We start from the raw sequence: 52,274 nt of genomic DNA on the forward strand, positions 1-52,274 counted from the left end.
CTATGATCTTAGAATGAAGCTGTTTGCTGGTATCATTAATTCCGAGCTTAAATTATGACTTTTGCAAGAGGTCTATTGCTTTTATTTTTATGACTTGTGTTTTTAGACCTTGTGGCAGCATATTGTAGACGCTTTTCTGATGCTGATGGTTGCCTAATCTTTACCGATATTTACTTTTTCGCTACTGAGACACACAATATAGGTCGACTAGATTTGTTACTGTAAATACAAATTCATCGCAAAAAACAAAAGGTAATAATTATGTTTAATAAAAAAACCGATAAAAACAAGTCACTTGACTCTAATTTGGAATACTTGCTAGGTAAAGAAGATAAGCTGAAAGAAAAGTTAGAGGACAGCGGCTATCTTGAGCCGTTTAGTGATGATTTAATGCTATTTATGAGTCTTGTCAAAGATTATTACAAAGGTGACTACCGTAAGATTCCTTTTAAGACAATTTCAGCTGGCGTTATTGGTGCGCTCTATGTGCTAAATCCAATTGACCTCATTCCTGACTCTATTCCGTTCATCGGTCATATCGATGATGCGCTAGTACTTAAATTTTGTTTAAAGCAGGCCAGAAAAGATCTGCAAAAATACAAAGAGTGGAAGCAGGAACAATCAGCTACTAAGGATAAATTAGAAGATAAGAACGACACAGATAAGACTAGTAGTGATGAGAAAGATAGCGACGAGACTGGTACTAATCTGAAGAAAGCCTCATAAATATTAATACTTTCAGCTATTAAAAAAGCCACGACCGCGAATTAACATTTCGGTCGTGGCTTTTGTTATTTTTAGCTCATTCAATACTGTATTTTAATCAGGCACTTCATAATTAGCTTTTTCTGGATTAAGACCAAACGAGTAAACGAAGGTCGCAACAAGACTATTGACAATAATGAAAGGCAAATCAATCGCAGCATGACCAAGCGCATAGCGACCAAGCAGCCACGAGACGATCAACATGATAATAAAAAATGCACCCAAATATGCCAAAATTGCAGGATGTTTTAGATTATAAGGCTGCTCAGGTTTGGGTTGTTTTTCTAATACATATGTTCTTACCGCCCAACCAGCTGCATAAGAAAACCCGCCTAACACCACGTAACTAAAAAAATTCATATTGCTTAACTCTAATGGTATGACTGTTTATAACAAAATACTGTTTATACAAATATCATCGACCAACAATGATATTTATAGTCGATACTTATTTAAATACTATCATCAACATTATCGATAACAAGATTGGCATGTGGATTGGCTAAAATATCAGTATTCACCTCATCACATTCCACGCGATAGATCGTGTTGGCGCCTCGGTAAATGTACGACAAGTACTCACTGTCTAAGAGCGGATCAATATTTGCGTAAGCTGGTTTGACATGAGCCAACACAAGCACTCGATCAGGACGACCAATAACCGCATCGACATTGTCTGGATCGATAGAGAAGAACTGCGGTATGTCGCTATTTTCAATCACTTCTAACGGCTCTGGAGTATCCCAGACGCGCTTAGCAGTGACGGGTTCTTTCATCTGCATCACCCAAGTGTCGTCTTGCTGGCTGACCTTTATCTGAGCAGGCTCATCTTGACTCACCGTATAACAACCTTCAAAGACAGACAGATCTGCCGCAACTTCGGTATCTGCTTGAGGGCTGGTATCATTACAAGCGCTCAGAAAAATCGCGCTGCTAGCAGTCACACTGAGCATCAAATACGTCAGTCTCTTATTAAATAAATTCGAGCGTAAGGACATAATGGGGTTATCCTGCAATCATGCATTAAAAACTTTTATTAAGTGTACTATTATCAAAATGTCACTAGATAGCTGTATCAGAAAAATGCGCTTGGGCATCTTTGTAGCAAAGGCAGCTCTGTAACTAAAAACTAGAGCCTTTCAGAGAGCTTCGCTATTTTAACAGAAAACCAAGACGTTACTATTATGTTATAAGTTACCGTAAGAGTTTTCTGACTTTGTGCGTCACGACTGCCCATATTTATGATAGATTTGCTATACTCACAACGTCATCATCATCGTTCGAATAACGTAAACGAGATGCTCTAATACTACCCTATGCTTACCACTTATCAGGTCCATACTCCTTTATGTCAGACAACCGTAATTCAATGCCAAACACTCATAAAGACAACGCGATTGATCCATTGGCTGCTAAAACAAATACCACTGTGGCCTATACTGATGGTGCTTGCAAAGGCAATCCTGGCGCTGGCGGCTGGGGCGCACATCTTATATTTAGTGATGGCAGCACGCAAGATTTGTACGGCGGCGACAAAGAAACCACCAATAACCGTATGGAGCTAATGGGTGCAATACAAGCCCTGACCCATAGCCCGCATGAGCATACTCTTGAGATTTGGACTGACTCCAGTTATGTCAAAAAAGGCATCACTGAATGGATTGAAGGTTGGAAGAAAAAGGGCTGGAAAACTGCCAGTAAAAAGCCAGTCGCCAATCGAGACCTATGGCAACAATTGGATAAGCTCTGCCAACAGCGTGATGTTAGCTGGCATTGGGTCAAGGGTCACGCTGGACATGCTGGTAACGAAAAAGCAGATGAGCTGGCAAACTTAGGTGTCACATCAAACAGCAGCCATTCAGCTATAGTCAGTAAAGCAGATACGACTAAAAAAAAAGACCACATAGCGACTGATATTGATACTAATACTGACGCTAACACTGATACCTTGCAAAAATCGTCTAGCGCTGACTGGCTAAGTTTCGATCCATTGGGTCTAGATATGATGGACGATGAGTTTGATGAAGAGCTCTTAGAACCTGAGCCGCTAAAAGAAGATAGTCAGAGTACAGCTAACACCCTTAAGATGAATGAAGACATTGCTTTAGAATCTAACAGCTATCAAGACAATACATACAACCCGACGAGTACCAAAGCTATGCCCGATATTCAAACGCACCTAGATGATACCGTCGACAATGATATATTGCCAAGTGTAAAATCTGACGCCCCTAAGTTCGATGGGGATACTAGCCGTGCCAACCCACATTTCAAGCCGCTACTACCAAAGCCGATACACCGCCATGAAGCAGATCGCCAGCTTATCATGGATACAGAAACTACAGGGCTTGATGCACTAAAAGGCGATCGTATTATCGAGGTTGGTATTGTGGAGCTGGTCGGACGTAAGTTTACTGGTGAAAAGCTGCACGTTTATATCAATCCGCAGCGTGGTATGGATGATGAAGTCATTCGTATTCATGGTATCTCTGAAGCATTTTTGACCGACAAGCCGACCTTTGATCAAGTTGCTCAGTCTTTGTACGACTTTATGGATGGCGCTGAAATTATCGCTCATAACGCTACTTTTGATATGAACTTCTTAAACATGGAGTTTGCAAAAGTTGGTCTGAATGACTTTGCTAATCGAGTGCAAGTAACCGATTCACTGGCGATGGCCAAGCAGCAATACCCTGGGCAAAAAAACACGCTAGATGCCCTCGTGCGTCGCCTAGATGTTGGTAAGCAAGACCGTACTTTTCACGGGGCATTACTTGACTCAGAGATTTTAGCCGAAGTTTATTTGGCGATGACTGGTGGACAGGTCACGCTTGCCATCGAAGAGGATACAGATACCGATGGCGGACAAACCGCTCATGCAAGTTTCGCCAATTTAGCAAATTCATTGCTGGCATCAACGGTGGATGAAACTGCTGACCAAAGCTGGTATGCCGCTTTAGCAGAAGATTATCCTGCCCTAAAAGCTAGCATGTAATTGTCGTTCGAATTTTTATTGAACCGACATTTGTATAATTTAGTCTTGATTATTATGATAGAAAGCGTTAAAACATCACTAGCTAATACTTTCTGAATCAAATTTATAATATTGCTATTCTCATCAGTACATTATGGAAAAATACTTATGGACCAGTCTGCGCAAATGAAGCTAACCGCCCCAACGCTTAGTGTTACTGATTTTAACCTACCATCACTCCATTTACTGCATGATGAGGTTATAGCAACGCTTAAGGATACCGAGATTCATCTGGGTGAATTCAATGATGATAGTAGCCAAGCTCCTTTGTTGTCAGATTCTATCGAAGTATTAAAGCAGCTTTCTTGTATTTTTAAACTGATTTCTTTGGTCGGTGCAGAAGCATTGAATGATGCCATTGTTGGTGGTTTACAGAGACTTTATGACAATGGTGATAACAACGATACCGACTTGATCATGGATCTATCAGAAGCCATCATGACCTTAGATCGTTATGTCGAGTTTGTCCTCTTGACTGAATCGGTAGAGCCTACTCTACTCATACCTGTAATCAACAAGCTTAATGCGCATAGTCAAAAAGCTCCTATTACAGCAGACTATTTTGCAGCTTTTGGTAGTAGTAGTGTCATCATCGCCAATCCTGAACAAAACTTTGAATCTCTAAGCACGCTTAATCTAGACACAGAGCTGCTGACCAACGCATATCGTAGTGGCCTTGCGGTTGCACTACTCAATCAAGATGGCAACATTGACTCAGCAGACCAGCAAAAGTTGGATGCTATGAGCGCAGCCTGCGCATTAATTGCCTCAAATACTGATAGCTTATTTTGGCAAGCGGCGACTGCTGCCGTGGCTGATATCGCAGCAGTATTACCATTAAACTTGAGTCAAAAACACACACTTATCTATTTAGAGCAGCAATTTCAAAGCTATTTACCAGTCATGGATACCCGCTTTGCAGATTTAGTGAGCTTTGCCTGTCAACGTGATAACGAGCAAGCGCATCAACTACGTGAACAGTATGCCAGTAACCATTTAGAAGGTGCTCAGCTAGAACAAATGAAACGCTTTTTATTCGGTCCTAACCGCGAACTTACCGATACGTTAAACACAATTATTCAAAATCAGATCAATAATATTAAAGAACACGTCGATAGTTATGCACGTGGCGATTCAATCAACCCTATTGATATGCAGACCGCGCAAATTATCGAAGAGCTGACTGAGCTTAGTTCAGCATTACGTTTATTAGGTCTGTCCAACGCAGCCAATAGTCTTAGCGAAGCAGCAGAAGCTGTGAGCCATTGGCAAGCACCTTCCCCTGACGATTTTGATCATTTGCTACTAGCGTTGATGCATGCAGAGAACGCCGCCATTGCCATGGTAGAGATGCATACACCAGGGGCAATCTATCTGCCACTGAATAACCCGCATATCTCATTGCATCAGCTTAATACGGCTAATGATACCTTGATACAAGAAAGCCGAACTGCTATTGCTAGTGCCGAGCAAGCCATCAATGATTATTTGGCGGAGCCTGAGCGCGATATGCTCAATATCCAAAATATTCCTGGGATGATGCGTCAAGTAGCAGGCGCAGTACGCTTCTTACAACTGCCCACACCTGCCAGCATGCTGAGTCAGCTAGCCAACTACATTGAAAAGCGTATCGAAGGCGGACGACGTATCGAAGACAGTACGTTAGCCTGCATCGCTGATGTTATCATGGCGGTCGATCATCACTTAGATGGTTTTGAGAATAATCGCCCTGTCAGCAAACAAGCGCTTGATGTGGGGCAGCAAAGCTTAAGCCACCTACTTGCTGCTTAACTTTTCTTATTGTCATGGCATGGTTATTATCTCTTAGCCATGACATCTCATTTACGTATAAATAATTCAAGATAATGTAGGTACGAGTCAGGCACGTGAAAGCGCTACAGTCATTAGGTTGAACTAGCCTGGTCATGAGGCTGAACCAGCCTGACAACATATATGGGTATCTGGTTTACATAGAATTGATGATATTTTACTCTAAAACAGTCTGTGTCTACGTCGATGCGGACTTACTTTATAATGTTTGGAATTTTATATGGCCCATGCTTTTGTATTAAGTGATGACAGTATCTTATGCCGTCAAATGCCAGATGGTTGGTGGCCTTTGCAAGTTCAGCTATCGCCCGATAGTAATGACTTAAGCGAGCAAGCTTATCAGGTTGGTCACGTAACGCTGCACGAGAGCCTAGCACCAAATCATTGGTTATCAGACGACAGCACTGGTAACGATGCAGATGATACGGTTGATGCCAATATGGCTCATAGCTTTACTGCCCAAGCGACGAGCGCCATGACTTATGACTATGCAGTTGCTCATAACGTGACGCTACCAATTATTGCTGAAAGTAGTGGTAACACTTTTGTTCCTTATCGAAAACTGATGACTCATTTGCCAGTCGCCTTGTCAGATCAGATTAGCCAAGCAATACAACTATTAAGCTGGCAAGCAGATACGCAGTTTTGTAGTCGCTGTGCTAGTCCTACTGTACATGCTGACCAAGGCGAACGTGCCATGGTTTGTCCAGTATGTCGATTTCGCCAATACCCTCGCGTACAACCTTGCGTCATCACTGCTATTACTCGGTCAAATCCAGTGACGGGTGAGATGCAAATCTTACTGGCTCACCATCACCGTCATGGACAGCAAAACCTGCCGCCAATGTATGGTTTGATCGCAGGGTTTGTAGAAGTTGGAGAGAGTCTGGAGCATGCCGTAGTACGTGAAGTCGCAGAAGAGGTCAATATCAGCGTATCAGATATCCGCTATGTGAGCAGTCAGCCATGGCCATTCCCCTCTAATTTGATGCTTGGTTTTCGTGCATCGTATGCCAATGGCGATATTATCTTGCAAGAAGATGAGCTAGCACATGCTGATTTCTTTGATCTCTCAAACCTACCCAGAATTCCACCAAAGGGTAGTATCGCTCGCGATTTGATTGACCAAGTGGCTAAAGAACAAAATATAGATTTATAATCAGTCCTTATCTACAAATACCACATTACGCTATAGTATTGTATTTTCAATCTCATCTCTTTAAAATCGCTGCTTCTATGATAAACGTTTTACTTTAAACTTTATTTTTTAATAAGTAACACGCTAACCTGAGCAAGTGCTCTTATAAATACTGTTTTACAAAGACCGCTTTCTCAATACTTTATCTCTATTTATACTAATACCTATTCTTACGACTGGTATTAAGGTCCTTAATTAAATGCAAAGTAGCACCAATATACGCTTAGTCAATCTACCTATCTTATTCGATACATTACACATTGATACCTTGCCCGCTGACATACAGGCAAAAATTGCACGTGTGGATGCTTGTTTGCCACAGACGCAATGCGGACTATGTGAGCATCCAGATGGTTGCCTGCCATATGCCGCTGCAATTGTATTAAATGGCGAACCATATAATAAATGTGTACCTGGTGGTCAGCCAGTCACGGACGCGATTGCTCAGACTCTCGATATAGATACTCCTTACACTATGCTAACGGCGGTGCCTTCACAGTGGCCCATAGATGCCACCTCTGAACGTCCGACCGAGGTTCGTGCAGTTATTCGTGAAGATGACTGTATCGGCTGCACCAAATGTATTCCTGCTTGCCCAGTAGATGCTATCGTTGGTACTGGTAAGCATATGCATACGATTTTTACAGATTTGTGCACGGGCTGTGAGCTATGTATCGCGCCCTGCCCTGTTGATTGCATCGACTTAGTTACGATTGAGCGGGAAATATCTGAGCCTGAGCGAATAGCAGAGCAAGAGGATTTAAGACAACGCTACCACACTCATTTGAAACGTGTGACAGAACAGCTTGCTGATACGAGCAATAGTAGACCTGTCGTTAGTATGGTAGAGGCTAAGCTCAATAATGCAGCAAGCCAGTCTCTAAACATCAGTGAGTCGCAAGCGAAAAATACCATTGCGGCTGCCAAGCTCCGTACCAAAATCAAAAAACTGGAAAAGCAACTGAGTGTGCGTGCAAACGATAAGAAACAAGTAGAGCTCGAATCTTTACAAGCCGAGCTTGAGTCATTGCAAGTAGCGCTATAACGGTAATAGCTGATTACGCAATTAATGCGTTAATAAATTGATACTTTAATCATTAACATGAATGCTAACGCTAGCATATAATTTGGCACAATCATTCATCAAAATAATAGTCAAAATGCCATGAGTAAAACGGTCAAACATAAAACAGCTGACACGCCACCCTCTAGACGAATGCCCAATCGTGACGTGCGTCCATTCTTTGAAAAGCTAGCAGCGACTATTGATGAGCCTGTCACCGAACTTAATTATGATAGCAATTTTGAATTACTTATCGCGGTAATTCTGTCCGCACAAGCGACTGATGTCAGTGTCAATATTGCTACCAAGCAATTGTACCCAGTAGCTAACACACCTGAGGCAATACTAGCATTAGGCGAAGACGGTCTCAAATCCTATATCAAAAACATTGGTCTATATAATGCCAAAGCAAAAAACGTCATAAAAACTTGCCGTGATTTGATTGAGAAATTTGATAGCACTGTTCCTGATAACCGCAAAGATTTAGAGTCACTGGCAGGTGTCGGCCGTAAAACTGCCAACGTTGTATTAAATACTGCTTTTGGCCAGCCTACCATGGCCGTTGACACGCATATCTTTCGTGTGGGTAATCGTACTGGGCTTGCCACTGGTAAAACCGTACTTATCGTCGAAAAAAAGCTGGTTGAGCGCATCCCAGAAGACTTCATCGTAGACGCCCATCACTATCTTATCTTACACGGCCGCTATACTTGCCAGGCTCGTACACCCAAATGCGGCGCCTGTCCTGTCTATGAAGAATGCATGTTCAAAGATAAAGCTGCATTTTTAGAGTTGTAACGTATTGTTCATTTCAAGCAAACGCTACTGCTAGCTAATCACTCAGCTAGCTAAACCGCTATCCAGTAACCACCTTTGATTGCAGTGAACTGCTTGTTGAGCATTTCTTATAGTAGAGCAAGTGTTGCTCACTAGAGTTTTATAACGTTTCAAGGTAGAATAACCCTATTTTGCGTTAAGAGATTTTGGCCATTACCCTGCTTCTGATAAGGCAATCTGCACATTAGCGTTGTCTATTAGGGCAAGTACTGACTCAACTCATTACCGCCAAGACCATATTAGAGCGAGGCAGTATCATTTTATATATTGATTGAATGATAGTCAGCTCACCCTTTGGTCAAATTTATTAGCAAAGATTTTAGTCAAAACCGATTTTAAATTAAGAAATACCGATTATCTGCCGCGTAAATGCGTGGTCAAAATTAATTAGAGCAGCACCCAGATGTGCTGCTTTTCCTACCCTTATTGATTCAATTAAGCGATCCCATTATGCGTGAATACAACTTATTTACCTCAGAATCTGTGAGCGAAGGCCATCCTGACAAAATGGCTGACCAAATATCAGACGCTATCCTTGACGCTATCTTACGTGAAGATCTGCACGCACGTGTGGCATGCGAAACCTTAGTAAAAACAGGCGCAGTCATACTTGCAGGTGAAATCACTACAACGGCAAATATCGATTTAGAGCGTCTGGTTCGTGACACCGTAAATGGCATTGGCTATCACCATTCAGATTTAGGCTTTGATGGCGAGACTTGTGCAGTCATTAACATGTTGGGCAAACAATCTCCTGAAATCGCGCAAGGCGTCGATCGTAGCGACCCTGAAGAGCAAGGCGCAGGTGACCAAGGCTTGATGTTTGGTTATGCAAGTAATGAGACCGAAGTCCTGATGCCAGCGCCTATCGAGTATGCTCATCGTTTGATGGAGCGTCAGTCGGAGCTGCGCCGCGCAGGCGAGCTGCCATGGTTGCGTCCAGATGCCAAAGCGCAGGTAACCTTGAAGTATGACGGCAATCGTCCTGTCGCCATCGATGCTGTTGTATTATCAACACAGCATGATCCAAGCATCTCGCAGTCGGATCTACAAGAAGCCGTGATGGAATCTATCATCAAGCAAGTGCTACCAGCTGACTTATTGCACGCTGGCACACGCTATCATATCAACCCAACTGGCAAGTTTGTGATTGGTGGTCCTGTCGGTGATGCTGGTCTGACTGGTCGTAAAATTATTGTTGATACTTACGGCGGCATGGCACGTCATGGTGGCGGTGCGTTCAGTGGTAAAGATCCTTCAAAAGTCGATCGCAGTGCTGCTTACGCGGTACGTTATGTTGCCAAAAACATCGTAGCAGCAGGATTAGCTGAGCGCTGTGAAGTTCAGGTCAGCTACGCGATTGGTGTCGCTGAACCTACTTCTATTTCTGTCAATACCTTTGGTACTAGCAAAATCAGTAACGATGAGATCATTCGCTTGATTCGTACTCACTTTGACCTACGTCCTTACGGCATTACCCGTATGTTGAACTTACTACAACCAATGTATCAACAGACTGCTACCTTTGGACACTTTGGTCGTCCAGGTTCAGAGACTGCCTTTACGTGGGAAAAAACAGACAAAGCTGATATCTTAAAAGCAGACGCTGGTTTATAAGAGTCACTACTTTAAAACGTTTATCAACCATTTTTATACTAAAAACTACTGACACTTATTATTAGGAGTTGCTTATGTCTCAAGACAATATTCAAGACCAAAACGCTGATGCTAACATCGAAATCACCCCTGAAATGCAGGCATTCTATCAACGTGCTGACGCTATCATCGGTATCGCCAACAGTCAGCTAGGTCCTGAAGCACATTCAGGTCAAGTAGGTGCTTCTTTATTGTATGCTGCAGCACGCTATAGCGCATCAGTTGCCTCTATCGGCTTCGTCAAAGGCGATGATTTCGCCAAAGAAAAAGACGATATCGTCGAGTTTTATGTCAAACAGTATCGCCAAATGCTGAGCGACAATTTGACTGATTATGCTCAAAACTTTGACAAGTACGTGCAGCTAAACCAAGATGACAAACCAGCTGAATAAGCGAAGGTCGTCAGTCTAGATGTCTTTGATTTAGACATACTGTCATAAAATCAGTATTTGATGGCAGAAAACAAAACCCCAAACTCAATTGAGCTTGGGGTTTTTTGTATGGTGTTTAAGTAGATAGCTATTGATAAATGAGCTACCATAAATACTTAAGCGTTTGTCATCAGTAGGTAAATCCATCATCGATAACAGGACGCTATCGAATATTATGAATAAGGACATTTCTTATGAAACAAACTCTATCTACTTGTCGATTTTCCACAATTAATCAATCTTCGTTCAAACCGTCATTACTGATACTGACTTTAGCTTTAGCAGTAACTGGCTGTAGCTCTATGTTTAATGTAGGCACGTCTGGTCAAACATCTACCCCATCCAACCCTGATATCAGCCAGCCATTTGAAGGTGCTCTTACTCAATGCCCGCCCGCTAACCCTGCCAACAATATCTGTACGGCACAATATGAACCCGTCTGTGCAAAGACGAAAGTTGGATCAGTTTTTAGCTACCGAACGGCTAGCAATGCCTGCTCAGCCTGTAATATTCCTGCAGCTATTGGTTATGCAAAAGGTGAATGCCGTTAAGCTATGAAGCTATTTTATGACCAAATATGTTTTGAGCATCTATAAAAATACCCAGCTTATGACAAGCTGGGTATTTTTGTAGCTAAGAAATAAACTCTAAAGCTTAAGCATCTTTCTCAAGTGCTGGTGGGCCTTTTAGCAACTCTTCATCACGGAATTCATTGGCCGAGTTATGCTCTGCCGACTCTTCTGTGGTGAACCATTGCTGATTACGATACAGTATCAAACGATCTCGACTGAGACCGCGCAATAGAGAATACATCATCACGACGATCACAATAGCAAAAGGAAACCCTGAGACAATCGATGCCGCTTGTAATGCACTCAAACCACCTGCTGCCAATAATACAGCGGCGATAACACCTTCAGAACCTGCCCAAAATAAGCGCTGAATCTTTGGCGGATTGGTATCACCACCTGATGTCAGCATATCTATAACAAAACTGGCTGAATCTGACGAGGTAACAAACCATAATACAATCATCACCACGATGAGCAAGTTGACCGCACCTGTTAATGGATAAGATTCCATCAATTTAAAGATAGCGCTACCTGTATCGGCTTTGACCGCTTCGATCAGACCTGGGCTAACTATGTTAGGGTCTGCTGCTGCTACCAACTCCATATTTACCGCAGAACCACCAAAAGCAGTAAACCACAAAAACAAGATCGTAATAGGAATTAATAATACGCCTAATATAAACTCACGGATGGTACGGCCACGAGAGATACGTGCAACGAATACTCCAACGAATGGTGACCAGCTAATCCACCATGCCCAATAGAAAATCGTCCAAGAAGCTTGCCAATTTTCTTCGCCTCTATAAGACTCTGTCCATAGACCTAACGGCACGATTTGATGCAAATAGTTGCCGATGTTTTCTACGAAGCTGTTAAAGATAAACTGCGTAGGTCCAAAGATAATCACAAAACTTAGCAATATCACAGTGAACAATATATTGGTATCACTTAGACGCTTGATGCCTTTATCCAACCCCATAAACAGAGATAACCCTGCTAGCATGGTGATAAGGCCAATCAAAATAATCTGCACCGTAATATTATTGGGTATACCAAATAACGTCTCAAGGCCTGAGTTAATCTGCAAGACGCCAAGACCTAACGTGGTCACTACCCCAAACATCGTACCAAATACGGCAAGCGTATCTACCGTATGCCCCCAACCGCCGTAGATCTTTTTACCCAATATTGGATAAAGTGTCGAACGGATAGCCAGTGGTAAACCTACTCGATAATGAAAATATGCCAGCGATAGCGCAACCATGCCATATAGCGCCCATACATGTAGACCATAATGTAGGAACGAGATATTCATCGCTTGCTTGGCAGCGGCAACTGTCTCCGCCTCGCCTAATGGTGGTGCCATGAAGTGATACAACGGCTCAGCAGTGCCCCAATAAAGCAGCCCGATACCGATACCTGCTGAAAACAGCATACCAATCCAAGAAACCATATTGTACTCTGGCCTCTCATTCTGATGACCGAGTCTGATATCGCCGTAGCGGCTAAATATCATATAAATACTCATGACCAATGTTAAATTGACCACGACAATAAAGAACCAGCCAAAGCGCAAAGAGACAAATGCTTTTGCTTGGTTAAATACGACTTCTGCTTGTTCATTGAATAAAGCGCCAAAAATAATGAACGCTAGTATCAAGATTGCTGAAGTCAAAAATACAGGTTTACTTACCCGCGGAAAAGGGCCTAATCGGCCAACTTTTACATGATCCATAGGTATATCCCCAAAAAAGTGCGTAACCATACCAAGGTATGAACGAATTATCAAATATAACACCTTGTAAATACTGCCGAATGTATAGAAATGGTAGTAACATTTCGGTAATAATTTTCAGCAATCCGAATCTGTCCTGAATAAATTTAAGTATCTTCACCCAATAAAGAAGCCCCAATTTAAAAATAAATTGGGGCTTCTTCTGTTAAAAGCTTGAGTAGTTGTCTTACTTTCACCTGCTTTTAGTCACCTTTTACAATCTTAGGTGGCCCTTTTAGTAGATGCTCGTCAACAAACTCATCAGCTGAGTTATGATCTGCTGATTCATCTGTGATAAAGCTTTGCTGCGCTCGATATAGAATCAAACGGTCACGGCTAAGGCCCCGCAACAACGCATACATTATGACAAAAACCACTAAAGCAAATGGCAATCCTGCTACGATGGCAGCTGCCTGCAAAGCAGACAATCCACCAGCCGCTAACAATATGGCAGCGATAACGCCTTCTGTGGTTGCCCAAAACAAACGCTGAATCTTTGGTGGATTGGTATCACCACCAGCGGTCAACATGTCAATAACAAAACTGGCTGAATCTGACGAAGTTACAAACCAAAGCATAATCATGACAACAATCATTAACGTAATCGGTTTGGCTAGTGGGTAGTACTCAACCAGCTTAAAGATTGCGCTACCCGTGTCTGCTTGTACTGCTTCAACCAACCCTGGGCTAATACCTGTCACAGCAGAGGCAAGCTCCATGTGAATCGCTACGCCACCAAAGGTCGTGAACCAAAAGAACAAGATAAGCATAGGGATTAATAGCACCCCAAACGTAAACTCACGGATGGTACGGCCACGAGAGATACGGGCAATAAAGATACCAACGAATGGTGCCCAGCTCACCCACCATGCCCAATAAAATATCGTCCAAGCACTTTGCCAATCTGTTCCACTATAAGACTCGCCCCACGTACCCAAAGGCACGATCACGGTCAGATAGTTGCCGATATTTTCGATAAAGCTATCAAATATAAAGAGCGTTGGCCCTAAAGCAACCATGAATACCAATAAAACGATTGTAAAACCGATATTGATATCACTAAGGCGCTTAATACCTTTATCCAGACCCATCATAACGGAAGCGGCTGCAAGCGCTGTGATGAAAGCTATCAAACCGAACTGTACAGTGAGACTATTCGGCATGCCAAATAGTTTCTCAAGTCCCGCATTGATCTGCATCACTCCAAGCCCGAGTGAGGTGACCACACCAAACATCGTACCAAACACGGCCAAGATATCGACCGTATGCCCCCAGCGGCCATAGATTCTTTTGCCAAGTAAAGGATACAAGGTTGAGCGAATCGATAAAGGCAAACCGCGACGAAAATGAAAATACGCTAACGACAGTGCCACAATCGTATAGATGCCCCAAGCGTGTAGACCCCAATGCATAAATGAGATATTCATCGCTTGCTTTGCGGCTTCAACCGTTTCGGCCTCGCCCATTGGTGGTGCCATAAAGTGATACAACGGCTCCGCTGTACCCCAATAGACGAGACCAATACCAATACCCGCAGAGAACAACATGCCAATCCAAGAAAACAGATTGTACTGCGGTCGCTCCGTTTGATTGCCTAAACGAATATCACCATAGCGACTCATTCCTAAGTAAATGCAAAGCCCGAGCGCTGTATTCACTAAGATAATAAATAACCAACCGAACTTATCGGTAATAAAATTCTGTAAAAAACTAAAAACTGCCCCTGCTGTTTCAGTGAAAAGCGCACCGAAAATAATAAATCCAACGATCAACAGTGACGATGTAATAAACACAGGTTTACTCACCCGTGGAAAAGGTCCTAATCTGCCTACTTTTACTTCTTCCATGTGCAAGTCTCAAAATTTAAGGAATATTACCTTAACAAAATAGGCTTTAACTATCAATCAATTACAAAATAAAACTTGATAAAACCTTTAACTTATTCTAATAAGATTGATAGTTTTTTTTAAAATGTCTACATAAATACAGATGTAAAAGCAGCTTTATCATGATGTTACTTAGGCAATAATCTGAGTAATCGTCCACCATCACCATCTTCCAATGCCCAGACCTGCCCATCAACAGCCAGTACGCTGCGGACACGCTCACCCATGTCATAACGATAGCGTTCAGTAGCACTATCATCTTCATCGATACTTACGACAATAAGCGCTTTTGAAGATAAACCACTGATTAAAAAATCGCCTTGTAATGCTGGAAAGTCATTGTGGCTACCAGCCGTATATAGACTCAGTGATGACGGTGAAATAACGGGCGTCCATGTGATTTTGGGCATTTCAAAATCAGGACGAGTGTCGTGATCTGGGATTGGTGTGCCTGAATAATTACGACCATTTGATACAATCGGCCAGCCGTAGTTTTTGCCTTTTTTAATCAGATTAAATTCATCACCACCTTTTGGTCCCATTTCATGCGCCCAAAGCTGTCCACTATCGTCAAATGCCATACCAAGCACATTGCGATGTCCGATGGTCCAAAACTGTTTGGCCAACTCATTATCAGTAAATGGATTGTCTGTCGGAGTGTTACCATCAGGACTCAACCGTATTATCTTACCCAGATTGCCATTCATGTCTTGTGCTGGGTCTTTGTCTTGACGCTCGCCTGAGCTGATATATAGATAGCGCCCATCAGGCGAAAACAGCAAACGATGACTATAATGTCCCTGCCCTGTGACTTTCGGAGACTGTTGCCAAATAGGTGTGATATCTTGCAATATAGGTGTGGCTGTCTCTAATCCTGAAAGTATCGCTTTGATAACTTTAGCACCAAATTTATTGCTATCACCTCCTGTTCCTGCTTCTGCGTAGCTAAGATAAACGGTATTGGACGTCGCAAAATCTGGAGCCACGATGATGTCTCCTAAGCCGCCTTGACCACCGTAAGCGACTGTAGGCATGCCTTCGATTTTGGTCTTATTACCCGTCGCTGTATCTACGATAAATAGCTCACCTGTTTTTTGTGTTACTAGTAATTTTGGCGCTTTGCTATCTGTAATAGGTAACGCTGTCATAGCCCAAGGCTCATCAAAGGTAGCGATTGCTTTGGTCGTAAAGTCAGGCTTGCTAGTCTTTGTTTGTGTAGTGCTTTTTGTGGCGGTTTGAGTATCGTTATCTGAAGTAGAAATCTCTTTAGACTCTGTTGTGGTACTTTTATTATTACTAGTACTTACTGCTGAAGGATTGGAGCACGCAGCAGTGCTAAACAATAATGCTGCAATGATTAGTGGCGAAGTTAAAGGTATATTTATACGTTCAATATGGGCTGTCATCGTTCTGTTTCTCCATTCAGTTGATACTGATACTATTATTCATTGATTTAGTTATAGCATAGTCCTGAGACTCAAGGGATATCGAAATGGTAAAAAAACAGTAACGTAAAACGCGTCTTATAAATAAAAACCCCTTACCTACGATTGTAGATAAGGGGTTTGTTTTAAGCGTACAGTTGGGTTATAAAGATGTCAAGGATAAACTGATTAGCTCATTCTAAGCTTATCAAAAGTTAGCTTGTCATCGGCACCCACATCGACTTTGATAATATCACCAGCGACAAAATCACCTGCCAATAGCTTCAATGACAATGGGTTTTCGATCTCTTGTTGAATGGCACGCTTCAAAGGACGAGCACCATAAACAGGGTCATAGCCCACGGCAACCAATTTATTCATCGCATCTGCTGATAGCTCAATATCCATCTCACGCTCTTGGATACGCTGACGCAAACGATTCAATTGAATATCGGCAATACCTGCCATCTGCGACATACCAAGCGGATGGAATACTACGATTTCATCAATACGGTTGACGAACTCTGGACGGAAATGCTGCCCAACAGAATCCATTACTTCCGCTTTGATATCCTCGTAGCTCTCGCCAACCATTTCCTGAATCTTGTGCGAACCCAAGTTACTGGTCATGATAATGACGGTGTTTTTGAAATCTACCACCCGACCTTGCGAATCGGTTAAGCGACCATCGTCCAATACTTGTAGCAAGATGTTGAACACATCTGGATGCGCTTTTTCCACTTCATCGAACAATATGACGCTATATGGCTTACGGCGTACCGCTTCAGTCAACGTACCGCCTTCTTCGTAACCAACGTAACCTGGAGGTGCCCCTACAAGACGACTGACACTATGTTTTTCCATATATTCACTCATGTCGATACGTACGATTGCATCTTCAGAGTCAAATAAGAAGTTCGCTAGTGATTTGGTCAGCTCTGTCTTACCAACGCCTGTAGGTCCTAAGAATAAGAACGAGCCTGAAGGACGGTTGGGATCAGATAAGCCTGCACGGCTACGACGTACCGCATTGGCCACCGATTCGACCGCTTCGTTTTGACCGATAACACGCTCATGGAGCTTTTCTTCCATTGCGATCATCTTATCACGCTCGCCTTGCATCATTTTGCTGACTGGAATACCAGTCGCGGCCGCAACCACTTCGGCGATTTCGTTGTCTGTCACCTTATTACGTAGCAATTTGACACCGCTACCTTCACCTGTCTGCTCTTTTTGCTCAGCCAAGTCAGACTCATGAATACGGCGCTCAAGCTGCGGAATGGTCTCATATTGCAGCTTACTCATGGTCTCATAATCGCCTTCACGACTGGCTTTGTCATAAGCGATACGGGCTTTATCCAGCTCGTCTTTTAGCTGTTGACTGCCTTTGACCAACGCTTTCTCTGCCTGCCAAACTTCATTAAGATCAGCGTACTCTTTTTCCAATTCTGCTATTTGCGCATCGAGCACTTTACGCTCAGCTTGCGCGCCAGCATCTTCTTCGTTTTTGAGCACCTCACGCTGCATTTTTAGCTGAATGAGGCGACTATCGAGTTTACCTAATGATTCAGGCTTGCTGTCCATCTCCATACGCAAGCGGCTGGCTGCTTCGTCAATTAAATCAATCGCCTTATCTGGTAGCTTACGGTCAGTGATATAGCGATGGCTCATGCGCGCAGCAGCAATGATGGCGCTATCTTGAATATCGACGCCATGGTGCAACTCGTAACGCTCTTTTAAACCCCGTAATATCGCAATGGTATCTTCGACTGTTGGCTCATCGACCAAAACCTTTTGAAAACGACGTTCAAGCGCAGCGTCTTTTTCGATGTACTGGCGATACTCATCAAGGGTGGTCGCACCAACGCAGTGCAGCTCACCGCGTGCCAAAGCAGGTTTTAGCATATTACCCGCATCCATCGCACCTTCAGACTTGCCTGCACCAACCATCGTATGCAGCTCATCGATGAACAGAATGACATTGCCTTCTTGTTTGGCCAAGTCGCTCAATACGCTTTTGAGGCGTTCTTCAAACTCACCACGGAATTTTGCCCCTGCAATCAGCGCGCCTAAATCTAATGACAACACTTCTTTGCGGCGCAGACCTTCTGGTACGTCGCCATTGATGATTTTTTGTGCCAAGCCTTCGACAATCGCCGTTTTACCAACGCCCGGCTCACCGATGAGCACAGGGTTGTTTTTGGTACGGCGCGACAGTACCTGAATGGTACGGCGAATTTCTTCGTCACGGCCAATGACTGGATCTAGCTTGCCAAGCTCTGCTTGTTCAGTCAGATTAATCGTGTATTTGTTGAGTGCATCACGCTGATCTTCGGCGTTTTGGTTATTGACGGTATCATCACCGCGCAGCTGCTCAATGACCGCTTTTAGTTTGCTTGCCGTCACGCCTGCACTTTCAAATATTTTTTTGGTTTCGCCTTGTTCGGCGAGTGCCAACATCACCCATTCTGTTGCGATAAAATCATCGCCTTCTTTTTGCGCCTGACGATCTGCCAAATTCAAGATTTTTACCGAGTTTGGATTTAGATTGACGTCACCTGTCGGCTCCGAAATCGTTGCTTGGTTATCCAATGCTTTAGCAACGCCATTTTTTAACGCTGGAATAGAAGCACCTGCTTGTTGGCAGATAGATAAATTAGACTCATCTTGTAGCAACACGGCAAGCAAATGCACAGGATCAATGCCCGTATGATCACGACCTAACGCTAGGCTCTGAGCTTCTTGAATGGCGGACTGCAGTTTTTGAGTAAACTTCTCAAATCTCATGTCTATATCCTTTTATAATTGGTATTCTCAATAGCACCTCTAAGGATTATCTTAGTCTAGTGCCTACTGTTATCTGTCACTTATATAAGGTATATATACATCTATTTCAAGACAATTACTAAATAAAACCTTACTTAAAGCAATGATATTTATTATTAATAATATTTAAATGGGCTATTAATATCAGTTAAAGGTAGTTAGTAGATCAGTTGTGCCATTTTATTAGTGCAAATGAAAGATAAACCTCCATTAAATACGTTAATGAATAGTGCATCTATTTAGTATGGATTAGATAAAATCCGACTGTTCTACTCCACGATTTCGATAGGAGTACCAAGTGTCACTGCATCCATAATTTCATCCATCTCATCATTGGCAACAGCGATACAGCCATCTGTCCAATCACGTCGTTGATTAAACAATGCCAAATATCCAAAGCCATTCATTTGCCCATGAATCATGATATCGCCACCTGGATTGACCCCCAATGACTTTGCTCGTGCCTTGTCCTCATCATTGGGATAACTAATATGAATAGAACGATAGGCAATGGAGTTTTCATTCTTATAATCTAATGTATAAACCCCAACTGGCGTACGTTGGTCACCTTCTTGTTGCTTATGACCTGATGGACTGCCTCCTAGCACAATACGATACGACCTAATAACTTTACCATCGCTCATCAGTTTTAAGATACGGTCTGATTTGTCGACAAAGACTCTATCAATGATTATAGAAGGAGGAATGGGGGTTTCTGGTTTTGAGGTGCTTTTGACATAAGCAATAGCGCTTGTGCTGACAATGGCAGCAAGACTAAGACCAATAATGATAGGCAGCCAAGGCGTAGGCTGCTCATTTGATGGATAAGATTTTTTATAAAAAAATAGCATAAACTCTGATTCCCATAATTAATTTTTTGTCATTAATCATATGTATCAAAGCACTATGCCAGATTCTGTAGATACGTTTTGTGCAAAAATGATGAATCACTCACTAAACTGTTACACCATGCGAATCGCACCATCTAAGCGAATCACTTCACCATTTAGGTAAGCATTATCGATGATATGAGTCACCAATTTGGCAAACTCATTGGGTGCGCCTAAACGTTTGGGATATGGCACACCTGCCTCTAGCTGCTCGCGTGCCTTTTCAGGAATGCTGTCCATCATCGGCGTAGCAAAGACACCTGGTGCGATGGTCATAACGCGTATACCATGACGCGCTAGCTCGCGAGCAAGTGGCAAGGTCAGACCAACCACGCCTGCCTTGGACGAAGAATAACTGGCTTGACCGACTTGTCCGTCAAAGGCTGCGATAGAAGCTGTATTAATGATAATACCTTGATCTATGTTCTTCTCTACATGGTCGCCTGCACTACTGTCATTCGCTATGCGCTTGGCAATGCTAGCAGCAACCAAACGAGCGACGTTAAATGAACCAACCAGATTGATATTGACTCCGCGGCTAAATGCCTCAAGGTCTGCCGGATTGTTATCGCGATCTAGCAGTTTTTGTACCACTACGATACCAGCACAATTGATTGAACCTTGTAGGCCGCCGAAAGCTGATTCTGCCATTTCGACCGCTGATTGTACTTCATCACCATTAGTGATATCACAGCGCACAAAGCGCGCACTATCACCTAGCTCAGCGACCAGAGCTTGTCCAGCAGATTCATTTAAATCAGCGATAATGACGTTGCCACCTTGACCTACAATCGCCCGAGCCACTGATTCACCTAATCCTGATGCCCCGCCTGTGACCAAAAAGCTGTTTTCTTTAACTTGCATGATTATTCCTTTAAATTTTTGCTTCTTATTAGATATTTTTCTATTGAATGTATAGACGCTTTGCCAAATTATTTATGCGGCAGACAGACTACGCAGCAAAAAGCGTTGTATCTTGCCACTTGGCGTTTTCGGCAGTTCTGTCACAAACTCGACCTCACGCGGATAAGCATGAGTGGATAGGCGTTTGCGTACTAGCTCTTGGATTTCTTTGGCAATTTGCTCACTGCCTTCGATGCCATCTTTTAGTACCACATAAGACTTAATAGTGTGACCGCGCACTTCATCTGGCACGCCTACCGCCGCAGATTCTGCCACTGCTTCATGCTCTAATACAGTGTTTTCGACATCAGTAGGCCCTACGCGGTAACCTGCGGTAATAATAATGTCATCATCACGGCCTGAGAACCAGTAACTGCCGTCACTATGACGCTCGACCACGTCGCCTGTCAGATAGTAATCATCTACAAATGCTTGTTTTTCATTCCAGCTATAGCCTCGGAAATAGAACGCAGGTGACTGACTGACCACGACTGCTAGCTGCCCTTGCTCACCATCCGGTAGCACATTCATATCATCATCTAGTACGACTAACGTATGACCTGGTAGTGCCATACCCATCGAGCCAACAGGACAATCATGCGCCAGTGCATGATGTGCACAGCACGTCATGCCAGTCTCTGTTTGCCCATATTGGTCTTTGACTTGGCATTCTAAATAGGTTTCAACCCAGTTGACCACTTCGGTGTTTAGCGTCTCACCTGCCGAGTTGGCACAGCGTAAAGACAGCTTAGCATTAGTATCGTTATGAGCACCTTCATTAATACTATCAAACACACCACTAGATTTCATCATTCGAAATGCGGTTGGTGAAGAGGCCAAATTGGTAATCTTATGACGCACCATAAAGTCATGGGTATGGGTCGCATCGAATCCTGCTTCATTAAAATAAGTGGTGATGCCCAGTAACAGAGGCCCTGTGATGGCATAGTACAAGCCATACGCCCAGCCTGGATCGGCCATGTTCCAATACTGATCATCTTCGCGTAGGTCGATGGCATAACGCATATATAGGTAAAAAGCAGGTAACGCAGCCAATGGAACGCTGACGCCTTTTGATTTGCCAACCGTGCCTGAGGTAAACATTTGCAAAAATGGCGCATCCGTATCAAGCATCATAGGTTCAAACGTTTGCAGCTGTGCTGCCATAGACTGGATATAGTGATCATCACCCCATGTCTGGGCATCCTCCACACTGCCGACCAATACCATTTTGGTTTGCTCAGCCAAATCTTCAAACTTGCTGCGATTTTCTAAGTTAGTAAAAACGACTTTGGTATCGGCTTTGTCCATCCGATACTTGATTGAGTCATAGCCAAATGCGGTAAATAGCGGCTGATATACCGCGCCGATGCGCCAAGTTGCTAATACGACGGTTAGCAGCTCAGGCGTGCGCGGTAGCATCGTCGCTACCTTGTCACCCGCTTTTACCCCATACGACTGTAGCAAGTTAGCGATTTGAGCACTCGCTTTGTCAAGCTCACCAAAGCTCATGCGTGTTATATTGCCTGCGGTATCTTCGTGTACTAGCGCGGCATTGTCAGCGCGGCCGTCACGTACATGACGACCACAGCAAGCCATATAAGCATTTAGTCGATCACCTACCTGCTCGCCAAATATTTCTGACAGCAGTGTATCCATATCAAAATTATTATAATAATCGGTATAGTTTTTGGGCGTGGCGGTAGTGTCTGTATCAATATTCGTCGGGGTTTGAGAGGCGGTGTTCATAAGCTAATCCTTTAGCAATAGCAGGTAACTGGTAAAATGGTATTTATGATTAAAAAACGGCCACATCCTATAGACCGTTTCATAGGTTCGTATTTATCATGCTCTATTAGTAACGCATTTTTACGTTTATTTCAATACATAACGTATCATTTTTATTTTATAGAAATAAAGATAATCTATAACTAATTATTATTAATTCGCTATAAGTCCACGAAGACACCTACATTAGCTAAGGTACTGCCACATATTTTCAATTTCCTATTAAAGAATTAACACCTTAATATTATTATCTAAAACCTCACACTTAAACATCAGCTCTTAAAAACCCTAATAACGCTTTCTCTTCACAGCTTTGGTACTTCTTGGTTCGTCCACGGCGTGCTTGTTTGTAAGTCTCAAAGAACTGCCCTGTCAAAAAACGCTCAATGACAATGGGATGAATATAAGAGGCACGGCATACGGTTGGTGTGTTGCCTAGCTCTGCTGCCACGCTTTTTACCATATCAGTAACTAATTGCTGTCGCTCAGTGCTTTCTGGCGCACTGGTTAATATGTTAGCGCCTGCAGTCGTTTGTAGCTCATCATATAGATAGCTTGCTGCGAGTACACTGGCCATCCATGTACGAAAATCTTTTGCGCTGTACAGTTTGCTTTCGCAGTCCATGCCGCACGTATGCACCCGTAAGTAGTCATTGATATCATTACTGTCAACGACTTGCTTATGTCCGTTGTCATCTAGATATTTGAATATTTGATAACCGGGCAGCTCAGAACAGGCCTGCACGATGTCAATCAATCGCTCGTCTTGTAGCTCAATGTGGTGTTCTTTCGCGCTTTTTCCGACGAAATCAAACGCCAGTCCATTGTCGGTTTCACTGACATGCTTGCTGCGTAGCGTACTCAGACCATAACTTTTGTTTTGTTTGGCGTAGCGGCTATTGCCAATACGAATCAAAGTGGTCTCTAGCAATTTAACAACGGCAGCAAGCACATTGGTGCGTGACAACGATTCTGCTTCCAAATCTGTCTCGACCTGCGCGCGTAAATTGGGCAGCGCCTCTGCAAACCCTATCATCGCATCAAACTTTGCTTGGTCACGAATATTGTTCCATGACGGATGATACAGATACTGCTTGCGAGATTTTTCGTCTCGCCCTGTTGATTGTAGGTGGCCTCTTTCGTCTTTGCATATCCACACCTCTGACCACATGGGCGGTATCACCAACGCATCAAAACGCTGACGCAATGCTCTGTCTTTTACCGTGTTACCCGTTGCATCACGATAAGTAAAGCCGCGACCCCAGCGTCTGCGCTCGTAGCCTGGTTCGTCGTCACTCACATAACGCAAATTGGCACGGCGTGCGAGATGCTCGTAATCATGACGCACGTCTTTGGTCATTGTCTGCTGGCTAGTCTGTAATTTTGCCTTTGTCATAAACCTATATACCTTTAAGAATTCATGGTTTTAGCATAATTAATGGCGGTAGTTTTTGCTGTTTATTTGGCACAGACAAAGTGTAATCGATGTGTAAAATAAAATTGAAATTATGGATGCTAAACGATGCGTTTGTGAGGCATAATTTAGCACTACTCACGACTTAAGTTTATTAAAATAAAATGTACCCTTCATCTGTAGAAATAAAACCCCTAGCTCGCGCCGATTACGACTTTTGGTTAACATTATGGCAAAGCTACCTAACCTTTTATGAGACCAGTTTGCCCATGAGCACGACTGATACAACATGGCGCAACTTGCTCAATAACGACGTCGCTACTTATGGAATTGGGGCGTGGAAGAATGGTACATTGGTAGGTTTTACCCATGTCGTAATACATCCAACGTCTTGGAGTAGTACGGCATGTTGTTATCTACAAGACCTCTATGTCGATGAGTCTGTACGTGGACAGAGCATCGGACGAATATTAATTGAAGCCGTATATGGTTTTGCTGATGAAAAAGGCTGTAATCACGTTTATTGGAAAACTCAAGAAAGTAATGCTAATGCACGCCAACTGTATGACAAAGTCGCAAGCTTAACGGACATGGTGCAGTACCGTAAAAACTTATAGTTTTTTATAGTTCGGAAATAAAAAAAGCCAAGCATCAAATACTTGGCGTTTTTCGTTTTGATACTGCTATAACTTAGAAGTCATTATTTACCGTATACACATAGATAAGCGGTTTCGACGTCTACTTTTACTTGGAACTTCTGATTGGCTTCGACGGTAAACTGCTTGCCAGCGTTAAAGGTTTGCCACTCATCACTCTCTGGTAGCTTGACAGTCAATGCACCGCTCACCACACTCATGGTTTCAAATTCACTGGTGCCAAACTCATACTCACCAATTTCCATAACGCCGACAGTTGCAGGCTTAGTAGCCGTTTGAAAGGCAATAGAAGTCACTTTATCATCAAAATAATTATTAACGCTTGGCATAATTTTCCTTAATTAAATATTGGTTACTATTTCAATTAGTTACTATTTTAAAACGGCTGCTTATTTAAAACGGCCTTTTACAGTCCTGCTTTTAAACTCGCTTCGATGAACTGATCGAGGTCACCATCTAGTACGGCACCAGTGTTAAAGGTTTCAACACCCGTACGCAAGTCCTTGATACGAGAGTCATCGAGCACGTATGAGCGAATTTGACTGCCCCAGCCAACATCAGACTTACCGTCTTCTACCGCTTGCTGTGATTCCATACGTTTTTGCATTTCAAGCTCATAAAGCTTAGCACGTAGCATCTTCATGGCGGTGGCTTTGTTACCATGTTGACTACGCTCATTCTGACAGGTCACTACCACGCCCGACGGCTCATGGGTAATACGTACCGCAGAATCTGTCGTGTTTACGTGCTGGCCACCCGCTCCAGATGAGCGATAGGTATCGATACGCAAGTCAGCTGGATTGATATCAATCTCGACGTTATCATCTATTTCAGGTGAGACAAATACCGCTGCAAACGAGGTATGACGACCATTATTACTATCAAATGGTGACTTACGCACCAAACGGTGGACGCCAATCTCGGTACGCAACCAACCAAACGCATAATCGCCTTTGATCTCAATCGTTGCCGACTTAATACCAGCCACGCTGCCTGAAGATACTTCAATCACATCTACTTTAAAGCCATGAGCTTCTGCCCAGCGCGTATACATGCGTAGTAGCATTTCAGCCCAATCTTGCGCTTCAGTACCGCCACTGCCCGACTGAATATCTAAGTAGCAGTTATTTGGATCCATCTCACCGCTAAACATCCGGCGGAATTCTAAATCAGCAACACGTTTCTCAGCGCTATCTAGCTCGCTCTGCACGTCGGCTAGCAAGGACTCATCTTCTGCTTCGACTGCCAACTCTAGCATGGCAGACGCGTCTTCTAGTGTGGTTTCAAGAGAAACCACCACATCGATGACACCATCAAGGTGACTTTTTTCTTTGTTGATTTTGGTCGCGCGCTCTGGATCGTTCCATAGCTCAGGGTTTTCTAATTCCAAATTGACTTCTTCTAAGCGTTCTTGCTTACCATCGAAGTCAAAGATACCTCCGCAAATCCTGCCCACGCTCTGATAAATCTTTAATTTGCTCTTGATACGGATTGATTTCCATAAATGTTCCTGTTTTTCTAATAAAAATAAATAACGAATGTGGCGCTATTTTAAATGAGATTGAGACTAAACGGTTCACTAATTAATGCTATTGCCAATGTTGCTACTATTATTAGATTGGACAGTCTATATTGACCAATCTTCTACTGCCCAGCGATGTGCCAAAGCATGCGCATGTAACGCATCATCAGGTGATACGCAAACGGCCACATCAGCCCATTCGAGTAACGGAATATCATTTTTGGAATCTGAATACGCATATGTTTTTTCAAAGGTAATGCCAGAGGCTTGCTGTTTATTTAGCCATTTATCCAAATGGTATATTTTGCCCGCTTGGAAGTTTGGTCTGTCAGTTAGCTTACCTGTGTAGCGATTGTCTTTGATCTCGAGTGGCGTTGCCAATACATTGGCAGCTTCAATACCAAACCGCTTAGCAATGGCCGATACCACAAAATCATTGGTCGCAGAAATAATTACCACATCGTGTCCTTGCTCAATATGCTGACACAATGCTTCCATCGCTTTTGGGCGAATATGTGGCTCGATTTCGCTTTTGATATAGTCTTCTCTTAGCTCATCAAGTCTATCAAGCGGCAGACTGCTTAAAAACTGCGCAACGAATTCATTATACTCTGTCGCGTCTAGCGTACCTTCGATATAGTCATTATAAAACTTCTGATTGGCAGTGCGGTACTGCGCCTCATCGACAAGGTCATGCTTTACGATATACTCGCCCCAGAGATAATCGCTATCGACATCAAGTAATGTATGATCTAAATCAAATAATGCCAGTTGTTTTTGTTTTGTTTGTGCTTGATTTGCCTGCATGGTGAGACCTTATCGTTGGTTGCGAAAAAATATGAATCGTTTAATAAAATTGGGTACAGTTATCTACTAAGGCTGAGCACATCACTTAAATAGCATGTAAACGAAATAAGCCTGTACCTTGTAATCTATCCCTTTAGAATTGGTTAGACTATTTACCTTTATGCAAGCATCGCTATTTCTGTTAAGCCTGTTTTAAATTTCTGACAACGCTCAGCATAATGTAGCGCTGACATTTTTAGCATCGCTGCTTGCTCATCTGTTAGCGTCTTGACCACTTTTGCAGGCGCGCCCATCACTAGCGAGTTATCAGGAATGACCTGACCTTCAGTAATCAAGGCTTTCGCCCCTATCAGACAGTTTTTACCAATTTTGACATTATTAAGTACCACTGCACCAATGCCAATCAGGCTGTTATCACCGACTTCACAGCCATGCAACATAGCCAAATGGCCGATAGTCACGTAATTACCGATAGTAACTTTGATACCTGCATCAGTATGAATCACACTGTTTTCTTGCACATTACTATAGTCACCGATATGGATACGATCGTTGTCACCGCGTATCACTGCACCGAACCAAATATTGGCTTGATGGCCTAAATACACATCGCCCATCACTTGCGCTGAATCTGCTACCCAACCGTTGAACGGCACAGCAAACTCTGGGGTTTTGTCTAAATACTGATAAATCATAACGACTCCTTGTCATCTTCATTATTGTTATAACAAACGATTATAAAAATTGGGTCTAGGACTGCGCTGTCCATTGTGGCAAAGCCAACTGCGAAAATCCAGCGCTATTAATACACGCTCGATGTTGATTTTGATAAAGGAGAAAGTAGCTAATATTTGCTTAGGCTATTTTATAAAGTCAATATCTTTATAAAGTACTCATTATTAGCCATGAAATGACTATTAATCCAGTAAATCGGCTAGCTATAACTGTCTATTTTGTATATAATACGCAAAATCTGTGCCTAAGCGAGCGGACATGATGCAAGTTACCTATTCACTATCTAGTGGGTTTTGTAGTTTTCATCAATAATGTCTTCTCGCTTTTTTGTGGAAAATTTTTGTGTATCGCCCTTTTTTTACTTTTATATGACAACAGTCAAATGCCGTAAATAAAAGGATACGGAGCAATTTTAGACCAACAAAACATGATGGCACTCACCAATAACAGCGGAGGCAATCCTTGAATTCATCGGCAGAAATACAAGCAATTTTGGCACTAGCAGACGGTACAATCTTTCGCGGTGTCAGTATCGGCAGCCTAGGTCATCGTATTGGTGAAGTGGTATTTAACACAGCCATGACAGGGTATCAAGAAATCCTAACCGATCCAAGTTATGCCCGCCAGCTGGTGACTTTGACTTACCCTCATATCGGTAATACAGGCACCAATAGCGAGGACACAGAATCTGGTAATGGCCACAAAGTATGGGCAGACGGTCTTATCATCCGTGATGCCACCATGGCAACTTCTAACTTCCGTAACTCAGAGTCACTCAGCGACTATTTACAGCGCAACGAAACCGTCGCTATCGCTGAAATTGATACCCGTCAGCTAACACGTCTATTACGTGATAAAGGTGCACAGAACGGCTGTATCATGACTGCCTCAAACGGCGAGACGATCAGCAGCGACGATGAGCAAAAAGCGATTGAGTTAGCAAAAGGTTTTGCAGGTCTAAAGGGCATGGACTTGGCAAAAGAATGCTGTACTAAAGAGAACTTCGAGTGGACAGCAGGCACTTGGGATCTGTCAGACACCCTACTCAACCGTGATATCCCTGGTAGTCATGATAGCGGTACTGGCGGCTTCTTTAAACAACTCGGCACTCATATCGATTCTAAATACAACGTCGTCGCTTATGACTTCGGTAGCAAAACCAACATCCTGCGCATGCTCGTCGACCGCGGTTGTCACGTGACGGTTGTACCAGCACAGACCCCTATCGCTGACGTGCTAGCGATGAACCCAGATGGCATCTTCTTATCAAACGGCCCTGGCGATCCTGCAGCTTGTGATTATGCTATCGATGCGGTACGTCATATCATTGAGCAAACTGACGTGCCAACGTTTGGCATCTGCTTAGGCCATCAGCTGATTGGTTTGGCTAGCGGTGCAAATACTATCAAGATGAAAACTGGCCATCATGGTGCCAACCATCCAGTACAAGATTTGGCAACTGGTACGGTTATGATCACCAGTCAAAACCATGGTTTTGCAGTTGATGAAGACACGTTACCTGATAACGTTAAATCTACCCATCGTTCATTATTCGATGGTACTAACCAAGGTATCGAGCTGACCAACAAGCCAGTCTTTAGCTTCCAAGGTCACCCAGAAGCCAGCCCTGGTCCACATGACTGCGCACCATTGTTTGATAAGTTTGCGGATATGATGGCACAGTCTAAAACTGCCCAAGCGTAAACGGTTGATTATAACTACATAATAAGTAAACGCTTGAATCGTCCATAGCGGTTCAAGCGGCATTAAATAAGCACTGCAAGCATAAAACGCCATGAGCGTTATCAAAAATAAAGATTACTCAAATTATCACCCAAACGAAGGTAGCTCTAACTATGCCAAAACGTACCGACATAAAAAGCATTCTTATCATTGGCGCAGGCCCTATCGTCATCGGCCAAGCATGTGAGTTTGACTATTCAGGCGCACAGGCGTGTAAAGCACTAAAAGAAGAAGGCTACCGCGTCATCTTGGTCAACTCAAACCCTGCAACCATCATGACCGACCCTGTCATGGCTGACGCGACCTATATCGAGCCGATTACTTGGCAGACCGTTGAGCAAATCATTGCCAAAGAACGTCCAGATGCAATCTTGCCAACGATGGGCGGCCAGACAGCACTAAACTGTGCGCTAGAGCTAGACAAGCACGGCGTATTGACCAAGTATAACTGTGAGTTGATTGGCGCGACCAAAGACTCAATCGAGATGGCAGAAGACCGCAACTTATTTGATAAAGCCATGAAGCGTATCGGCCTTGAGTGCCCTCGCGCTGAAACGGCTGAAACCATGGAAGAAGCCTTTGCTACCCAAGAAAAAATGGGCTATCCGTGTATCATTCGTCCATCATTCACCATGGGTGGTTCAGGCGGTGGTATCGCTTATAACCGTGATGAGTTCATTGAAATCTGTGAGCGCGGTTTTGATTTGTCTCCAAACCATCAGCTGCTTATCGATGAGTCGTTAATCGGTTGGAAAGAGTACGAGATGGAAGTGGTTCGTGACAAAAACGACAACTGCATCATCATCTGTGCCATCGAAAACTTTGATCCAATGGGTGTGCATACAGGCGACTCAATCACCGTTGCGCCAGCACAAACCTTGACCGACAAAGAATACCAAATCATGCGTAATGCGTCATTAGCAGTACTGCGTGAGATCGGTGTTGAAACAGGCGGTTCAAACGTACAGTTCGGTATCAACCCTGATACTGGTCGCATGGTCGTCATTGAGATGAACCCACGTGTATCACGTTCGTCTGCCCTAGCCTCAAAAGCCACTGGTTTCCCGATTGCCAAAATCGCAGCAAAACTGGCTATTGGTTATACGCTAGACGAATTGCAAAATGACATTACTGGTGGCAAAACGCCAGCCAGCTTTGAGCCTGCGCTTGATTATGTCGTGACCAAGATACCTCGTTTTAACTTTGAAAAATTTCCACAAGCGGACAATATCTTATCGACTCAGATGAAATCGGTCGGTGAAGTGATGGCGATCGGTCGTAACTTCCAAGAGTCTATGCAAAAAGCATTGCGCGGCATGGAAACAGGTGCGGATGGCTTTGACGAGCAAATTGACTTATCAAAGGTAAGTGCCGAAAAAGCACGTAGCGAAATCATCAACCGCCTAACCATTCCAACACCTGAGCGTATCTACTACGTTGCTGATGCATTCCGCGTCGGTATGAGTGTCGATGAAGTGTTTAACTTTACCAAGATTGACCCATGGTTCTTGGTACAGATCGAAGACATCGTGAAAACCGAAGCTACCGTAAAATCACTTGGTTTTGGTGGATTGAACGAGAAAAATCTACGTAGCTTTAAACGTAAAGGTTTATCAGATTTGCGTTTGGCTAAACTGCTTGGTATCTCACAAAAGCAACTTCGCAAAAAGCGTTGGGATCTAAACGTCTATCCTGTCTATAAGCGTGTCGATACCTGTGCCGCAGAGTTTGCTACTAGCACGGCCTATATGTACTCGACGTACGATAGCGAATGTGAAGCGAACCCAACAGACAAAAAGAAAATCATGGTCATCGGCGGCGGTCCTAACCGTATTGGTCAAGGTATTGAGTTTGATTACTGCTGTGTACACGCAGCGCTTGCCATGCGTGAAGATGGTTACGAAACCATCATGGTCAACTGTAACCCTGAAACTGTCTCGACCGATTATGACACGTCTGACCGCTTATACTTTGAACCAATCACATTAGAAGACGTGCTAGAAATCGTCCGCATCGAAAACCCAGATGGCGTGATTGTCCAGTTCGGTGGTCAAACGCCATTGAAACTTGCTCGTGCACTAGAGTCAGCAGGCGTTAAAATCATCGGTACTAGCCCAGATGCAATCGACCGTGCCGAAGATCGTGAACGCTTCCAGCACATGATTCAGCAGCTGAATTTAGTACAGCCATCAAACGCTCTAGCGACCAGCTTAGAAGACGGCTTGGTTAAAGCAAAAGATGTAGGCTATCCATTGGTTGTACGTCCATCTTATGTACTAGGTGGCCGCGCGATGGAAATCGTCTATAACGAAGACGAGCTAAGACATTACCTACGTACTGCGGTACAAGCATCGAACGAAGCGCCTGTCCTACTAGATCGTTTCTTAGATGATGCTATCGAAGTCGACGTAGACTGTGTATGTGATGGTACTGATGTCGTCATCGGCGGTATCATGCAACATATCGAACAGGCTGGTGTCCACTCAGGTGACTCAGCATGCTCACTACCACCATACTCACTGTCTAAAGAATTATGTGATGTGATGCGTGCACAGACGGTCGCCATGGCAAAAGAGCTAGGCGTTATCGGTCTGATGAACGTACAGTTCGCTGTAAAAGGCGAAACCGTATATATCTTAGAAGTGAACCCACGTGCTGCACGTACAGTACCGTTCGTCTCTAAGTGTATCGGCACTTCGTTAGCACAGGTTGCAGCGCGCTGCATGGCTGGCACTTCGCTTAAAGATCAAGGCTTTACTACTGAGATTGTCCCAGCATTCTATGCGGTCAAAGAAGCGGTATTCCCATTCGCCAAGTTCCCAGGTGTTGACCCAATCTTGAGTCCTGAGATGAAATCAACGGGCGAAGTTATGGGCGTGGGCAAAACCTTTGGCGAAGCATTCTACAAGGCCATTATCGGTAGTAATGAGCGTCTGCCAGGTCTACCGACTGAAGGCGAGACAAAAACGGTCTTTATCTCAGTTCGTGATAGTGACAAAGCCCAAATCGCTCCGATTGCTCGTCAGCTTGCAGACTTTGGCTTTAAGATTGTCTCGACCACTGGCACGCAAAAAGTACTGAGCGACGCTGGTATCGAAAGTCAGCAAATCAACAAGGTCACTGAAGGTCGCCCGCATATCGTTGATGCCTTGAAAAACGGCAAAATCGACCTTATCATCAATACTACTGAAGGTAAGCAAGCTCAAGAGGATTCGTTCTCTATTCGCCGTAGTGCGCTACAGGGCAAAGTATTCTACGTCACCACGTTAGGTGCCGCTGATGCCGTCTGCAAATCTTACGCGATTGACTTACCGTTTGATGTCTATAAGTTACAAGATTTGCATGAGCAAGCAAAGTCTATTGACGTGGCTGAATAATTTCAGTAGATTAAGCATAACCGTTAGGCTTGCCTAAAAGCTCACTCAAGTATCGTTGTTTGCTTTAAATATAGCCAACCATGCTTGAGGAACGATACCTTTACCGTGATAGACCTAAAAAGCATAGTGGCTAAATTGCGACTATGCTTTTTATTACGTAAGCTTAAGTGCGACTATGCTTGAATTTAGGTGAGATACACTCATAAATGATGGCCAACTTATTCATTACATCGTCTTAATTATCACTCTTTTATATTTTATATCCATTGCAACAACACTGACACCATCTCATTATGAGGTGGTGTGGTGTTATTGGTTTAAGGAAAAAACATGCAACGTTACCCAATGACTCCGCAAGGACACGCGGCTCTAGAAGCCGAATTAAAACAGCTAAAAAGTGTCGACCGTCCACGCATCACAGCATCGATTGCTGAAGCACGCGAACACGGCGATTTGAAAGAAAATGCTGAATACCATGCTGCCCGTGAGCAACAAGGTTTTTGTGAAGCACGTATTCGTGATATCGAAGCCAAACTTGGTGGCGCTCAAGTCATCGATCCTTCGACACTGCCAAAAGAAGGCCGTATCGTGTTTGGTGTCAGCGTCGTGATCGAAAACATGGACACCGAAGAAGAAAAACAATACAAAATCGTTGGTGATGATGAGGCTGACTTTAAAGCTGGCAAAATCTCAGTCAACTCACCAATCGCTCGTGGTCTGATTGGTAAGTTCGAAGGTGACGAAGTGCGCATCGAAACGCCAAAGGGCGTGGTTGAATATGAAGTCATGAAAGTTATATACGACTAATAACTACACTGCGTTCTAATCTAGAATTTTGATGTTCTCAAAGATAGACAGTTCGAGAAATGACTTTTAGATAATAGTTTTTATGAAAATGATTGTGACTAGCGACTTAGTTATGCAATTCCATAGATGAAAGCCGTACTACACATAAATAGCATTTATACCATTTCGGTTACATAATGCTGCTTTTATCCATGATTTGTTTTGGCGCATAATTATTTGAGTTTAAGGGCACAACAGCTTCAATATTAAGCCTATTCAATAAGAAATATTTAAGATTGAATAGCTTTTATACAAGTTAGCACTGCTGCGCTCTTACTAAAAATAATGATGGTCTGATCGCATACATAGGCTAATATCAGCACTACTACCCTCGTTATTTGGCATATTTTTCGGTGTCATTTAGCGGGGGTTTTGTTCATCTAAGCATTATCTATTGTTGTATTACTTACTATTATTTTTGAGGAGTCTTTTATGATTATGAACAATAGTTTTCAAGCATCAACTGCTAAAACAACTATGGCAAAAAATGCAACTATACCTGCAATTCTAGCAGGTATCATGTTGGTCGCATCATCGGCCAATGCTGCCCCTGAGATTGCCATTAGCTCATCTGCGAGCGGTAGCACCACTGTTGTTGAGCAATACTCTGATGGCAAAACTGCTACGATTACGGCGACGCCAAACGGTATCATCATGCAAGACGGCATGCCGTACGCGGTAACTCAGGTGACCACTGTGCCACGCTATGTCATGCGTCAGTCTCCTGTTGTCCAAGGTACGACGACCGTTACTAGCGTACCAGTGACTAACTCTATTACCAATAAAGTCACTAAAGTAGATGTGATTACTACGCCTGCCAGCAGCGTGACACAAGTACTACCTGTCGCAACTAATGTCACCCCGCCAGTGATTACGCAGCAGCCAGTGACCAATCAAGTAACGACAACGACGACCACGTTAGATACCTTGCAATTGACCCCGACTTTTAGTACGCCTGGCGTGGTCAATGCCAATACCAAAGTGATAAAAATTCTAAAAAATGCTGATGGACGTGAAGTTGCCGTTCCTGCCAATCATATTGACCCTGGTGACGTGATCGAGTATCACACCACTTATACCAATACCACGGCACAGCCAGTCAATGACATCAACGCCATGATCTCATTACCAAGTGGCGTCCAGTTAGTCTCGTTGAATAGTCCTCTGCCGACACTTGCTACCACTGGCGGAGACAGCTATCAAACCATTCAGCAAGTTGGCAATACGGTGGTTGCCCAAGAAAACTACTCTGGTCTAAAATGGAACTTGGTGAACTTTGACGCCAATGCGGCCAAAACCGTGGTCATACGTGCCAAGGTTCAATAAACATTAAACTGTCGCGTATTATTATTTAACGGTTATCGGTATATGTAAAAGGTCTTGTGGACTAGTCAGCTAGTCGACAAGACCTTTTTTGTGTCGGCGGCTTGGTTTTGAGTGTGGTAAAGCACTGCTTTAAGCTTAGGATATAAATGCTTGATGCAGTGGCAGAAATAGATGAGCTTTTAGAGAAGATCATTTTTCTTTATACAGAATAGGCCGATTAATTAGATTATTAAGTTTTGTCATAAAAAAGATAAAACCAAAACCAAAGATTGACGTAGTGAGCACTCTTATCATGTTTTGATCGAACATTAGGTTTTTGGTATCTTCGTAAGTTATTTGCAGATCTTCCTCTGATTCTCTAATGTCTAAGCTGACTAATTGCGGTAAATTATTCGATACGCCTAAAAAATTGGGCTGATAGTACCAACCAACTCTTGCGTACTTGCCAAGCCTAGGTTCAAGGTATGTAGGACCCATACATGACCCAGTATTAATAAAGCCAAATACATTATAGCTACAGCCGTAAAGCGTTATTTGTTTAGGATTTTCGATAGATTGCAAGGCTATACTAAATCCCTTATCAGTGATAATTCCTTCACTGTATTGTAGCTCCGACTCCTGCGGAAAATCTCTACCCTGCCATTCCAAAAAATTGAGTGCAATGAAAAAAGATATAAACGAGACATTTAGAAACGTATCGAACTTTTGAGACGCTGATTTTTCTTTAAATTTTTTGAGCATAAAATTTCTCTAAAAGACCCTTTTATGGAATGTTTGAAAAAATCTATATTTACCCTTAAAAAGTGAATATATTAAGCCACAGAGTTTAGCCTTTAAATAAACCTCAAACTACTGTTTACTATATTAGACATGAATCATACGACACTATTTGTCGTGTTGTTTTTAGAATTCTCCTATTAATACAATGACTTAATGAGTATTTTGGTAAAATAGTCTTTCATCAATTAATTGGTAAAACGCGACTTATGGCAAACATCAATTATGAAAGATTACAGGGCAAACTCAATATCTTGGCTGATGCTGCCAAGTATGATGTTTCCTGCTCATCCTCCGCTGGTACTCGTAAAAACCAAGGCGGCGGATTAGGCGATGCATCAGCAACGGGTATCTGTCACAGTTATACCGAAGATGGTCGCTGCGTCAGCTTGTTAAAGATTCTTTTGACCAATCACTGCATTTACGACTGCGCTTATTGCACCTCGCGCAAGAGTAATGACACGCCACGCGCTGCTTTTAGTGTCGAAGAAGTCGTCGATTTGACCATGCAGTTTTATCGCCGTAATTATATCGAAGGTCTCTTTCTCAGCTCTGGTATCTTCAAAAGTGGTGACTATACGATGGAGAGACTGGTCGAAGTCGCCAAACTCTTGCGTACGCGCGAACGCTTTAATGGTTACATCCATCTAAAGACCATTCCAGGTGCGTCAAAAGAACTGCTGCTAGAAGCAGGATTATATGCGGATCGTTTGAGCGTCAATATCGAGATTCCGACCAAATCAGGGTTGGCGTTGCTTGCGCCAGAGAAATCACATGACCAATTAAAAGCCCCGATGGAGACGGTAAAAGAGGAAATCATCACCATTCGTGAAAGCCGTAAAACTCATAAAAAAGCGCCTAAGTTCACGCCAGCAGGTCAGACCAGCCAAATGATTGTTGGTGCGAGTAACGAGACTGACTTGCAGGTGATTCAGCTATCGAGTCACTTCTACAAAACGTATGATCTCAAGCGTGTCTATTACTCAGGTTATGTACCTATGCTCTCTGACAATCGCTTGCCTGCGATTGGAACGCCTGTGCCGATGGTACGGGAGAATCGTCTGTATCAAGCAGATTGGTTAATGCGTTTTTATGGTTTTGGTGCGCATGAGATTGTGGAGCCGGAGTCACCATTCTTAGATTTAGACTGCGATCCAAAACTGGCTTGGGCAATACGCCATCGCGAGCATTTCCCAGTCAATATTCAGACAGCGACTTATGAGATGATTCTACGTATCCCAGGTATCGGTACAAAGACTGCTAAAAAAATCATCAAAGCACGTAAATTCAATCAATTGACGCTATACCATCTAAAAAAGATGGGCGCTGCGGTCAATCGTGCTAAATACTTCATCGCGACCACTGGCAAAAACGAACACCTTGCACATCTAACACGCGATAATTTCCGTCAGTATGTATTGGCTCAAACGCAAACCAAATTTAACGATCAGCGTAGTGGGCAGTTGGCTTTATTTTAGAATGGCTCTAGATAGCATGTGTTAAAAAACCTGCTATCTCGCTACTGTATTTATGATAGAAATGTAGGATAAAACATGTCAACACTTATGCAAAATGACTCTTACGCTGTCAGTCAATTGACGCCTAGCATTGTACTGTATGAGCCTAGCTTTGAAGGTTGGCTGAGTGCGGTGTTTTATGTCTATGCCAATCGTCTACAAAACGATATGTCACTAAAGCTAACTGCTCAAGATTGCTATGTGCCCTCACTCATCGCTCAGGCAACTAACGTGGCAACTGATGAGGATAAAGCCGAGCGCGTGTTGGTCAAATTAAATACCTTATTGGGTCGATCAGGTATGCGAAATATCTTGTGGGGTTTTTTATCAGAGAAGGACGATATTGGCACAACATTGTTTCGTGTGGTCAAATACGCCATCGACTACCCTAGCCGTCAGATCATGCAGGATTTGGGTAATTTGGACGTGCTTGAGCTGGTGCAGACAGTCAAATCGGTCGGCCGTGAGAAACACCGTATGGAAGCGTTTGTACGTTTTGAGCATACGGCTGATGATATTTATTTTGCACGTGTAGAGCCTGATTTTAATGTACTGCCATTGATTGGAGAGCACTTTCGTCAGCGCTATCAAGATCAACACTGGGCGATCTATGATCTAACGCGAGGCTATGGCATCTATTATGATAAAAGTAATAGCACACCATCACGCCCAGCAAAGCTGCAAACCATCACCGACCTCGATGATGCGGTACTACGCAATCCTGCCAGCATCCATAGTCCTGATGAGCAGCGCTATCAAAAGTTCTGGCAAGGTTACTTTACCAACGTCAATATCAAAGAGCGCAAAAACCCTAAGCTGCATAAGCAATATCTCCCGCAGCGCTACTGGAAATACTTGAGTGAAAAACAAGTGCTGCCCAATGCTGAGCACTTACAAAAACGACGCTAACGGCTTTTGGTGTTTATTAATCCACGTCTTACGCTTATATAGTCTAAAAACCCCCTATCTGACCTCATCTTTTTATCTTGATGGTTGAGTTTTAATCGCTTTTAACTGACAATAGCAAATTGATATTACTAACCGGTGACCAACGCTATTATGAAAGTTATGCGCTTACTGTCGTCTCTAAAGCATGATGAATCCGAGCGCGGCATTTTTCATCTTGGGCGAGCATTGGTCAAAAATGAGCACACCTCTATCATTGTTTCGAGTGCCGATGAAGACAACGACTTGGTTAGACGTCTCAAACGTGATGGCAATATATACCATCAGCTGCACGTGAATAAAAAGTCCTGGCTATCGCTATTGCAAGTCTCTGCACTGCGGCATTTGATAGAAAAGTACGAACCTGATGTCATTCATGTACATTCACGTACCCCTGCATGGATATTGCATTTGGCACTGCGCCGTGCTCGCGTTAGACGTTTTCCCAAACTGGTCTCGACCATGTATGGTTTTTATCCAATCAATAAATATTCTCAAGCCCTACTCAATGTTGATACGATAATCACCGTATCTGATAGTGTCACTCAATACTTAAAAAAAGGACTGCGCATCGAAGACGTAGATCCTAAAGTCATCACGCGTATCTATCGTGGTATCGATACTCGGCGCTACCCTTATCGTCATAATCCGTCGGTTTATTGGTTACGTCATACCTTTGCTGAATACCCTGAGCTTGAGCACAAAAAATGGCTCGTATTCCCAACTGTCATCGGTAATGAGTACGGGCAAGAGTGGCTCATCGATATCTTGGGTAACCTGCAAGAGCAATTCCCAAATATTCACGTCATTATTATGGATGAAGACTATAAAGACGGCGATGTCGCTCATGAAGATTTTCGCCAACGTACTAATAGCTTAGGTTTAGCTGAACGCATTACCTATGTGGGTAGCAAGCGCAATGATATGCGAGAATGGCTATCGGCGGCCAATATTGTCATGGCACTTGCTAATGAGCCCGAGTCAATCGGTATCAATGCCCTACAAGCCATACATCTAGGTACGCCAGTTATTGGTTGGGATCAAGCTGCCTTTAGCGAGATTTTACAACCGCTCTACCCGCAAGGACTGGTAAAAAAGTACAATGCCAATGCGCTTTGTAAAGCGGTTAGAAATCAGTTAGAAAGTGTGACGCGTCCTGAAATGACCAACAAATTCACCATGCGTGAGATGATTGAAAAGACGCTTGAAGTCTATCAAAGCTTACATGATGCGGCGCTTGCCGAAGAACAAGCCGAAGCAGATGCTATTGCGGTTCGACGCATCAAACGCAGTTTAAAAAAAGCATCTAAACCTGCCCTGAATGTCGCTGTGAAAAATATCGAACCTGTTGCTAAAAATCCAAAAATAAAGCTAACCAAAGAAAAATCGAAGGCAACGGATAATGTCGATACGACAGAAACAACTGAAGACAATTAACCACTGTAGACACTCTCCAATCTCATGATACCAAACCTCGCCTAACGGGTGATGTTTGTATCGCCTCCTATGCCAATTTTTTGATTTGTAATGACGCGGTCATCGTACCGCAATATGATGATATAAATGATGCACTCGCCATCGAGCAGCTTGAAAAAATCTTTCCGCAGCATCAGGTAGTGGGAGTACGCACAAAAGAGATTGTCTATGGCGGCGGTAATATTCATTGTATTACCCAGCAATAACCTGTAACCAAAGCGTCACTCTAAAACACGCCGCTTGGTATAGAATGAACCCTAATAAATCGCACTTATTAGCAACTGAAAGTATAAGCATAAACCCAAAAATGGATTTTAAACCCAAAAACACGCTAAAAATAAGGAAAAAGTATGAGCGATTATCAAATCAACAATCCAGCCACTGGCGAACTAGAAGCCACTTACCCTACCGCCACTGAACAAGATATCCAGCAAGTCATTGAACAAGCCGACACCGCTTATCAAGATTGGCGTAAAGTGCCATTAAATGAGCGCAGTGCATTACTGCATAAAATCGCTGATATCTATCTTGAGCGTCAAGACGAGCTGGCTCGTATCGTGGCGGGTGAGATGGGTAAACCCGTTGCACAAGCCAAGGGTGAAATCGGTCTGGTCGCTGAGATCTATCGTTACTATGCAGACAATGCTGAGCAGCTACTCGCGCCGAATACCATTGACGTTGACTCAGGATCAGCTTCGGTAGAAAAATGTCCTGTTGGCGTTCTACTCGGTATCATGCCGTGGAACTATCCACATTATCAAGTGGCACGTTTTGTCGCGCCAAACTTTATGGCAGGTAATACTATTATCTTAAAGCACGCGCCTCAATGCCCTAAGACTGCAGAAGTTATCGCTGATATGTTCAAAGAGGTCGGCGTACCTGAAGGTGTTTATAACAATATCTTTGCCACCAACGAGCAGGCAGCGACTATTATTCATGACAAGCGTGTACAAGGTATCTCACTCACTGGCTCTGAGCGCGCTGGACAAGCCGTTGCAAAAGAAGCTGGCGGCGCACTCAAAAAAGTCGTTTTAGAATTGGGTGGTTCAGATGCCTTTATCGTCGCAGCCGATGCCGATATCGAACAAGCGATACAAGGCGCTATCTCTGGTCGTTTTGGTAATACTGGACAAGCCTGTAACGCAGCCAAGCGTTTGATCGTCATTGAATCCGTCTATGACAAATTCGTCGAAGGCTTTACCAATGCGGTCAGCAACATGACTTTGGCCGACCCGCTTAAAGAAGATACGTTTATTGGCCCAATGTCATCAAAAGCCGCTGCGGTCAACTTGCAAGCGCAGTTAGACAGTGCTATCCAAGCAGGTGCGACAGTATTAGTAGAAGGCGGCATGGACAAAGACAAGCCTGGTGCTTGGTTTAAGCCTGCGGTACTGACAGGTGTAACTGAATCCATGGATGTATATCGTGAAGAGCTGTTTGGTCCTGTAGCAGTCGTCTATAAAGCAAATGATATCGACCATGCTATCAAGATTGCCAACGATGTGCCTTTCGGTCTTGGTGCCTCTATCCAAACGCAAGATGCTGCCCTAGCTGCTGACATTGCTGACAAATTGGAAGTGGGCATGGTCACGATCAACGCACCTTCTGGTACGGAAGCAAACACACCATTTGGCGGCGTTAAACGTTCAGGATTTGGTCGCGAGCTTGGCACACTTGGTATCACTGAATTCTTAAACTATAAACTGATTCGTGATAAGTCTTAATAGATTAAAACCTTAGTTAAATAAAAAAAGCCTAACGTTTGACGTTAGGCTTTTTTATGAAAGGTAATTAAAGTAAGTCTACTTTTTATATGGATTTTCTTTTAACCACTGCTGGTTAGCCGTTTTTAGCTCGCGCAGTTCATGATCCATAATGTCTTTACTCTTACCAGGATTCTTCATCGTAGCATAACCGTACAATACCCCACCAAGTACGATCCAGCCAAGGAAAATCCACCACTCAATAGCGACAAGTGCTGATGGCATACCTGGTAGATATAGTGCCAACATACCAAGACTCAAGATAATAGTGATAATACCAACCAATTTACCTGCTGGTACTCTAAACGGACGTACCATATCAGGCTCACGGTAGCGCAGCACTAAGAATGAAAGAGCCACACAAGTATAAGCAATAACAATACCGAACCCGCCAGCATCTACAATCCACACCAGCATTTTACGACCAAATAATGGCGCAAGTGTCGCGAGACCACCGATTAATAAAATCGCATTGACGGGCGTATTATATTTCGGATGCAGTTTGCATAAAAACTGTGGCAACATGTGCGTTTTGCCCATAGCATATAGCAGACGACTACCACCGATAAGAAACGCATTCCAGCTCGATAAAATACCCAGCACACCGCCAATAACCAGCAAGGTACCAGCCCATTTGCCATTCCAAGCATTTGTCATCGCATCAGCCGTTGCCAATGTTGAGTCTTGTGCTTGTAATAGCGGTAAAGTCTTGCCCACACTCCAAGCGACTGCTACATACCACAGCACCGCGATAATAATAGAGACAATCAAAAACTTACCGATGTTCGGACGAGATAGATTGATTTCTTCTGCAGCTTGGGGAATGACATCGAAGCCAACGAACAAGAACGGTACCATCACCATCACCGTCATGATGCCACCCATACCGCCAATAAAGTTAGGCGCTTGTACGGTATTAGAAGTTTCAGGACTAAACAGTAACGCACCCACGAACAGTAATATACCTACACAGAAAATACCAACGACTGCTGTTTTTTGGAACCACGCACTGACTTCCATACCGCGTATGTTCAGCCAAGTAACAATCACTGAGCCAAGCATCCCGACGCCTACCCAAGTGGCGTAAACATCCCAGCCAGCAACATTCCAAAGATACCCTTGGCTATAATTAGGAATAATGTATTCGACGACGGTGGGCAGTGCTACTGCTTCAAAAGCAACGACGGAAAAATAACCAAACAAAATACTCCATGAGCAAATAAAGGAGACATTGACTCCTAACGCTCGATGGGTATAAGTATGCTCACCGCCAGTAATTGGCATGGAGGCCGCAAGTTCAGCATACGTCACACCAATCAATACGACTACCAGACCGCCTATTAAAAAGGCGCTAATTGCGCCCCATATACCTGCCGAGATGATCCAACTACCTGCCAGTACAACCCAGCCCCAACCGACCATTGCACCGAATGCCAGTGCAATGATATCGAACACCCCTAGCGACTTTTTTAATTCAGACATAAACTACTCCTTGTCTGTGTTTCATCCGTGTGAGCCTGTTACAGCTACACTATTTTTGTTTCATGGGATCATACCCATCATGTTTGTTGTGTCTGTCGCGTCGCCGAAAAACTTGTATTTGCCGTCGGTATAGTATTCAAACAGCAAAAACAAAAACGGCGTCTTGACTTGCAAGGCGCCGTTAAAAAACTCACTCAAAGCGAGTGTTATAAGGGCAACCCTTGCCGTTATCTTTCATACAATCTTTTAACCAATATCGGTACTTGAACTAGCTGTACTTGGTTAAAAGCGCTCCATCGCTAAAGTAAATAACACTCAGTATTGCTTATGCCGTTAGAATACCTTTGATGATATCAAGGCCTTCTTGTAGCACTTCATCTTCAACCGTCAATGGCACCATCACACGAATGGCATTGCCATACATACCACAAGACGCTAGTAGCAAACCTTGCTCAAATGATTCTGCTTTTAGATTGGCAGCAGCGGCAGCATCAGGTTTGCCTTCGCTATCAATCAATTCAAACGCTAGCATAGCGCCCTTATGACGGATATGACCGATACTGCTTAGGTTCAAGCCTTTTAAGAATGAAGCAATGGCATTGCCAATCTCGATACTACGCTCAAGTAAGTTCTCTTCTTCGATCACTTCCATAACTGCAAGTGCGGCCACACAAGCCAGTGGGTTACCAGAATAAGTACCACCCAAACCACCGACTTGCGGCGCATCCATAATGTCAGCACGCCCAATGACCGCAGAGATAGGATAACCACCAGCCAAACTCTTCGCGGCAGTCATTAGATCAGGCTCAACCCCTAGCTGTTCACCTGCAAACAAGGTACCGGTTCTCGCAAAACCACACTGTACTTCGTCAAAAATAAGCACGATGCCATGCTCATCACAGATGTCACGTAGCGCTTTAGCGAATGACGGCGTTACTTGATGGAAACCACCCTCGCCTTGGACTGGCTCAACGATCATTGCTGCCACTTCACTAGGATCGATGTCTGCTTGGAAGATCATGTCAAGGCTATGTAGCGCTTGCGCTTCTGTTACGTTCAGCTCTTCTGCAGGGAACAACGCATGGAATACTGGTCCTGGCATCGGGCCAAAGTTCTTTTTGTATGGTAATACTTTGCCTGTCAGGCTCATACACATCATGGTACGACCATGCCAGCCACCAACAAAAGAGATTACGCCTGGACGACGGGTTTTAGCACGAGCAATCTTGATGCAGTTTTCAACCGCTTCTGCGCCAGTGGTCAAAAAGAACGCTTTAGTATCGCCGCTGATAGGCGCTTTTTCGCATAGCTTTTCAGCCAGATCCACATAGCATTCGTAATTAATCATTTGCGCCGCAGTGTGCGTAAACTTGTCTAGCTGCTCATGGACACGTTGAGTGATTTTTGGATGGCTGTGACCCGTGTTCAATACTGAGATACCACCGACAAAGTCGATATAGCGCTTGCCTTCGATGTCCCAGATTTCTGAGTTCTTTGCTTTTTCTGCAAAAATAGGAAAGGCAACCCCAAGTCCTGTTGGTAAAACAGCTTTGCGGCGCTCAAGTAATGATTGATTGGTAGTCATGGGAATGTCCTTTTCTTTGTTCGTAACATAAGTGCCATCTAGAGATTGGCGGTTTATTTGATGTTTGTCTTTGTACTCAGTAGATATCAAATGGTGCTTGTTTGACTCAAAACACCACAGACATCTAAAAATTTGCGCTAGTTGATGCGTTGCTAACTGTTACTTTGCTAGTTATTAAGCCAACTAATTAGGTTATGGCTATTAGGTGATATCAGAGCACCAGTATTTGGTCGTGATATAGTCTTCGATACCATATTTTGAGCCTTCACGGCCAAAGCCAGACTGCTTCACACCACCAAATGGGGCAACTTCTGTAGAAATCAAACCCGTGTTGTGACCGATGATGCCGTACTCAAGACCTTCGGTAACGCGCCATGAGCGGGCATAGTCGCTACTATAGAAGTAAGCGGCCAAGCCATAGATAGTATCGTTAGCAGCACGGATAACTTCTGCTTCGTCTTTGAAGGTAAAGATGGTCGCAATCGGTCCGAAGATTTCTTCAGAGGCGATGTCCATATCACTGCTAATATCTGTAATAACCGTTGGGTTATAAGTCAGTTCTGATGCGTCATTGACACTACCACCAGTGACCAGTTTTGCGCCTTTATCCAGAGCATCTTTTAGCAAGGCTTGGATTTTATCTAACGCTTTTTTGTTGATAAGAGGACCAATATCGACACCCTCTTCTAGGCCGTTACCTACTTTTAATTCAGCGACTTTTTTGACAAATACGTCTAAGAATTTATCTTTGATGCTGTCTTGCACGTATACGCGGTTGGCACAGACACAGGTCTGACCAGCATTACGATATTTAGAAGCGATTAAACCAGCAGCGGCTTTCTCTAGATCGGCATCATCAAAGACGATAAATGGCGCATTGCCACCCAACTCTAACGATAGCTTCTTAATAGTTGGCGCGCATTGTGCCATCAGCGTACGACCTACTTCTGTAGAGCCTGTAAATGATAGTTTATGGATGCGTGCATCACCCGTTAGGATGTCGCCGATGACAGAAGACTTACCGGTTACGACCTGAATGACGCCAGCAGGAATACCCGCTTGCTCTGCCAATACACCTAGTGCCAATGCAGAGTAAGGTGTCTCGGTAGCAGGTTTGACGATAATCGTACAGCCTGCTGCTAGTGCAGGAGCAACTTTGCGCGTGATCATCGCAGCTGGGAAGTTCCAAGGCGTGATAGCAGCACAAACACCGACTGGCTGCTTAAGAACGACATGACGTAGCTGTGTGCTATTGGCAGGAATCACATCACCATAGACGCGCTTGCCTTCTTCGGCAAACCAACGGATAAAGCTGTTGGCATAACCTACTTCACCACGTGATTCAGTCAGCGGTTTACCTTGCTCAGCGGTCATAATGATGGCCAAATCTTCTTTATTGGCATCGATTAGATCAGCCCATTTTTGCAATAACTCTGCACGCTCTTTGGCTGTTTTTGCTGCCCAGTCTGCTTGGAAATCATGAGCGTAAGCAACGGCTTCGTTAACATCTTCTGTGGTGAGACTTGGTACAGTACCAATGAGCTCACCATTAAAAGGATTGTTGACATCAAGCACAGCTTCATCACTAGCAGCATGCCAGCCGTCTTTAATGAAGCAAGATTGTTTGAGTAAATCTGGATTTGATAACTGCAGCGCGTGTGACATGTTGACGCTCCTTGTCATATAGGTATGTTTATAAGAGTGGATATAATAGTAATCATGAGATAATGATTGATAATTGTTTTTTTGTTCAATATACTGAACACGTATTCTATATACGAGACATCATTATAAGAACGATATGACGCGATTTGCAACCCTTATTCTCATTATTTTAAAAATTATCTTGTATTTTCTGATTTTCTTTTATTTTTATAGGTTACTTATGAGCTCGACTGCCGTGCCTGCGCTAGACAAAACGTTTCAGATTTTGGACTTGATTACTGATAGCTCACAGCCTCTGACAGCGGCTCATATCGCAAAAGAGCTTGGGCTACCACGTAGCTCCACTCACAATATCTTGCAGAGTCTATTGTCCAAACATGTCATTTACAAAGACCCTGAAAGCCGTTTTTATTTGGGTTCATATTTGATGTACTGGGCAGGTAAGTACGAGCAGCAGCAAGGCGTGGTGCAGTTATTTAAAGATTTGATTGTGCAGTATCCGGTACTTCTTCAGCACACTGTTACCTTGTCAAAACTTGATTTGGGCGAAGTGGTATTTTTGGCTTGTCATGAGTCACCTGCGCCGCTTGGCTTTACTTTTCGTGCAGGCGTTCGCGTACCTGCCGTATTTTCTGCGACAGGCAAAGCCATGCTATCCACGTTGTCGATGGACAGTATCAAATCATTATACAAAGACACGTTTCCGACGCCGATGACCCAGTATGGGGTCAAGAATTTTACCGATTTGGCAACTGAGCTTGCAGCGATACAAGAAAGCCGAGTGTCTCTCGATGATGGACAGTTGCGCGATGGGATGTACTGCTTGGGCACTTACATCCGTAATGCATCAGGCAATGCGGTCGCTGGTATGGCAGTGAGTTTTTTGCAAGGAGAGTATGAGTCTAAACGGGCTGAGGTCAGTGCGGTATTGATTGAATTGGCGGAGCAAATTGAGCAGCATTTAGGCTTCAATCCTAACGCTGAAAGGTAGCGTTAGGACTAAATACCAGTGTAGGTCTAAAAAATATAATCCAAAAAATTCTGCTAAACAATTCCATCGGCTTTTAGCTTTGCGATCATCTCGCTGTCATAGCCCAGTTTAGCAAGTGTGCTATCAGTATGCTCGCTCAACTGCGGTGGCGGCGTGCGATAGCTGACTGGTGATGCGGATAACTTGATAGGGTTACCAAGTGCGCGTACTGGACTGCCTTGCTCGGTGAAATTAACAATCATATTCCTTGCTTGCGCTTGCGGCATGGCCAGGGCTTCAGCCACGTTATGAATCGCACCGCATGGAATACCTGCTTGGTCTAAAACCTCTAGCCAATAGGCGCGTGGCTGATTAGTAAAATGCTTAGTCAGCTCACCGCACAGCAGTTCGCGATTGGCAACGCGTTGTGGATTGGTCGCAAAGCGCTCATCGGTATGCCAATCAACTGCTAGCACCTCACACAGTTTGGCAAACTGACTGTCATTACCACAGGCTAAAATAAAGTGCTGCTCGCCCTCGCCCGCAAATACTTGATACGGCACGATATTAGGATGCTGATTGCCCAACCTTGGCGGTATCTTATCGGATGCCAAATGATTCATGCCGACATTGGCTAGCATGGCAAGCGCACTATCAAGCAACGCCACATCAACGTGTTGACCAACACCAGTATTTTGACGCGCCAGCAGTGCCGCCTGAATACCAATCGTTAGCTGCAAACCTGCAAATAAATCGACGACTGCCACGCCAACTTTGTGCGGTTCGCCATCACTAGGGCCTGTGATGCTCATCAGTCCTGATAATCCTTGGATAATATAATCATAACCAGGGCGCTTGGCATCTGGCCCTGTCTGACCAAATCCTGTCAATGACGCATAAATCAGCCGCGGATTGGACTGTTTTAGGCTGTCATAGTCTAAGCCGTATTTTTTCAGGCCACCGACTTTAAAGTTCTCAACCAAGATATCACTCTCAGCGATTAGCTGTTTAATGATGGTTTGCCCTGTCGGCATAGTGATATCTACCGTCAGCGATTTTTTATTGCGGTTAATGGTAGCGTAATAAGCAGAGGTATCATCGCTGAATGTTGGCGGTGCCCAATGACGCGTCTCATCACCGATATGAGGACGCTCAACCTTGATGACTTCGGCACCCAGATCAGCAAGTACTTGTGTGCAAGAAGGGCCAGCCAGCACTCTCGATAAATCGAGCACCTTGATACCATGCAATGCGCCCTTTGGCATATTAGCCATATCAAACATATCTGTCATGAGATTCCCTTACTCTGTCGCGTATTTTTTGACTTTTTAATCATAAAATTGTTATTCAGGATGTAACTACTTAGCAATTACATCCTGAATAACAACTGAAAAACGTACGCTACTGTTAATGCTCTTTTGATAAAAAGCCAAGCAGTAACGTACGTCATAAAATACAGTTGTATCAAAAATTATTAGCTAAAAACGCTTAAAAGAACGCTTGAATGCCTGTCTGTGCACGGCCTAGGATAAGCGCATGAATATCATGTGTACCCTCGTAAGTATTGACGGCTTCCAAGTTCATCACGTGACGAATGATATGGAATTCATCAGAGATACCGTTACCGCCATGCATATCACGAGCGATACGAGCGATATCAAGTGCCTTGCCGCAGTTGTTACGCTTAATGAGTGAAATCATCTCAGGCGCAGCGTTGTCTTCATCCATCAAACGACCAACCCGTAGCGCTGCTTGTAGACCTAAGGTGATTTCTGTCTGCATATTGGCAAGCTTTAGCTGTACCAGCTGCGTTGCCGCTAGCGGACGACCAAACTGTTTACGATCGAGCGTGTACTGACGGGCGGCTTTCCAGCAGAATTCAGCCGCACCCATCGAACCCCAAGCGATACCATAACGGGCTTTATTTAAGCAGCCAAATGGCCCTTTTAGACCACGGATATCTGGGAAAGCATTGGCTTCAGGAACGAACACTTTGTCCATGACTATCTCACCCGTAACTGACGCACGTAATGAGAACTTGCCCTCGATTTTCGGCGCAGATAATCCTTTCATACCTTTGTCTAAAACAAAACCGCGAATCTCGCCAGCATCGTCTTTTGCCCACACGACGAATACGTCAGCGATAGGACTGTTGGTGATCCACATTTTATTGCCAGTCAGCTCATAACCGCCATCCACAGCGCGCGCACGAGTAGACATCGATGAAGGATCAGATCCTGAATCTGGCTCAGTCAGACCGAAGCAGCCTACATACTCACCTGTGGCAAGCTTTGGCAAATACTTTTCTCTTTGCTCTTCTGTACCATACGCCCAAATAGGATGCATAACCAAGCTTGATTGCACGCTCATCGCTGAACGGTAGCCCGAATCAACGGCTTCCACTTCCTTGGCAATCAGACCGTAAGCAACACTCGATAAGCCAGCACAGCCATAACCTTCAATCGTGACACCAAGTAAGCCCATCTCACCCATTTGACGCATGATATTACGATCGAAATTCTCGTTGCGATTAGCCTCGATAATGCCAGGCATCAGCTCTTTTTGAAAAAACTGACGCGCGCTGTCGGTGACCATGCGCTCTTCTTCAGTGAGCTGGTCACGTAGTAAAAAAGGATCTTCCCAATCAAAGCGTGGGCTAGTAGATGTTGCCATGTGGATCTCCTTGGTATCAGTCATCCTGACTGACGAATAGTGATTGATATATCATTTGGTCTAACAAGTCATTGACTTTATTATTCCGCTGTGCGAAACTTAGTTTCATAATTTAAAACCATTTAACCAAACTTTCGCTGCCCTGTAAACCTTTATCAAAAAAAGATGAGTATAAAATGACGAAACCCTTATCAACAGCTACTCCACTACTCGGACGAATGGATCACCTGATGGGTCAAAGCAAGGAAGAGAACGATCGACAGTTTGTGACGGCACTAGGTCGTGGATTGGTTATACTGGCTGCCTTTGAACACCATGAGCGCCTTACCCATCAGCAACTATGTCAGATGACCAAACTGCCAAAAGCGACCATTAGTCGCCTGATTCATACCTTGACCACGCTTGGGTTTTTGCGTACTAATGAGCACGGACAGTATCAACTGGGCAGTAGTGCAGTACGTCTCAGTGCGACCGCATGGAGTCGTCATGACATGGTGGCATACGCTGAGCCATTACTGCGACAGTTCGCTAGTGAAAACGAAGTATCGGTGAATTTGGCAACCGAAGTCGAAGGAGAAATGCGCTATCACGCCTGTTGCCGTAGTCCTGCTCGCCTATCAGTCAACTTGCAGGTTGGCTCCGCCGTACCTGTCGCACGCACTGCCATTGGACGTGCTTTTTATGCGGTAAGTACGCAAGCGAGAAAGGCGGTCATCATTAGTAATCTACAAGAGAATTTGTCTGTTGAAGATTATAACCATGCGCAAACTGCCCTAGCCAGTGCGGCAGAGCATTATGAAAAATACGGCTATACCGTGTCTGATGGGGAATTTTCTACTGATATACTGGCAGTCGCGGTCGGGGTCTATGATGTTGCAACAGGACAATACGCGTATTCGCTGAATGCCAGTGTGCCAAGTGCTAACTGGGAAGCGGATGAGTATGCTGCGATGATCGTGCCAAAATTACAGGCGTTAGCGGAGCGGATTGGTGGTGGGATTTAGAATAGTAATATGATGAAGATATAAGCCTTCTAGCCAGTCATAACACTTTTCTATTGATATAAACTAAAGAGCTGGTTAATTGGCTGGCTCTTTAGCGTCCAGTACCCACACCGCATCATGCCCGACAAAATAAGTATGATGATTCGCGACTTCTATATTATAGACATGATCCTCATAAGAGTTAGGGCAAGCGTCATAGTAATTCTCCATTTGCTCATGGATACTTTCCTCTGTTAAACCTTTTGCATTACCATATTTTTTAATTCCACGTACATTATTCTTATATATGAATTCGTCGGAAATCTTATTTTCTCTTATTACCTTGCCATTAAACATCAAAGGCGCGTTTACATATTCAATATAACTTTCTACTGAATGAGTATAAGAAACATTATCCTGTAATAGACGAATGTTCAAAGCCTTATATAGCTCTGGGTCAACTAAGAACGGTGCTTTTTGATTGATCAGCAACTTGGCATCAGAGGTTTTCCAATTAAGTGTTTTAATTTCTTCTTTGAACGCTTCTTCTGTATTAGCTAAACTAACAAACTGATAGCCACTATCTGAAAACTTCACAAACTGAACCAGACCATCTTCCTCCCAAAAGTCTTTATCTTGTATACTTTGTAGATAGGCACAGCCTTCAGGATAGTTCGGCAAGGTACGCACAGGGATAAACGAGTAATCATCAAGTGCAATCGTATCACCATGAGCAGACGTTAGATATCCAGCTGGTAAACGCTCCGCCGATAACCACTCACCCTCTAAATCTTCAGGCTGCCGAGTTACCCAAAATGGGTGGTTGCTGGTACATAAGATATAGTTTCTACCCTTCTCACCTTGCTTGGCTACCGTTTCGTTAAAGTATTCAACTTTAAAGATTCTTTCCTTTTTCGGGGATGTAAACGTACTTATGACAGGCTTATACTCTATATCACCGCTACCATCTTCAGGCTTGAAGAGTACAGGCTTTGATAAAATTAAGTCGCCCACTTTGATATCTTGGATTGGCACTAGACCCTTATCCGTATGTACCAAACCCCAGTTCGGGATAAGCCACATTGTAACTCATTGATACTATTTACAATATGGCTACCTGTCCCTGCTGAGGCAT

Annotated in this window: 41 protein-coding genes and 1 pseudogene; 21 read left to right on the forward strand and 21 right to left on the reverse strand. The window is 43.7% G+C overall.

What is annotated here, in order from left to right; translation table 11 throughout:
- Positions 1 to 261 precede the first annotated feature (261 nt).
- Positions 262 to 726 (forward strand): YkvA family protein, encoded by a 465-nt coding sequence (locus QO187_RS10115; protein ID WP_102093821.1) that lies wholly within the window; start codon positions 262 to 264, stop codon positions 724 to 726.
- Between the two features lie 93 nt (positions 727 to 819).
- On the opposite strand, the gene QO187_RS10120 is transcribed toward QO187_RS10115, so the two are convergent.
- Complete coding sequence (locus tag QO187_RS10120) at positions 820 to 1,125, reverse strand: hypothetical protein (RefSeq protein WP_102093819.1); 306 nt, start codon at positions 1,123 to 1,125, stop codon at positions 820 to 822.
- Positions 1,126 to 1,217: 92 nt separating this feature from the next.
- Positions 1,218 to 1,763, reverse strand: a complete 546-nt coding sequence (locus QO187_RS10125; protein WP_218870141.1) for a hypothetical protein — start codon at positions 1,761 to 1,763, stop codon at positions 1,218 to 1,220.
- Positions 1,764 to 2,113: 350 nt separating this feature from the next.
- Between QO187_RS10125 and dnaQ the strand changes: the two genes are divergently transcribed.
- The 8 genes from dnaQ (at position 2,114) to QO187_RS10165 (ending at position 11,365) form a co-directional block, all read left to right on the forward strand.
- Complete coding sequence (gene dnaQ, locus QO187_RS10130; RefSeq protein WP_102093818.1) at positions 2,114 to 3,760, forward strand: DNA polymerase III subunit epsilon; 1,647 nt, start codon at positions 2,114 to 2,116, stop codon at positions 3,758 to 3,760.
- A 147-nt stretch (positions 3,761 to 3,907) separates the two neighbouring features.
- Positions 3,908 to 5,590, forward strand: coding sequence for a hypothetical protein (locus QO187_RS10135; RefSeq protein WP_102093816.1), 1,683 nt, complete (start codon positions 3,908 to 3,910; stop codon positions 5,588 to 5,590).
- Between the two features lie 259 nt (positions 5,591 to 5,849).
- The gene (gene nudC / locus QO187_RS10140; RefSeq protein WP_102093815.1) at positions 5,850 to 6,788 is read left to right on the forward strand and encodes an NAD(+) diphosphatase; all 939 of its coding nucleotides are present in this window, start codon (positions 5,850 to 5,852) and stop codon (positions 6,786 to 6,788) included.
- A 238-nt stretch (positions 6,789 to 7,026) separates the two neighbouring features.
- Positions 7,027 to 7,872 (forward strand): RnfABCDGE type electron transport complex subunit B, encoded by an 846-nt coding sequence (locus QO187_RS10145; protein WP_102093813.1) that lies wholly within the window; start codon positions 7,027 to 7,029, stop codon positions 7,870 to 7,872.
- Positions 7,873 to 7,992: 120 nt separating this feature from the next.
- Positions 7,993 to 8,688 carry an endonuclease III gene (nth, locus tag QO187_RS10150; RefSeq protein ID WP_057760685.1) on the forward strand — a complete coding sequence of 232 codons (696 nt, stop codon included), beginning with the start codon at positions 7,993 to 7,995 and terminating at the stop codon, positions 8,686 to 8,688.
- Positions 8,689 to 9,177: 489 nt separating this feature from the next.
- Entirely contained in the window at positions 9,178 to 10,344 is a 1,167-nt protein-coding gene (gene metK, locus QO187_RS10155; RefSeq protein ID WP_057760687.1) for a methionine adenosyltransferase, read from the forward strand.
- A gap of 74 nt (positions 10,345 to 10,418) precedes the next feature.
- Positions 10,419 to 10,775, forward strand: coding sequence for a DUF3144 domain-containing protein (locus QO187_RS10160; protein WP_102078350.1), 357 nt, complete (start codon positions 10,419 to 10,421; stop codon positions 10,773 to 10,775).
- A gap of 233 nt (positions 10,776 to 11,008) precedes the next feature.
- Positions 11,009 to 11,365, forward strand: coding sequence for a hypothetical protein (locus tag QO187_RS10165; RefSeq protein ID WP_228153201.1), 357 nt, complete (start codon positions 11,009 to 11,011; stop codon positions 11,363 to 11,365).
- 103 nt (positions 11,366 to 11,468) lie between these two features.
- On the opposite strand, the gene QO187_RS10170 is transcribed toward QO187_RS10165, so the two are convergent.
- The 8 genes from QO187_RS10170 to QO187_RS10205 all read right to left on the reverse strand — a co-directional run bounded on the left by QO187_RS10170 (position 11,469) and on the right by QO187_RS10205 (position 24,273).
- The gene (locus QO187_RS10170; protein WP_057760694.1) at positions 11,469 to 13,121 is read right to left on the reverse strand and encodes a BCCT family transporter; all 1,653 of its coding nucleotides are present in this window, start codon (positions 13,119 to 13,121) and stop codon (positions 11,469 to 11,471) included.
- 242 nt (positions 13,122 to 13,363) lie between these two features.
- A complete protein-coding gene (locus QO187_RS10175) occupies positions 13,364 to 15,007 on the reverse strand; it encodes a BCCT family transporter (RefSeq protein ID WP_058025181.1) in 1,644 nt (547 codons plus the stop codon).
- Between the two features lie 167 nt (positions 15,008 to 15,174).
- Positions 15,175 to 16,452 carry a PQQ-dependent sugar dehydrogenase gene (locus QO187_RS10180; protein WP_102093812.1) on the reverse strand — a complete coding sequence of 426 codons (1,278 nt, stop codon included), beginning with the start codon at positions 16,450 to 16,452 and terminating at the stop codon, positions 15,175 to 15,177.
- Positions 16,453 to 16,659: 207 nt separating this feature from the next.
- A complete protein-coding gene (gene clpB, locus QO187_RS10185; protein WP_102093810.1) occupies positions 16,660 to 19,257 on the reverse strand; it encodes an ATP-dependent chaperone ClpB in 2,598 nt (865 codons plus the stop codon).
- Positions 19,258 to 19,565: 308 nt separating this feature from the next.
- On the reverse strand, positions 19,566 to 20,147 hold the full coding sequence (locus QO187_RS10190) for a murein L,D-transpeptidase family protein (protein ID WP_102093809.1): 582 nt from the start codon (positions 20,145 to 20,147) through the stop codon (positions 19,566 to 19,568).
- Positions 20,148 to 20,258: 111 nt separating this feature from the next.
- Positions 20,259 to 21,050, reverse strand: coding sequence for an SDR family NAD(P)-dependent oxidoreductase (locus QO187_RS10195; protein ID WP_102093807.1), 792 nt, complete (start codon positions 21,048 to 21,050; stop codon positions 20,259 to 20,261).
- Positions 21,051 to 21,122: 72 nt separating this feature from the next.
- Entirely contained in the window at positions 21,123 to 22,838 is a 1,716-nt protein-coding gene (locus QO187_RS10200; protein WP_102093805.1) for an AMP-binding protein, read from the reverse strand.
- Positions 22,839 to 23,142: 304 nt separating this feature from the next.
- Entirely contained in the window at positions 23,143 to 24,273 is a 1,131-nt protein-coding gene (locus QO187_RS10205) for a DNA topoisomerase IB (RefSeq protein ID WP_102093804.1), read from the reverse strand.
- A gap of 182 nt (positions 24,274 to 24,455) precedes the next feature.
- Here QO187_RS10205 and QO187_RS10210 point away from each other — a divergent pair, with 182 nt between their 5' ends.
- Complete coding sequence (locus QO187_RS10210; protein WP_102093802.1) at positions 24,456 to 24,908, forward strand: GNAT family N-acetyltransferase; 453 nt, start codon at positions 24,456 to 24,458, stop codon at positions 24,906 to 24,908.
- Between the two features lie 83 nt (positions 24,909 to 24,991).
- On the opposite strand, the gene QO187_RS10215 is transcribed toward QO187_RS10210, so the two are convergent.
- The 4 genes from QO187_RS10215 to QO187_RS10230 form a co-directional block, all read right to left on the reverse strand.
- The gene (locus QO187_RS10215) at positions 24,992 to 25,276 is read right to left on the reverse strand and encodes a pyrimidine/purine nucleoside phosphorylase (RefSeq protein ID WP_102093800.1); all 285 of its coding nucleotides are present in this window, start codon (positions 25,274 to 25,276) and stop codon (positions 24,992 to 24,994) included.
- A gap of 77 nt (positions 25,277 to 25,353) precedes the next feature.
- A protein-coding gene (prfB, locus tag QO187_RS10220) for a peptide chain release factor 2 (protein ID WP_102078362.1) occupies positions 25,354 to 26,449 on the reverse strand; the annotation gives its coding sequence in 2 pieces (ribosomal slippage) (positions 25,354 to 26,376 and positions 26,378 to 26,449; 1,095 coding nt in all).
- Positions 26,450 to 26,574: 125 nt separating this feature from the next.
- Positions 26,575 to 27,276: an HAD family phosphatase gene (locus QO187_RS10225; protein ID WP_102091165.1), complete on the reverse strand. Its 702-nt coding sequence runs from the start codon at positions 27,274 to 27,276 to the stop codon at positions 26,575 to 26,577.
- 158 nt (positions 27,277 to 27,434) lie between these two features.
- Positions 27,435 to 27,971 carry a gamma carbonic anhydrase family protein gene (locus QO187_RS10230; protein WP_371548269.1) on the reverse strand — a complete coding sequence of 179 codons (537 nt, stop codon included), beginning with the start codon at positions 27,969 to 27,971 and terminating at the stop codon, positions 27,435 to 27,437.
- Between the two features lie 502 nt (positions 27,972 to 28,473).
- On the opposite strand from QO187_RS10230, the gene carA reads away from it, so the two are divergent.
- The 4 genes from carA to QO187_RS10250 all read left to right on the forward strand — a co-directional run bounded on the left by carA (position 28,474) and on the right by QO187_RS10250 (position 35,303).
- Positions 28,474 to 29,715: a glutamine-hydrolyzing carbamoyl-phosphate synthase small subunit gene (gene carA / locus QO187_RS10235; RefSeq protein WP_371548271.1), complete on the forward strand. Its 1,242-nt coding sequence runs from the start codon at positions 28,474 to 28,476 to the stop codon at positions 29,713 to 29,715.
- Positions 29,716 to 29,867: 152 nt separating this feature from the next.
- Positions 29,868 to 33,131: a carbamoyl-phosphate synthase large subunit gene (gene carB, locus QO187_RS10240; RefSeq protein ID WP_102091162.1), complete on the forward strand. Its 3,264-nt coding sequence runs from the start codon at positions 29,868 to 29,870 to the stop codon at positions 33,129 to 33,131.
- A 330-nt stretch (positions 33,132 to 33,461) separates the two neighbouring features.
- The gene (gene greA / locus QO187_RS10245; protein WP_057760725.1) at positions 33,462 to 33,938 is read left to right on the forward strand and encodes a transcription elongation factor GreA; all 477 of its coding nucleotides are present in this window, start codon (positions 33,462 to 33,464) and stop codon (positions 33,936 to 33,938) included.
- A gap of 471 nt (positions 33,939 to 34,409) precedes the next feature.
- The gene (locus QO187_RS10250) at positions 34,410 to 35,303 is read left to right on the forward strand and encodes a hypothetical protein (RefSeq protein WP_228153199.1); all 894 of its coding nucleotides are present in this window, start codon (positions 34,410 to 34,412) and stop codon (positions 35,301 to 35,303) included.
- Between the two features lie 189 nt (positions 35,304 to 35,492).
- On the opposite strand, the gene QO187_RS10255 is transcribed toward QO187_RS10250, so the two are convergent.
- Positions 35,493 to 36,044 (reverse strand): hypothetical protein, encoded by a 552-nt coding sequence (locus tag QO187_RS10255; protein ID WP_102093794.1) that lies wholly within the window; start codon positions 36,042 to 36,044, stop codon positions 35,493 to 35,495.
- Between the two features lie 245 nt (positions 36,045 to 36,289).
- On the opposite strand from QO187_RS10255, the gene QO187_RS10260 reads away from it, so the two are divergent.
- From QO187_RS10260 to QO187_RS10280, 5 genes and pseudogenes are all read left to right on the forward strand, one after another.
- Positions 36,290 to 37,558: a putative DNA modification/repair radical SAM protein gene (locus QO187_RS10260; RefSeq protein WP_102093793.1), complete on the forward strand. Its 1,269-nt coding sequence runs from the start codon at positions 36,290 to 36,292 to the stop codon at positions 37,556 to 37,558.
- A 75-nt stretch (positions 37,559 to 37,633) separates the two neighbouring features.
- Positions 37,634 to 38,506, forward strand: coding sequence for a TIGR03915 family putative DNA repair protein (locus QO187_RS10265; protein ID WP_102093792.1), 873 nt, complete (start codon positions 37,634 to 37,636; stop codon positions 38,504 to 38,506).
- A gap of 150 nt (positions 38,507 to 38,656) precedes the next feature.
- Positions 38,657 to 39,979 (forward strand): glycosyltransferase family 4 protein, encoded by a 1,323-nt coding sequence (locus QO187_RS10270; protein WP_102093790.1) that lies wholly within the window; start codon positions 38,657 to 38,659, stop codon positions 39,977 to 39,979.
- 53 nt (positions 39,980 to 40,032) lie between these two features.
- Positions 40,033 to 40,224: pseudogene (locus QO187_RS10275) on the forward strand (agmatine deiminase family protein); the annotation flags it as partial.
- A 144-nt stretch (positions 40,225 to 40,368) separates the two neighbouring features.
- Complete coding sequence (locus QO187_RS10280) at positions 40,369 to 41,742, forward strand: NAD-dependent succinate-semialdehyde dehydrogenase (protein WP_102093789.1); 1,374 nt, start codon at positions 40,369 to 40,371, stop codon at positions 41,740 to 41,742.
- A gap of 78 nt (positions 41,743 to 41,820) precedes the next feature.
- Here QO187_RS10280 and QO187_RS10285 read toward each other — a convergent pair whose 3' ends face one another.
- From QO187_RS10285 to QO187_RS10295, 3 genes are all read right to left on the reverse strand, one after another.
- A complete protein-coding gene (locus QO187_RS10285) occupies positions 41,821 to 43,263 on the reverse strand; it encodes an APC family permease (protein ID WP_102093787.1) in 1,443 nt (480 codons plus the stop codon).
- A 325-nt stretch (positions 43,264 to 43,588) separates the two neighbouring features.
- Entirely contained in the window at positions 43,589 to 44,848 is a 1,260-nt protein-coding gene (gene gabT, locus QO187_RS10290) for a 4-aminobutyrate--2-oxoglutarate transaminase (RefSeq protein ID WP_102093786.1), read from the reverse strand.
- A gap of 201 nt (positions 44,849 to 45,049) precedes the next feature.
- Positions 45,050 to 46,513, reverse strand: coding sequence for an NAD-dependent succinate-semialdehyde dehydrogenase (locus QO187_RS10295; protein ID WP_102093785.1), 1,464 nt, complete (start codon positions 46,511 to 46,513; stop codon positions 45,050 to 45,052).
- Between the two features lie 220 nt (positions 46,514 to 46,733).
- On the opposite strand from QO187_RS10295, the gene QO187_RS10300 reads away from it, so the two are divergent.
- Positions 46,734 to 47,504: an IclR family transcriptional regulator gene (locus QO187_RS10300; protein WP_102093784.1), complete on the forward strand. Its 771-nt coding sequence runs from the start codon at positions 46,734 to 46,736 to the stop codon at positions 47,502 to 47,504.
- A 53-nt stretch (positions 47,505 to 47,557) separates the two neighbouring features.
- Here the strand turns inward: QO187_RS10300 and QO187_RS10305 are convergent, their stop codons facing one another.
- A complete protein-coding gene (locus QO187_RS10305) occupies positions 47,558 to 48,766 on the reverse strand; it encodes a CaiB/BaiF CoA-transferase family protein (RefSeq protein ID WP_102093822.1) in 1,209 nt (402 codons plus the stop codon).
- 205 nt (positions 48,767 to 48,971) lie between these two features.
- A complete protein-coding gene (locus tag QO187_RS10310; protein WP_102091151.1) occupies positions 48,972 to 50,156 on the reverse strand; it encodes an acyl-CoA dehydrogenase in 1,185 nt (394 codons plus the stop codon).
- Between the two features lie 176 nt (positions 50,157 to 50,332).
- Between QO187_RS10310 and QO187_RS10315 the strand changes: the two genes are divergently transcribed.
- The gene (locus tag QO187_RS10315; protein WP_102093782.1) at positions 50,333 to 51,160 is read left to right on the forward strand and encodes an IclR family transcriptional regulator; all 828 of its coding nucleotides are present in this window, start codon (positions 50,333 to 50,335) and stop codon (positions 51,158 to 51,160) included.
- A 75-nt stretch (positions 51,161 to 51,235) separates the two neighbouring features.
- On the opposite strand, the gene QO187_RS10320 is transcribed toward QO187_RS10315, so the two are convergent.
- Positions 51,236 to 52,222 (reverse strand): hypothetical protein, encoded by a 987-nt coding sequence (locus QO187_RS10320; protein WP_102093781.1) that lies wholly within the window; start codon positions 52,220 to 52,222, stop codon positions 51,236 to 51,238.
- Positions 52,223 to 52,274 lie beyond the last annotated feature (52 nt).

Origin of the sequence: Psychrobacter sp. Arc9, from assembly GCF_041431295.1 — a bacterium.
Taxonomy (GTDB): Bacteria; Pseudomonadota; Gammaproteobacteria; order Pseudomonadales; family Moraxellaceae; genus Psychrobacter.

Bases quoted from the DNA above. Each gene is read 5' to 3' on its own strand.
- QO187_RS10265 (WP_102093792.1), top strand. From the start codon at position 37,634: ATGTCAACACTTATGCAAAATGACTCTTACGCTGTCAGTCAATTGACG.
- QO187_RS10210 (WP_102093802.1), top strand. From the start codon at position 24,456: ATGTACCCTTCATCTGTAGAAATAAAACCCCTAGCTCGCGCCGATTAC.
- QO187_RS10165 (WP_228153201.1), top strand. From the start codon at position 11,009: ATGAAACAAACTCTATCTACTTGTCGATTTTCCACAATTAATCAATCT.
- greA (WP_057760725.1), top strand. From the start codon at position 33,462: ATGCAACGTTACCCAATGACTCCGCAAGGACACGCGGCTCTAGAAGCC.
- clpB (WP_102093810.1), bottom strand. From the start codon at position 19,257: ATGAGATTTGAGAAGTTTACTCAAAAACTGCAGTCCGCCATTCAAGAA.
- QO187_RS10305 (WP_102093822.1), bottom strand. From the start codon at position 48,766: ATGTTTGATATGGCTAATATGCCAAAGGGCGCATTGCATGGTATCAAG.
- QO187_RS10120 (WP_102093819.1), bottom strand. From the start codon at position 1,125: ATGAATTTTTTTAGTTACGTGGTGTTAGGCGGGTTTTCTTATGCAGCT.
- QO187_RS10225 (WP_102091165.1), bottom strand. From the start codon at position 27,276: ATGCAGGCAAATCAAGCACAAACAAAACAAAAACAACTGGCATTATTT.
- QO187_RS10160 (WP_102078350.1), top strand. From the start codon at position 10,419: ATGTCTCAAGACAATATTCAAGACCAAAACGCTGATGCTAACATCGAA.
- QO187_RS10260 (WP_102093793.1), top strand. From the start codon at position 36,290: ATGGCAAACATCAATTATGAAAGATTACAGGGCAAACTCAATATCTTG.
- QO187_RS10195 (WP_102093807.1), bottom strand. From the start codon at position 21,050: ATGCAAGTTAAAGAAAACAGCTTTTTGGTCACAGGCGGGGCATCAGGA.
- QO187_RS10135 (WP_102093816.1), top strand. From the start codon at position 3,908: ATGGACCAGTCTGCGCAAATGAAGCTAACCGCCCCAACGCTTAGTGTT.
- QO187_RS10315 (WP_102093782.1), top strand. From the start codon at position 50,333: ATGACGAAACCCTTATCAACAGCTACTCCACTACTCGGACGAATGGAT.
- QO187_RS10125 (WP_218870141.1), bottom strand. From the start codon at position 1,763: ATGTCCTTACGCTCGAATTTATTTAATAAGAGACTGACGTATTTGATG.
- QO187_RS10255 (WP_102093794.1), bottom strand. From the start codon at position 36,044: ATGCTCAAAAAATTTAAAGAAAAATCAGCGTCTCAAAAGTTCGATACG.
- QO187_RS10170 (WP_057760694.1), bottom strand. From the start codon at position 13,121: ATGGATCATGTAAAAGTTGGCCGATTAGGCCCTTTTCCGCGGGTAAGT.
- nth (WP_057760685.1), top strand. From the start codon at position 7,993: ATGAGTAAAACGGTCAAACATAAAACAGCTGACACGCCACCCTCTAGA.
- QO187_RS10215 (WP_102093800.1), bottom strand. From the start codon at position 25,276: ATGCCAAGCGTTAATAATTATTTTGATGATAAAGTGACTTCTATTGCC.
- QO187_RS10205 (WP_102093804.1), bottom strand. From the start codon at position 24,273: ATGACAAAGGCAAAATTACAGACTAGCCAGCAGACAATGACCAAAGAC.
- QO187_RS10270 (WP_102093790.1), top strand. From the start codon at position 38,657: ATGAAAGTTATGCGCTTACTGTCGTCTCTAAAGCATGATGAATCCGAG.
- QO187_RS10180 (WP_102093812.1), bottom strand. From the start codon at position 16,452: ATGACAGCCCATATTGAACGTATAAATATACCTTTAACTTCGCCACTA.
- carB (WP_102091162.1), top strand. From the start codon at position 29,868: ATGCCAAAACGTACCGACATAAAAAGCATTCTTATCATTGGCGCAGGC.
- QO187_RS10310 (WP_102091151.1), bottom strand. From the start codon at position 50,156: ATGGCAACATCTACTAGCCCACGCTTTGATTGGGAAGATCCTTTTTTA.
- QO187_RS10200 (WP_102093805.1), bottom strand. From the start codon at position 22,838: ATGAACACCGCCTCTCAAACCCCGACGAATATTGATACAGACACTACC.
- QO187_RS10320 (WP_102093781.1), bottom strand. From the start codon at position 52,222: ATGTGGCTTATCCCGAACTGGGGTTTGGTACATACGGATAAGGGTCTA.
- QO187_RS10190 (WP_102093809.1), bottom strand. From the start codon at position 20,147: ATGCTATTTTTTTATAAAAAATCTTATCCATCAAATGAGCAGCCTACG.
- gabT (WP_102093786.1), bottom strand. From the start codon at position 44,848: ATGACTACCAATCAATCATTACTTGAGCGCCGCAAAGCTGTTTTACCA.
- QO187_RS10285 (WP_102093787.1), bottom strand. From the start codon at position 43,263: ATGTCTGAATTAAAAAAGTCGCTAGGGGTGTTCGATATCATTGCACTG.
- QO187_RS10115 (WP_102093821.1), top strand. From the start codon at position 262: ATGTTTAATAAAAAAACCGATAAAAACAAGTCACTTGACTCTAATTTG.
- QO187_RS10175 (WP_058025181.1), bottom strand. From the start codon at position 15,007: ATGGAAGAAGTAAAAGTAGGCAGATTAGGACCTTTTCCACGGGTGAGT.
- dnaQ (WP_102093818.1), top strand. From the start codon at position 2,114: ATGTCAGACAACCGTAATTCAATGCCAAACACTCATAAAGACAACGCG.
- metK (WP_057760687.1), top strand. From the start codon at position 9,178: ATGCGTGAATACAACTTATTTACCTCAGAATCTGTGAGCGAAGGCCAT.
- QO187_RS10230 (WP_371548269.1), bottom strand. From the start codon at position 27,971: ATGATTTATCAGTATTTAGACAAAACCCCAGAGTTTGCTGTGCCGTTC.
- QO187_RS10280 (WP_102093789.1), top strand. From the start codon at position 40,369: ATGAGCGATTATCAAATCAACAATCCAGCCACTGGCGAACTAGAAGCC.
- QO187_RS10295 (WP_102093785.1), bottom strand. From the start codon at position 46,513: ATGTCACACGCGCTGCAGTTATCAAATCCAGATTTACTCAAACAATCT.
- QO187_RS10250 (WP_228153199.1), top strand. From the start codon at position 34,410: ATGATTATGAACAATAGTTTTCAAGCATCAACTGCTAAAACAACTATG.
- QO187_RS10300 (WP_102093784.1), top strand. From the start codon at position 46,734: ATGAGCTCGACTGCCGTGCCTGCGCTAGACAAAACGTTTCAGATTTTG.
- nudC (WP_102093815.1), top strand. From the start codon at position 5,850: ATGGCCCATGCTTTTGTATTAAGTGATGACAGTATCTTATGCCGTCAA.
- QO187_RS10145 (WP_102093813.1), top strand. From the start codon at position 7,027: ATGCAAAGTAGCACCAATATACGCTTAGTCAATCTACCTATCTTATTC.